The organism is Nocardioides sp. NPDC059952 (assembly GCF_042730435.1).
In the GTDB taxonomy this organism is placed as follows: domain Bacteria; phylum Actinomycetota; class Actinomycetes; order Propionibacteriales; family Nocardioidaceae; genus Nocardioides.
In genome coordinates, this window is the sequence record NZ_JBHWLY010000043.1 from 1 (window position 1) to 50,535 (window position 50,535).

Annotated in this window: 60 protein-coding genes; 35 read left to right on the forward strand and 25 right to left on the reverse strand. The window is 69.8% G+C overall.

Going from position 1 to position 50,535, the window contains the following annotated elements; all coding sequences use genetic code 11:
- Nucleotides 1-166: 166 nt before the first annotated feature.
- On the reverse strand, nucleotides 167-1,162 hold the full coding sequence (locus ACFV9G_RS18945; RefSeq protein WP_378729056.1) for an NAD-dependent epimerase/dehydratase family protein: 996 nt from the start codon (nucleotides 1,160-1,162) through the stop codon (nucleotides 167-169).
- Between the two features lie 70 nt (nucleotides 1,163-1,232).
- Between ACFV9G_RS18945 and ACFV9G_RS18950 the strand changes: the two genes are divergently transcribed.
- The 3 genes from ACFV9G_RS18950 to ACFV9G_RS18960 all read left to right on the forward strand — a co-directional run bounded on the left by ACFV9G_RS18950 (nucleotide 1,233) and on the right by ACFV9G_RS18960 (nucleotide 3,989).
- A complete protein-coding gene (locus tag ACFV9G_RS18950) occupies nucleotides 1,233-2,276 on the forward strand; it encodes an AraC family transcriptional regulator (protein ID WP_378729057.1) in 1,044 nt (347 codons plus the stop codon).
- A 73-nt stretch (nucleotides 2,277-2,349) separates the two neighbouring features.
- Nucleotides 2,350-2,907 carry a 2,4'-dihydroxyacetophenone dioxygenase family protein gene (locus ACFV9G_RS18955; protein ID WP_378729058.1) on the forward strand — a complete coding sequence of 186 codons (558 nt, stop codon included), beginning with the start codon at nucleotides 2,350-2,352 and terminating at the stop codon, nucleotides 2,905-2,907.
- Complete coding sequence (locus ACFV9G_RS18960) at nucleotides 2,904-3,989, forward strand: zinc-binding dehydrogenase (RefSeq protein WP_378729060.1); 1,086 nt, start codon at nucleotides 2,904-2,906, stop codon at nucleotides 3,987-3,989. The genes ACFV9G_RS18955 and ACFV9G_RS18960 overlap by 4 nt, the downstream gene beginning before the upstream one ends.
- 141 nt (nucleotides 3,990-4,130) lie before the next feature.
- Here ACFV9G_RS18960 and ACFV9G_RS18965 read toward each other — a convergent pair whose 3' ends face one another.
- On the reverse strand, nucleotides 4,131-4,481 hold the full coding sequence (locus tag ACFV9G_RS18965; protein ID WP_378729061.1) for a nuclear transport factor 2 family protein: 351 nt from the start codon (nucleotides 4,479-4,481) through the stop codon (nucleotides 4,131-4,133).
- Nucleotides 4,482-4,597: 116 nt separating this feature from the next.
- Between ACFV9G_RS18965 and ACFV9G_RS18970 the strand changes: the two genes are divergently transcribed.
- The gene (locus ACFV9G_RS18970) at nucleotides 4,598-5,386 is read left to right on the forward strand and encodes a helix-turn-helix domain-containing protein (protein WP_378729062.1); all 789 of its coding nucleotides are present in this window, start codon (nucleotides 4,598-4,600) and stop codon (nucleotides 5,384-5,386) included.
- Here ACFV9G_RS18970 and ACFV9G_RS18975 read toward each other — a convergent pair.
- Nucleotides 5,376-5,828, reverse strand: coding sequence for an Lrp/AsnC family transcriptional regulator (locus ACFV9G_RS18975; protein ID WP_378729063.1), 453 nt, complete (start codon nucleotides 5,826-5,828; stop codon nucleotides 5,376-5,378). The two genes, ACFV9G_RS18970 and ACFV9G_RS18975, sit on opposite strands and share 11 nt — an antisense overlap.
- Before the next feature lie 63 nt (nucleotides 5,829-5,891).
- On the opposite strand from ACFV9G_RS18975, the gene ACFV9G_RS18980 reads away from it, so the two are divergent.
- From ACFV9G_RS18980 to ACFV9G_RS18995, 4 genes are read left to right on the forward strand one after another with little or no spacing between them, the layout of a single operon-like run.
- The gene (locus ACFV9G_RS18980) at nucleotides 5,892-6,620 is read left to right on the forward strand and encodes an AzlC family ABC transporter permease (protein ID WP_378729064.1); all 729 of its coding nucleotides are present in this window, start codon (nucleotides 5,892-5,894) and stop codon (nucleotides 6,618-6,620) included.
- Nucleotides 6,613-6,942 carry a branched-chain amino acid transporter permease gene (locus ACFV9G_RS18985; protein ID WP_378729065.1) on the forward strand — a complete coding sequence of 110 codons (330 nt, stop codon included), beginning with the start codon at nucleotides 6,613-6,615 and terminating at the stop codon, nucleotides 6,940-6,942. The genes ACFV9G_RS18980 and ACFV9G_RS18985 overlap by 8 nt, the downstream gene beginning before the upstream one ends.
- 29 nt (nucleotides 6,943-6,971) lie before the next feature.
- The gene (locus tag ACFV9G_RS18990) at nucleotides 6,972-7,370 is read left to right on the forward strand and encodes a low affinity iron permease family protein (protein ID WP_378729066.1); all 399 of its coding nucleotides are present in this window, start codon (nucleotides 6,972-6,974) and stop codon (nucleotides 7,368-7,370) included.
- Nucleotides 7,367-7,939 (forward strand): DUF1349 domain-containing protein, encoded by a 573-nt coding sequence (locus ACFV9G_RS18995; protein WP_378729067.1) that lies wholly within the window; start codon nucleotides 7,367-7,369, stop codon nucleotides 7,937-7,939. The genes ACFV9G_RS18990 and ACFV9G_RS18995 overlap by 4 nt, the downstream gene beginning before the upstream one ends.
- Nucleotides 7,940-7,947: 8 nt before the next feature.
- Here ACFV9G_RS18995 and arr read toward each other — a convergent pair whose 3' ends face one another.
- Nucleotides 7,948-8,358 carry an NAD(+)--rifampin ADP-ribosyltransferase gene (gene arr / locus ACFV9G_RS19000; protein ID WP_378729068.1) on the reverse strand — a complete coding sequence of 137 codons (411 nt, stop codon included), beginning with the start codon at nucleotides 8,356-8,358 and terminating at the stop codon, nucleotides 7,948-7,950.
- A 438-nt stretch (nucleotides 8,359-8,796) separates the two neighbouring features.
- On the opposite strand from arr, the gene ACFV9G_RS19005 reads away from it, so the two are divergent.
- From ACFV9G_RS19005 to ACFV9G_RS19015, 3 genes are all read left to right on the forward strand, one after another.
- Entirely contained in the window at nucleotides 8,797-10,038 is a 1,242-nt protein-coding gene (locus tag ACFV9G_RS19005) for a DUF222 domain-containing protein (RefSeq protein WP_378729070.1), read from the forward strand.
- 168 nt (nucleotides 10,039-10,206) lie between these two features.
- Nucleotides 10,207-10,530, forward strand: a complete 324-nt coding sequence (locus ACFV9G_RS19010; protein ID WP_378729119.1) for a GNAT family N-acetyltransferase — start codon at nucleotides 10,207-10,209, stop codon at nucleotides 10,528-10,530.
- The gene (locus ACFV9G_RS19015; RefSeq protein WP_378729071.1) at nucleotides 10,523-11,104 is read left to right on the forward strand and encodes an AAA family ATPase; all 582 of its coding nucleotides are present in this window, start codon (nucleotides 10,523-10,525) and stop codon (nucleotides 11,102-11,104) included. Before ACFV9G_RS19010 ends, ACFV9G_RS19015 begins: the two co-directional genes overlap by 8 nt.
- Here ACFV9G_RS19015 and ACFV9G_RS19020 read toward each other — a convergent pair.
- Entirely contained in the window at nucleotides 11,060-11,827 is a 768-nt protein-coding gene (locus tag ACFV9G_RS19020) for a DeoR/GlpR family DNA-binding transcription regulator (RefSeq protein ID WP_378729072.1), read from the reverse strand. The two genes, ACFV9G_RS19015 and ACFV9G_RS19020, sit on opposite strands and share 45 nt — an antisense overlap.
- 47 nt (nucleotides 11,828-11,874) lie before the next feature.
- Here ACFV9G_RS19020 and ACFV9G_RS19025 point away from each other — a divergent pair, with 47 nt between their 5' ends.
- Nucleotides 11,875-12,258 (forward strand): DUF4406 domain-containing protein, encoded by a 384-nt coding sequence (locus ACFV9G_RS19025; RefSeq protein WP_378729073.1) that lies wholly within the window; start codon nucleotides 11,875-11,877, stop codon nucleotides 12,256-12,258.
- Nucleotides 12,255-12,941, forward strand: coding sequence for an NUDIX domain-containing protein (locus ACFV9G_RS19030; RefSeq protein WP_378729075.1), 687 nt, complete (start codon nucleotides 12,255-12,257; stop codon nucleotides 12,939-12,941). The genes ACFV9G_RS19025 and ACFV9G_RS19030 overlap by 4 nt, the downstream gene beginning before the upstream one ends.
- Here the strand turns inward: ACFV9G_RS19030 and ACFV9G_RS19035 are convergent.
- Complete coding sequence (locus ACFV9G_RS19035; RefSeq protein ID WP_378729076.1) at nucleotides 12,916-13,554, reverse strand: dihydrofolate reductase family protein; 639 nt, start codon at nucleotides 13,552-13,554, stop codon at nucleotides 12,916-12,918. The genes ACFV9G_RS19030 and ACFV9G_RS19035 overlap by 26 nt on opposite strands.
- On the opposite strand from ACFV9G_RS19035, the gene ACFV9G_RS19040 reads away from it, so the two are divergent.
- Nucleotides 13,553-14,116, forward strand: coding sequence for a YkvA family protein (locus tag ACFV9G_RS19040; RefSeq protein WP_378729077.1), 564 nt, complete (start codon nucleotides 13,553-13,555; stop codon nucleotides 14,114-14,116). The genes ACFV9G_RS19035 and ACFV9G_RS19040 overlap by 2 nt on opposite strands.
- 32 nt (nucleotides 14,117-14,148) lie before the next feature.
- Here ACFV9G_RS19040 and ACFV9G_RS19045 read toward each other — a convergent pair whose 3' ends face one another.
- On the reverse strand, nucleotides 14,149-14,838 hold the full coding sequence (locus ACFV9G_RS19045; RefSeq protein ID WP_378729078.1) for a hypothetical protein: 690 nt from the start codon (nucleotides 14,836-14,838) through the stop codon (nucleotides 14,149-14,151).
- A complete protein-coding gene (locus tag ACFV9G_RS19050; protein ID WP_378729080.1) occupies nucleotides 14,835-15,428 on the reverse strand; it encodes a TetR/AcrR family transcriptional regulator in 594 nt (197 codons plus the stop codon). The genes ACFV9G_RS19045 and ACFV9G_RS19050 overlap by 4 nt, the downstream gene beginning before the upstream one ends.
- A gap of 117 nt (nucleotides 15,429-15,545) precedes the next feature.
- On the opposite strand from ACFV9G_RS19050, the gene ACFV9G_RS19055 reads away from it, so the two are divergent.
- Together ACFV9G_RS19055 and ACFV9G_RS19060 are read left to right on the forward strand one after the other, a co-directional pair.
- A complete protein-coding gene (locus ACFV9G_RS19055) occupies nucleotides 15,546-16,400 on the forward strand; it encodes a carbohydrate kinase family protein (protein ID WP_378729081.1) in 855 nt (284 codons plus the stop codon).
- A gap of 72 nt (nucleotides 16,401-16,472) precedes the next feature.
- Nucleotides 16,473-16,964 (forward strand): hypothetical protein, encoded by a 492-nt coding sequence (locus ACFV9G_RS19060; RefSeq protein WP_378729082.1) that lies wholly within the window; start codon nucleotides 16,473-16,475, stop codon nucleotides 16,962-16,964.
- Between the two features lie 57 nt (nucleotides 16,965-17,021).
- On the opposite strand, the gene ACFV9G_RS19065 is transcribed toward ACFV9G_RS19060, so the two are convergent.
- Nucleotides 17,022-18,005 carry a DUF5829 family protein gene (locus tag ACFV9G_RS19065; protein WP_378729083.1) on the reverse strand — a complete coding sequence of 328 codons (984 nt, stop codon included), beginning with the start codon at nucleotides 18,003-18,005 and terminating at the stop codon, nucleotides 17,022-17,024.
- Nucleotides 18,006-18,050: 45 nt separating this feature from the next.
- Nucleotides 18,051-18,689 carry a LysE family translocator gene (locus ACFV9G_RS19070; RefSeq protein ID WP_378729084.1) on the reverse strand — a complete coding sequence of 213 codons (639 nt, stop codon included), beginning with the start codon at nucleotides 18,687-18,689 and terminating at the stop codon, nucleotides 18,051-18,053.
- Between the two features lie 115 nt (nucleotides 18,690-18,804).
- On the opposite strand from ACFV9G_RS19070, the gene ACFV9G_RS19075 reads away from it, so the two are divergent.
- On the forward strand, nucleotides 18,805-20,406 hold the full coding sequence (locus tag ACFV9G_RS19075; protein WP_378729085.1) for an MFS transporter: 1,602 nt from the start codon (nucleotides 18,805-18,807) through the stop codon (nucleotides 20,404-20,406).
- A 12-nt stretch (nucleotides 20,407-20,418) separates the two neighbouring features.
- Here ACFV9G_RS19075 and ACFV9G_RS19080 read toward each other — a convergent pair whose 3' ends face one another.
- A complete protein-coding gene (locus ACFV9G_RS19080) occupies nucleotides 20,419-20,895 on the reverse strand; it encodes a DinB family protein (protein ID WP_378729086.1) in 477 nt (158 codons plus the stop codon).
- 59 nt (nucleotides 20,896-20,954) lie between these two features.
- Here ACFV9G_RS19080 and ACFV9G_RS19085 point away from each other — a divergent pair, with 59 nt between their 5' ends.
- Nucleotides 20,955-21,149, forward strand: coding sequence for a helix-hairpin-helix domain-containing protein (locus ACFV9G_RS19085; protein WP_378729087.1), 195 nt, complete (start codon nucleotides 20,955-20,957; stop codon nucleotides 21,147-21,149).
- Here ACFV9G_RS19085 and ACFV9G_RS19090 read toward each other — a convergent pair.
- The 3 genes from ACFV9G_RS19090 to ACFV9G_RS19100 all read right to left on the reverse strand — a co-directional run bounded on the left by ACFV9G_RS19090 (nucleotide 21,133) and on the right by ACFV9G_RS19100 (nucleotide 26,153).
- Nucleotides 21,133-21,714 (reverse strand): histone deacetylase, encoded by a 582-nt coding sequence (locus tag ACFV9G_RS19090; protein ID WP_378729088.1) that lies wholly within the window; start codon nucleotides 21,712-21,714, stop codon nucleotides 21,133-21,135. The genes ACFV9G_RS19085 and ACFV9G_RS19090 overlap by 17 nt on opposite strands.
- Before the next feature lie 51 nt (nucleotides 21,715-21,765).
- A complete protein-coding gene (gene recQ, locus ACFV9G_RS19095) occupies nucleotides 21,766-23,589 on the reverse strand; it encodes a DNA helicase RecQ (RefSeq protein WP_378729089.1) in 1,824 nt (607 codons plus the stop codon).
- Nucleotides 23,590-23,675: 86 nt separating this feature from the next.
- Nucleotides 23,676-26,153, reverse strand: coding sequence for an MMPL family transporter (locus tag ACFV9G_RS19100; protein ID WP_378729090.1), 2,478 nt, complete (start codon nucleotides 26,151-26,153; stop codon nucleotides 23,676-23,678).
- A 137-nt stretch (nucleotides 26,154-26,290) separates the two neighbouring features.
- Here ACFV9G_RS19100 and ACFV9G_RS19105 point away from each other — a divergent pair, with 137 nt between their 5' ends.
- From ACFV9G_RS19105 to ACFV9G_RS19120, 4 genes are all read left to right on the forward strand, one after another.
- Nucleotides 26,291-26,869, forward strand: coding sequence for a TetR/AcrR family transcriptional regulator (locus ACFV9G_RS19105; protein ID WP_378729091.1), 579 nt, complete (start codon nucleotides 26,291-26,293; stop codon nucleotides 26,867-26,869).
- Nucleotides 26,870-26,928: 59 nt separating this feature from the next.
- The gene (locus ACFV9G_RS19110) at nucleotides 26,929-27,393 is read left to right on the forward strand and encodes a methyltransferase family protein (protein WP_378729092.1); all 465 of its coding nucleotides are present in this window, start codon (nucleotides 26,929-26,931) and stop codon (nucleotides 27,391-27,393) included.
- Nucleotides 27,386-27,781 carry a VOC family protein gene (locus ACFV9G_RS19115; RefSeq protein ID WP_378729093.1) on the forward strand — a complete coding sequence of 132 codons (396 nt, stop codon included), beginning with the start codon at nucleotides 27,386-27,388 and terminating at the stop codon, nucleotides 27,779-27,781. The genes ACFV9G_RS19110 and ACFV9G_RS19115 overlap by 8 nt, the downstream gene beginning before the upstream one ends.
- A gap of 73 nt (nucleotides 27,782-27,854) precedes the next feature.
- Entirely contained in the window at nucleotides 27,855-28,151 is a 297-nt protein-coding gene (locus tag ACFV9G_RS19120; RefSeq protein ID WP_378729094.1) for a GNAT family N-acetyltransferase, read from the forward strand.
- A 10-nt stretch (nucleotides 28,152-28,161) separates the two neighbouring features.
- On the opposite strand, the gene ACFV9G_RS19125 is transcribed toward ACFV9G_RS19120, so the two are convergent.
- Nucleotides 28,162-29,073, reverse strand: a complete 912-nt coding sequence (locus ACFV9G_RS19125; RefSeq protein ID WP_378729095.1) for a hypothetical protein — start codon at nucleotides 29,071-29,073, stop codon at nucleotides 28,162-28,164.
- Between the two features lie 137 nt (nucleotides 29,074-29,210).
- On the opposite strand from ACFV9G_RS19125, the gene ACFV9G_RS19130 reads away from it, so the two are divergent.
- Entirely contained in the window at nucleotides 29,211-30,884 is a 1,674-nt protein-coding gene (locus tag ACFV9G_RS19130; protein ID WP_378729096.1) for an FAD-binding dehydrogenase, read from the forward strand.
- 16 nt (nucleotides 30,885-30,900) lie between these two features.
- Here the strand turns inward: ACFV9G_RS19130 and ACFV9G_RS19135 are convergent, their stop codons facing one another.
- A complete protein-coding gene (locus ACFV9G_RS19135) occupies nucleotides 30,901-31,224 on the reverse strand; it encodes a DMT family transporter (protein ID WP_378729097.1) in 324 nt (107 codons plus the stop codon).
- A gap of 86 nt (nucleotides 31,225-31,310) precedes the next feature.
- On the opposite strand from ACFV9G_RS19135, the gene ACFV9G_RS19140 reads away from it, so the two are divergent.
- From ACFV9G_RS19140 to ACFV9G_RS19170, 7 genes are all read left to right on the forward strand, one after another.
- A complete protein-coding gene (locus ACFV9G_RS19140; protein WP_378729099.1) occupies nucleotides 31,311-31,862 on the forward strand; it encodes a TetR/AcrR family transcriptional regulator in 552 nt (183 codons plus the stop codon).
- A gap of 25 nt (nucleotides 31,863-31,887) precedes the next feature.
- Entirely contained in the window at nucleotides 31,888-32,595 is a 708-nt protein-coding gene (locus tag ACFV9G_RS19145; protein WP_378729100.1) for a YoaK family protein, read from the forward strand.
- A 25-nt stretch (nucleotides 32,596-32,620) separates the two neighbouring features.
- Complete coding sequence (locus ACFV9G_RS19150) at nucleotides 32,621-33,307, forward strand: NUDIX domain-containing protein (RefSeq protein ID WP_378729101.1); 687 nt, start codon at nucleotides 32,621-32,623, stop codon at nucleotides 33,305-33,307.
- A gap of 284 nt (nucleotides 33,308-33,591) precedes the next feature.
- The gene (locus ACFV9G_RS19155; RefSeq protein WP_378729102.1) at nucleotides 33,592-34,707 is read left to right on the forward strand and encodes an ABC transporter substrate-binding protein; all 1,116 of its coding nucleotides are present in this window, start codon (nucleotides 33,592-33,594) and stop codon (nucleotides 34,705-34,707) included.
- 2 nt (nucleotides 34,708-34,709) lie between these two features.
- The gene (locus ACFV9G_RS19160; protein WP_378729103.1) at nucleotides 34,710-35,543 is read left to right on the forward strand and encodes an ABC transporter ATP-binding protein; all 834 of its coding nucleotides are present in this window, start codon (nucleotides 34,710-34,712) and stop codon (nucleotides 35,541-35,543) included.
- Between the two features lie 5 nt (nucleotides 35,544-35,548).
- Nucleotides 35,549-36,340 carry an ABC transporter permease gene (locus tag ACFV9G_RS19165; protein ID WP_378729104.1) on the forward strand — a complete coding sequence of 264 codons (792 nt, stop codon included), beginning with the start codon at nucleotides 35,549-35,551 and terminating at the stop codon, nucleotides 36,338-36,340.
- Nucleotides 36,337-37,137 (forward strand): ABC transporter permease, encoded by an 801-nt coding sequence (locus tag ACFV9G_RS19170; protein WP_378729105.1) that lies wholly within the window; start codon nucleotides 36,337-36,339, stop codon nucleotides 37,135-37,137. The genes ACFV9G_RS19165 and ACFV9G_RS19170 overlap by 4 nt, the downstream gene beginning before the upstream one ends.
- A 97-nt stretch (nucleotides 37,138-37,234) precedes the next feature.
- Here the strand turns inward: ACFV9G_RS19170 and ACFV9G_RS19175 are convergent, their stop codons facing one another.
- The 8 genes from ACFV9G_RS19175 to ACFV9G_RS19210 form a co-directional block, all read right to left on the reverse strand.
- Nucleotides 37,235-37,714: a nucleoside deaminase gene (locus ACFV9G_RS19175; protein WP_378729106.1), complete on the reverse strand. Its 480-nt coding sequence runs from the start codon at nucleotides 37,712-37,714 to the stop codon at nucleotides 37,235-37,237.
- Between the two features lie 61 nt (nucleotides 37,715-37,775).
- Nucleotides 37,776-38,597 (reverse strand): MurR/RpiR family transcriptional regulator, encoded by an 822-nt coding sequence (locus ACFV9G_RS19180; protein ID WP_378729107.1) that lies wholly within the window; start codon nucleotides 38,595-38,597, stop codon nucleotides 37,776-37,778.
- Nucleotides 38,594-39,463: a factor-independent urate hydroxylase gene (pucL, locus tag ACFV9G_RS19185; RefSeq protein WP_378729108.1), complete on the reverse strand. Its 870-nt coding sequence runs from the start codon at nucleotides 39,461-39,463 to the stop codon at nucleotides 38,594-38,596. The genes ACFV9G_RS19180 and pucL overlap by 4 nt, the downstream gene beginning before the upstream one ends.
- Nucleotides 39,463-39,777, reverse strand: coding sequence for a hydroxyisourate hydrolase (gene uraH, locus ACFV9G_RS19190; protein WP_378729109.1), 315 nt, complete (start codon nucleotides 39,775-39,777; stop codon nucleotides 39,463-39,465). The genes pucL and uraH overlap by 1 nt, the downstream gene beginning before the upstream one ends.
- The gene (uraD, locus tag ACFV9G_RS19195) at nucleotides 39,774-40,268 is read right to left on the reverse strand and encodes a 2-oxo-4-hydroxy-4-carboxy-5-ureidoimidazoline decarboxylase (RefSeq protein ID WP_378729120.1); all 495 of its coding nucleotides are present in this window, start codon (nucleotides 40,266-40,268) and stop codon (nucleotides 39,774-39,776) included. Before uraD ends, uraH begins: the two co-directional genes overlap by 4 nt.
- A gap of 75 nt (nucleotides 40,269-40,343) precedes the next feature.
- Entirely contained in the window at nucleotides 40,344-41,870 is a 1,527-nt protein-coding gene (locus ACFV9G_RS19200) for an AtzH-like domain-containing protein (RefSeq protein WP_378729110.1), read from the reverse strand.
- A complete protein-coding gene (locus ACFV9G_RS19205; RefSeq protein WP_378729111.1) occupies nucleotides 41,867-42,922 on the reverse strand; it encodes an acetamidase/formamidase family protein in 1,056 nt (351 codons plus the stop codon). The genes ACFV9G_RS19200 and ACFV9G_RS19205 overlap by 4 nt, the downstream gene beginning before the upstream one ends.
- A gap of 58 nt (nucleotides 42,923-42,980) precedes the next feature.
- The gene (locus ACFV9G_RS19210; RefSeq protein ID WP_378729112.1) at nucleotides 42,981-43,340 is read right to left on the reverse strand and encodes a YidH family protein; all 360 of its coding nucleotides are present in this window, start codon (nucleotides 43,338-43,340) and stop codon (nucleotides 42,981-42,983) included.
- 45 nt (nucleotides 43,341-43,385) lie between these two features.
- On the opposite strand from ACFV9G_RS19210, the gene ACFV9G_RS19215 reads away from it, so the two are divergent.
- Nucleotides 43,386-44,213, forward strand: coding sequence for a thioesterase family protein (locus ACFV9G_RS19215; protein WP_378729113.1), 828 nt, complete (start codon nucleotides 43,386-43,388; stop codon nucleotides 44,211-44,213).
- Nucleotides 44,214-44,244: 31 nt separating this feature from the next.
- On the opposite strand, the gene ACFV9G_RS19220 is transcribed toward ACFV9G_RS19215, so the two are convergent.
- Entirely contained in the window at nucleotides 44,245-45,903 is a 1,659-nt protein-coding gene (locus ACFV9G_RS19220) for a D-alanyl-D-alanine carboxypeptidase family protein (RefSeq protein ID WP_378729114.1), read from the reverse strand.
- Between the two features lie 112 nt (nucleotides 45,904-46,015).
- On the opposite strand from ACFV9G_RS19220, the gene ACFV9G_RS19225 reads away from it, so the two are divergent.
- From ACFV9G_RS19225 to ACFV9G_RS19240, 4 genes are all read left to right on the forward strand, one after another.
- Nucleotides 46,016-46,726, forward strand: a complete 711-nt coding sequence (locus ACFV9G_RS19225; RefSeq protein ID WP_378729115.1) for a (deoxy)nucleoside triphosphate pyrophosphohydrolase — start codon at nucleotides 46,016-46,018, stop codon at nucleotides 46,724-46,726.
- Nucleotides 46,723-47,634 carry an N-acetyl-1-D-myo-inositol-2-amino-2-deoxy-alpha-D-glucopyranoside deacetylase gene (gene mshB, locus ACFV9G_RS19230; protein WP_378729116.1) on the forward strand — a complete coding sequence of 304 codons (912 nt, stop codon included), beginning with the start codon at nucleotides 46,723-46,725 and terminating at the stop codon, nucleotides 47,632-47,634. Before ACFV9G_RS19225 ends, mshB begins: the two co-directional genes overlap by 4 nt.
- A 29-nt stretch (nucleotides 47,635-47,663) precedes the next feature.
- Complete coding sequence (locus ACFV9G_RS19235; RefSeq protein WP_378729117.1) at nucleotides 47,664-47,987, forward strand: hypothetical protein; 324 nt, start codon at nucleotides 47,664-47,666, stop codon at nucleotides 47,985-47,987.
- Nucleotides 47,988-48,049: 62 nt separating this feature from the next.
- Nucleotides 48,050-50,446 (forward strand): VanW family protein, encoded by a 2,397-nt coding sequence (locus tag ACFV9G_RS19240; protein WP_378729118.1) that lies wholly within the window; start codon nucleotides 48,050-48,052, stop codon nucleotides 50,444-50,446.
- Nucleotides 50,447-50,535: the final 89 nt, after the last annotated feature.

Sequence of the window (50,535 nt, forward strand, 5' to 3'; positions counted from 1 at the left end):
GTGCCTGGAGTCGGCTCCCGCGGCCGCGCCGATGTTGATCTCGATCACCCTGATCTTGGCGCCGGTGAGGGCGAGACCATGGCTCACCGCGGGACCGCAACGCCCGACTCTGGCCGGTGCCTGGTTTGACGTCGGGCAGCGCTCATCTGTCATCCAGCGGGCGCGATCAGTTGCGGACGAGGCCCTCGTCCGCAGCCCACGCGGCGACCCGGTCCATACCCTCGTCGAAGGTCACGACCGGCTGGTAGCCGAGGACCCTCTCCGCCTTCTCGATCGAGAACGTGCCGGTGCGGTTGAGCATGTGCATCGTCCCCGCGGCCAGGTCCGAGTGTGTGCCCGTCCGCCGGATGAGGGCGCCGACCATGTCGGCCAGCCGAGTGGCGATCCTGATCGGAAGGTAGACGACCTTGCCGCCGCTCATCTCGGCGAGGCGCCCGAAGAACTCGCGGCACGGGATGCCGACGCCATCGCTCAGGTTGAAGATCTGGCCCTGTGTGACTTCGGGGTGGGCCAGCACCAGGACCATTCCGTCGACGAAGTTGTCGATGTAGACAGGGCTGAAGACTCCACGTCCGCCGTTCGGCAGGGGGAAGCCCGTCGGCTTGACCATCTCGGCGATGGGCGACCGCACCCACACGGAGCCAGGGCCCCATACGTCGCCGGGCCGGATCACCGTGACATCGACCTCTCCCGTCGCGTGGGCGGCTAGTACGACGGCCTCTCCGTTGATCTTGGTGTCGGTGTAGGGGTCGTATTCGATGCGTACGGGGTAGGTCTCGTCGACGCCGTCGGGGAACGAGAATCCGTAGGCCATGATCGAGGAGAACTGCACGAAGCGCGGCACTCCGGCTTCGAGAGTGGCCCGCAGGACCCGGTGGGTTCCCAGGACGTTGACGTTCCAGGCCTTCTCCAGGCTGTACGCCGCGCCGAGCAGCGCCGCGGTGTGGATCACCACGTCGGCACCCTCGAGCTCGTCGGCCCACCGCTCCGGCTGGGTGATATCGCCCGCGACCACGCCGTTCTCCGGGTCGGCCACGAGGTCGACGCCGGTGACGGTCGCGCCGAGCGCGCGGAATCGTTCGGCCATCGCGCGGCCGATGAAGCCGTTGGCGCCGGTGATGAAGATGCGCTGGTCCAGAGCCGGGGCGGGGCGTTCAGTCATACCCTCAATGATGTGGCGCCGTGCTGTCGCCGGCTTGACATATGTGGACATCTATTTGACTGTTCTGGACATGAGCCTGGTGAGGGCCAGCGGCCTAGCGGAGTTCCGTGAGCTCGTGCGCGAGCTCGGTGCCGACCCCGATCCGCTGTTGCGGCGGGTCGGTGTCCGGGCGGCGGATGCCGGCGACCACGACGTATTCATCACTTATCGCAGCCTCGTCGAGGCGATCGAGAGCGCCGCCAGTCTGACCGCGACGCCCGACTTCGGGCGTCGGCTGGCCAAGCGTCAGGGGGTGGCCATCCTCGGCCCGCTCGCGGTTGCGGCCCGCACTGCCCCGACCGTTGGCGACGCGCTCCGGATCTGCACGGTCTACCTCTCGGCGTACAGCCCGTCGGTCGCCGTCGCGCTGCTCGAGGGGTCGGGTCCGGATCAGACCTTTCTGGAGTTCCGGGTGGTCGCCCCGGACATCCCGGCCTGCCCGCAGGTGATCGAGCTGTCACTGGGTATCGCGGCCGCGATGTTGCGCTACCTGCGCGGCGACGACTACCGACCGCACGCGGTGCACCTGCCGCACGCCCCCGTGACGGCGGAGTCGAGCTACCGCGACTACTACGGGTGCGCGCCGCACTTCGCGAAGCGCCGAGCCGGATTCATGCTGGCCACGGCTGACCTCGCGCGTGGGGTCAGCCACGAGGCGCAGGCGCACGCGGTGATTCTGCGCTACCTCGACGGCATGACGGCCGCCGCGGAGTCCGACCTGAGTGGGCCGGTCCGTCGGCTCGTCCGACAACTGCTGCCGACCGGCGCGGTCACGATGGATCTCGTCGCCCGGCAGTTCTCGATGCATCGCAAGACCCTGCAGCGTCGGCTGGCGGCGGAGGGCACGACCTTCGGCGCGCTGTTGGACGAAACCCGCCGCGAGCTCGCCGACCACTACCTCCGCAACACCGACCTGAGCCTCACCCAGGTGGCACGCGAGCTCGGCTACGCCGAGCAGAGTGTGCTGAGCCGGTCGTGCGTCCGATGGTACGGCGAGGGCCCGGCGGCGCGTCGTGCGCGGCTGCGCGAGGTGTCCGCAACTGTCAAAGCGATGTCCACATCGGTCAAGACCTAACCGGTCCGGGTATCGCACCGTGGAGGTGTCGCGGACGTCACATCGCGACCCGAACCGGAAGGACACACCCGTCATGACCCTCGCTGCTGCCCCCGCCCCGGCTGCCACCTCGACCGGCGCCCCGCTGCCCCTGGTGGCGCTGCCGCAAGGCGAGCTGCTCACCGTCAACGCCGACAATCTGCCGCTGCTCACCGATGCGCTGGGCCCGGGCGTCCACTTCAAGCCGCTCCGCCTCGACCTCGAGAACGGTGAGTGGGTCGTGCTGGCGACGTTCGCGCCCGGTGCCCGGATCCCACTGCACTACCACACGGGTTCGGTCGATGCCTGGACGATGAGCGGCTCCTGGCACTACCTCGAGTACGCCGACCAGCCGCAGACCGCGGGCTCTTACCTCTTCGAGCCGGGAGCCTCGGTCCACACCCTGGCTTGCCCGGAAGACAACACGGAGGACACCGTCGTGCTGTTCCGGGTGTCCGGCGCGAACGTCAACTTCAACGACGACGGCACCTTCCACTCGATCCTCGATGCGGCGCTGATCGCCCACCTCACCGGCGCTCTCGCCGAGGCGCAGGGCCACGAGCCGCTCAACTACATCGGCGGTGGCGCGGCGGGCTTCACGGCGGCCCGATGATGCGCGCCGTCGTGCTCGAGGACGGTGAGCTGACCGTCCAGGAGATCCCCGAGCCGGTTCCCGGCCCAGGGGAAGTGCTCGTCGACGTACTCCGGGCGGGGATCTGTGGCTCCGACAAGAGTTGTGCGATCCACGGCGACGGGTTCAACCGGGCCTCGCAGGCGCTCATGGGCATCGACATGCTCGACCTCGACCACCCGATCGTCTTCGGCCACGAGTTCGTGGCCCGGGTGGTGTCCTACGGCCCAGAGACCCAGCAGACGATCCCTGAGGGGACCCGCGTGGTGTCGATGCCGATGCTCCTGCGCGAGCAGCCCGTGCTCCTCGGGTTTGTCGGACCGGACACCCCCGGTGCGTATGCCGAGCGGATCCTGCTCTCCGAGGCACTGATGATCCCGGTGCCCGACGAGCTTTCGACCGACGTCGCCGCGCTCACGGAGCCGATGGCCGTGGCACTGCGTTCGGTCAACCGGGTCGACGTCGCTGCCGACGACGTGCCGCTCGTTCTGGGTTGTGGTCCCATCGGCCTCGCGGTCATCGCGATCCTCAAGGCCCGCGGGATCGGCCCGATCGTCGCGGCCGACCTGTCCGCCGAGCGTCGCGAGCTCGCCAAGGCGATGGGCGCGGACGCCGTCGTCGACCCCAGGCAGGAGTCGCCGTACGCCGCCTGGATGCAGGCCGCCGCGACCGATGACCCGGCTCGAATGGCGCCGCCGACCGCGATCTTCGGACAGCTGCCGCTGCGACCGACGATCGGCTTCGAGTGCACGGGTGCCCCGGGCCTGCTCCAGCAGATCGTCGCGGGCGCGCCGGCCGGCTCGCGGATCTCGGTCGCCGGGATCAACCTGGACCCCGACACCATCGAGCCGGCGCACGGCATCCTCAAGGAGCTAGATATCCGGTTCAGCCTGTACTACTCCCCGGAGGAGTTCGCCGAGACCGTGGGGCTACTCGCCTCGGGTGAGGTCGAGGCAGCCGCGCTGATCACCGGCCACGTCGGTCTGGACGGTGTCGCCGCGGCATTCTCGCGGCTGGGCACTGCGCCCACCGAGGCCAAGATCCTCATCGACCCGGCCCGCTGAAAGCCTCGGTCGGGGCATCACGGCGTTGACCGTGAGGCCCCGACCTCGGGCGTACGCACGACCGCCCGTTGCAGCGAAGACGGCGGACGACACGGCGAGCACGCACATCGGAGTCCGCTGCGTAACGCTCGGCCTGACCGCTCAGACCGGCACCTTGTCCAGGAAGCCGCGTACGTCGCGGATCCGCTGGTTCGCGTCGACGACGACCACGTCGAAGCCGATGAAGACCGGCTCCTCGCCGGCCGGACCCAGGCCCCACTGGAACCGGGCCTGCTGGTGGTGGATATCGACGTCGCCGACAGGGGTGAACACGAAGCCGGGGAACTGCGCACGCACGGCCTGGATGGTCGCTCCGACCGCGTCACGGCCCTGGACGTCGGCGAGCGGGTCGACGTAGACGCAGTCGTCGGACCAGTGGGTGGCCAACAGCTCGGTGAGTGCCTCGTCGGTGGCGTTCCAGGTGTCGAGGTAGCGCGTCACGATGTCGTTCATGGTGTCTTCCTTCTCTCGATGGGATCGTGGAAGAAGGTTCGCCGCCGGTGGGTGCATCGGTCGATAACCTCCGAGGTCATGGCCCTCGCGATGCGGGTGTGGCTAGCCTCGGAGCTGTGATCTCAACCGCGACATCACCGTCAACGTCGGTCGGCACCGAGCTTCGCCGCTGGCGCGAGCTGCGGTCCCTGAGCCAGCTCGCGCTCGCGACCCAGGCCGAGGTGAGCACCCGGCACGTGAGCTACGTCGAGAACGGACGCTCCCGGCCGACACCGGAGATGATCGTCCGGCTGGCCGAGGTGATGGGAGTGCCCATGGCCGAGCAGAACCGGCTCCTGCTCGCCGGCGGGTTCGCTCCCCGCTATCCGCACCGTGCCGCCGACGACGACGCGCTCGCGCCGGTGATGGCCGGTCTCCGCAGCCTGTTGGACGCCCATGCGCCATACCCGGCCCTCCTCCTCGATGACCACTGGGACATCGTCGATGCGAACGCCTCCGTCGACGGGCTGCTCGCCGGTTGCGACCCCTGCCTGCTCGAGCCGCCCCTGAACGTGATCCGGCTGTGCCTGCATCCGGGTGGCGTCGCCCCGCGCATCCGCAACCTTGCCGTCTGGCGGGCCCACCTGCTTCATCAGCTCGGGCGGCGCATCACCCACACCGGCGGTGACCCGGCGCTGCTTGCGCTCCGGGACGAGGTCATGGCCTACCCGTTGGACGGTGAGCCGTCCGCCCGGCCGCTGGCCGATCCCGTCGTCCCGCTGGAGATCGAGATGGGCGGCGAGCCCCTCCGCTTCTTCAGCGTTGCCAGCCAGATCGAGAGCGCCTCGGACGTCACGCTCAACGGCCTCCACCTGGAGACCTTCGTCCCCGCCGACGACCGCACGCGACGGGCGCTCAGCCCTTGACCAGCCGCATCGTCTGGTGCGACAGCAGCCTGCTCACCGCAGGCAGCCGGGAGATGGTCCCGAGGATGAGCGTCTCGTAGGCCTCCGGGTCGGCGACCTGGACGCGCAGGTAGTAGTCGGGCTGGCCGAGCATGCGGCGCATCTCGGTGACCTCGGGGACAGCGACCGCGGCGGCCTCGAAGTCCTCGATGGTCTTGCCGTCGTTGACGGCGATGTCGATCGCGACGATGACCTCGAACCCGCGTCCGCCGCTCTTCGGGTCGACCCTGGCGTGGTAGCCCTTGATCACCCCGTCGCTCTCCAGGCGTTGTACGCGGCGCAGGCAGGGCGCCGGGGTGAGGCCGACCCGTCGGGCGAGCTCGGCGTTGCTCAGTCGGGCGTCATCCTCGAGCTCGGCAATGATTGCGCGATCCAGGTCATCAATTGCATGATCGTTGCGCATAGCGGCACTTTAGCATCGGCGATGAGCAACCCAAGGACGTCCGAACTTTCCTAGGCTTGCGACATGCAGGTGATGGAGACCGAGACGACGTGCCAGGGGTCGCCGGCGACCCGCGAGGAGCTTTCCGCGGGCTGGCGGACCGTGCTCCCCGCCTGCGTCGCCGTGGTCCCGCTGGGGCTCGCGCTCGGCGTGCTGGTGGTCCAGTCCGGGCTCGCCTGGTGGTGGGCTCCGGTGCTGGGCGCGGTCGTGTTCGCCGGCTCCATGGAGTTTCTGCTCGTCGGACTCCTGGCCGCCGCTGCTCCGTTGGCGCAGATCGCGGTCAGCACGCTGCTGGTGAACTTCCGGCACGTCTTCTACGCCATCTCCTTCCCGATGCACCGGGTGCACGGCCGCGGGTGGAGGGCGTACAGCACCTTCGCCCTGACCGACGAGGCGTACGCGCTCACCGCGACGCCGGAGGCGGCCGGATGGTCGCGGACGAGGATCGTCGGCATCCAGGCGTTCTTCCATCTGGCGTGGGTCCTCTGCGTGGCCGTCGGCGCCGGGCTGGGCTCGCTGATCCCGCCGCAGGTCGTGGGCCTCGACTTCGCCGTCACCGCACTGTTTGTGGTGCTGGGGCTCGAGGCGTACAAGGTCCGTCGGTCGGTGCCGGTCTCGGCTCTCGCCCTGGGCTGCGCGAGCGTTGCGGCGCTGATCTCGAGGGACAACATGCTGCTGATCGCGATGGGCATGTTCTGTGCCGCGCTCGTCTGCTCGTACGTCCTCGCCGTCCGAAGGAGCAGCCGTGGCTGATCACTGGTACGTCCTGTCCGCCGTCCTCGTCTCCGCGGCCGTCACCTGGACCCTGCGCGCGGCTCCGTTCGCGATGCTCGCCCCGCTGCGGCACAGTGCGCTGCTGGCCTACATCGGCGACCGGATGCCCGTCGGGGTGATGGTCATCCTCGCCGCCTACACCCTCCGCGAGACCGACCCGGTCGCGTTGACGTCAGCCGGTCCGGCCGTCCTCGCTCTCGCGATCACCATCGGCCTGCACCTGTGGCGCGGCAGCATGACGTTGAGCATCTTCGCCGGCACGGCGGCGTACGTCCTGGTGGTGTCGGTGATCGCGGCCTGAGCGGCGGCGCTGAGGACTACCGTGTCCGCATGACCGTAGAGAACAAGGCCAGGAAGTCTCGTCAGCGCGGCGGCGGACGGGACGGGTTCGAACACTTCGTGGAGATGGTCACCTCGGTGGTCAGCCGTGCTCCCTTCTTCTACGTGATCGTGGTCGTCCTGCTGCTGTGGGCGGTGAGCTTCCCGCTCTGGTCCTCGAGCACCAAGTGGGAGCTGGCCATCCACACCGGCTCCTCGGTCCTCTCGCTGCTGTTGCTGGTGCTGCTCCAGAACGCCGGGCGACGCTCGGAGGAGGCTTCCCACGAGAAGCTCAACGTCATCGCCTCGGCCCTCTCCGACCTCATGGAGTCCAGGGCCCGTGACGACGAGGAACTGGCCCACTCGGTGCGCATCCTGCGCGAGGCCGTGGGGCTCGAGGAGCGGCATTGATCCGCTGGGGGAGCGGGCGCTGGACACATCCGCCCGTCACCGCTGTCGAGCGCGGCTCCGACCTCCTCGTCACCGCTGCCGAGGGGAGCGACGCGTGGCGTACGACCTCCTACGGGTTCGTCCACGACAGCGAGCACGCTCTGCTGGCTCCCTTCGAGCAGGACACCGCGGTCGAGGTCGAGTTCACGGCCGCCTTCTCGCAGCAGTTCGACCAGGCCGGGATCTTCGTACGCGTCAGCGAGACACACTGGGTCAAGGCCGGTGTCGAGTACGCCGACGGTCGTCCGCAGCTCGGTGCCGTCGTCACCGACGGCAGGTCGGACTGGTCGCTGGCGCCGGTGCCCGACTGGCGCGACCGCAGGGTCCTCTTGCGGGTCAGCCGATCCGGCGATGCGCTCACCATCCGGGCCGCGGTCGACGGCGGGTCTCTTCGACTCGTCCGACTGGTTCCCTTCGCTCCGGACCTCGTCGCGGAGGCCGGGCCGTTCACCTGCGCTCCCACGCGGGCCGGGCTCACGATCGCCTTCCACGCCTGGCGTAAGACCGCGGTCGACGCCGCCCTGCACTGACCGGGAGACTAGTTGATGATCTCGGAGCGGTCGCCGGTCCGGATCGCAGCCAGTCGGTCCTGCCACATCTGCAAGGCTTCGGGGGTCAGCCGGGTCCAGTCGTGGACCTCGGAGACGATCCGAAGCGGTGCCCTGCTGCGGTAGGAGCGGGTCGGGTTGCCGGGGAACTTCTTGTCCGTGACGTTGGGGTCGTTCTCGAACTCGCCGGTCGGCTCGATGAGATAGACCCGTGGCTCTCCGTCGCCGGGGGCGATCTCGGCGGCTAGGCCTGCGCCGTCGGGAAGGGCGGTGAAATAGATGTGGTTCATCACGACATCGGGTTTGTAGTTGGAGCGGAACCCGGCGGTGAGCAGGTCTCCTTCGCGAAGATCGGCCTTTGTGCCGTGGTAGAACGGCCCGTCGTCCAGCGGCTTACTCATGGCTGCAGGTTATTCGACGGGAACTTGTGTTTGGGTTCCAGCGTGGGTGGGGCCAATACGTGGTCTGGGTTGGGAGATTTCAAGACAGGGTGCCTGGGTGGGTGCCATTTACCTGTCTTGCGGGCTTCCAGCAGCGGTCTGGCTTCGGCTTGGGGATACCTGTCCCTGATTGGGTTTCGAGTCTTTTGCACAGCTTTGGCTTGCATCGTGTGGTAGGCTCGGCGCAGGCGTAAATGTGATGGCCGACCACCTCTCAAAGAGGCGTGCCGCCACTCTCGGGAGACATCGAGTGTGGGGTAATCCAGGGGAACCAGGGGCGTCGACGCTGAGCTGCGAGGGTAAGTAATAGCCCGTACTGCCGGGCCTCCGAGACCAGCGAACCAGAACACACCCGTGTGCGGGTGTGAAGAGTTCGTACGTCGGGAGGTGACCGGTTCGATGACCATGCTGCAACAGCCCCAGCATCCTGTGTTGGGGGCCGTGGTCGCGATCACCGCGTCTCTTGAGCGGGTTGCCGGGGCGAACCCAGTGTTCATGGCCACCGACCAGAAGGCCGCCACACTGCTCGAGATCGCCCGCGCCAAGGCACAACTGGCCGAGCTCGAACTGCGGGTGCTCGCTGTGGCTGATGATGTGGCCGCCGAGAGCGCTGCTCGGGATGTCGCAGCGTGGTTGCATCACCACACCCACCAGCGCCCCGAGACCCTGCGTGCCGACCTCCGTCTCGCCGAGGCACTGGACCGTTCCTACACGCTGGTCGCCGAAGCGATGCGCCGTGGCGACTGCAACCCGGCCCAGGCACAGGTGATCGTCGCCGCTCTCGACGACCTCCCCAGAGACCTCGACCCCGAGATCAAGAGGAAGGCCGAGGAGGCGCTGGTCGGCTATGCCACCGAGTTCGACCCCACCCGGCTACGCCGCCTGGGGCGCCGGATCCTGGACCTGATCGCCCCCGAGATCGCCGAGGCCGAAGAAGCCCGACGCCTCGCCGCCGAGGAAGCCCACGCCCGGAAGAAGACCCGGCTGACCATGCGGCGGCTCGGGGACGGCACCACTCGGATCTCCGCCGTGGTTCCGGATGCGGCCGCGGACCGGCTGGGCACCAACCTGGAAGCCTTCGCCTCACCCCGACGCGATGACGGCACCCGCACCGAGACCGGCGAGTACCTGCCCTACGACCGCCGCCTGGGTCGCGCGTTCTGCCAAATGCTCGAGGCGATCGACCCACAGCGCCTGCCCATCCACGGCGGCGACGCCACCACGGTGATCGTCACCATCGATATCGACCAGCTCCGCACCGAGGCCGGGGTCGCCCAAGTCGTCGGTGGCAGCCCGATCACCGCAGCCGAAGCCCGGCGCCTGGCCTGCACCGCCTCGATCATCCCAGCCGTTCTCGACGGTGAGTCCGAAGTCCTCGACCTCGGCCGCAAGGAACGGTTCTTCACCGCCGCCCAACGCCGCGCGCTCCTGCTCCGGTCGGCGACCTGTGAGGCCGAGGGGTGCGACATTCCGGGCACCTGGGCTGAGGCCCACCACTGGATCGCCTGGGCCCAAGACGGCGCCACCGACCTCGACAACGCCGCCCTCCTCTGCTCCCATCACCACCACCGCGCCCACGACACCGCCTACCTCCACGAACGCCTCCCCAACGGCGATGTGCGCTTCATCAGGCGCACATAGACCTCCGCGGACCCAAGACGAGCCAAGGGTGCGAGTGCCCTCCAAGACGTACGGTTTCCCGATGCGCCCCATCCTGATCGAGCCGACTCCAGTGAGCATCAGGTCAGCGACACCGGCGGATGCCCCGCGGCTGATGCAGATCGCGCGAGCGGCGTACGCGAGGAGGCGATCCAGTCCGCTGAGGTCTGGGTGGCGATGGTCGATGACGAGGTCGCCGGATATGCGGTCACGAGGAACCCCGGGGACGACGGCCTGCTGTTGGAGAATCTCGCGGTGGTGCCTGGCCATCAGAGGCGGGGGATCGGTCGGGCGCTCATCGCCCATGTGGAGGCTCGTGCGATGGCCCGTGGAGCGGTGTTCGTCGAACTCTTCACGCTTGAGGCGATGACCGAGAATCGGCGACTCTACATGCGGTTGGGGTATGAGGAGATTGGTTACCTGGTCGAGCGCGGATACCGTCGTGTGCTCATGGAGAAGACGATGAATGGTTGAGGGGCCCATCCCGGTCCAGCGGGTGTCGGTGGTCGGGTCCTCAGGGTCGGGAAAGTCGACGGTTGCCAGGAGACTGGCGGACATCCTGGGCGTCCCGTACATCGAGCTCGACGCGATCCACTGGCGGCCGGGGTGGGTCGAGGAAGAACCGGACGTGTTCGTGGACAGGGTCCGCGAGGCGACCCGCGGTGATGCCTGGGTCATCGACGGGAACTATCAGAGCAAGGTCGGCACCCTGGTGTGGGAGCCGGCGGAGCTCGTCGTGTGGGTGAACCCACCGCGGTGGCGTGTGATGGTGCAGGTCACTCTGCGTACGTTGCGGAGAGCGATGAGGCGCGAGGAGCTCTGGAACGGAAACCGCGAGGGATGGGGTGGTCTTCGGCTCTGGAGCCCGAGCGACTCGGTGATCCGTTGGGCATGGGACTCCTATGGTCCGCAGGTGAAGCGGTATGAGGCAGCGATGGTCGATCCGCGCCACTCGCACCTCCGGTTCCTCCGACTTCGATCGAGGCGGGATGTCGGACGGTTCCTAGAATGCGCCGCCGGCGTGGAGGATCTCGACCTCGAGTGCTGAGAGCTGCTTGATCATGTCATCGGTCGGGTCTGCGTCGGTGATGATCCCGGTGACCTGACCCCAGGGGAGCACCCGGTAGGGCGAGGCGGCGCCGATCTTCTCCGAGGAGGCGAGCACGTACGTCTCGGCTGCCCGAGAGGCGAGGGCGCGCTTCATGGCGGCGTCCTCGACGTCTCCGGTGGTCAGGCCGGCCTCGGGGTGGACACCGGTGACACCGATGAGGCAGAGGTCGGCGGAGACGTTCTGGGCGGCCTCCACGGCCGCGGCCCCACTGGCGACGGCGGAGTGCTTGAAGACCCGGCCGCCGAGGAGGAACAGGTCGGCGCTCGGGTGCTGCAGGAGGGCCGAGGCGACGGTCGGGCTGTTGGTGATGACGGTGCACTCCAGATCCCTGGGAAGCGCCTCCGCGACGGCGAGGGCGGTGGTGCCTCCGTCCAGGAGGAGCGTGCTTCCGGGGCGTACGAGGCCGGCGGCCGTGGCCGCCACCGCACGCTTTCCGCCGGGCTCGACGCTGTGACGGGTGGTGTAGTCGACCACCGCCGGGGAGACGGGGAGTGCACCGCCGTAGACGCGCTGACACAGGCCTTCGGCGGCAAGGTCGCGCAGATCGCGACGGATGCTGTCCTCGGAGATGCCGAGGTCGGCGGCGGCGTCCTTTGCCACGATCTTGCCTGTTTCTTCCAGAAGACTCAGGAGATGAGCGCGGCGCTGTCCAACGAGCATGCACGTTCCTTTCTGTTTCTGCACATTATTGCATGTACGCTGCTGGCATGACGACAACGAAGCCCATGCTCATCCTCATTGCCGGCCCCTACCGCTCCGGCACCGACGGTGATCCCCAGGCGATGGCGGCCAATCTCGCCCGGCTCGAGTCAGCCGCCTGGCCGATCTTCGCCGCAGGGCACATTCCGATGATCGGGGAGTGGGTCGCGCTGCCCGTGTTGAGCTCCGCCGGTGCCGGGCCCAGCGACCCTCTCGCCGAGCAGGTGCTCTACCCGACCGCGGCCCGGCTCCTCGAGCGTTGCGACGCGGTCTTGCGTCTCCCGGGGAACTCGGCCGGCGCCGACCAGGACGTCGCGATCGCCGAGCGCCGTGGGCTTCCGGTCTACCACGACATCGGGGAGATCCCCGCGGTCGAGGGGCAGCGCGGATGAGCCGGCGCCCTGGTGTCGACGTCCCCGACCATCGCGGCCGTACCGGTCTCGACCGCGCCGGGCGGGACCTGACCCGCAACCCCGACGTCGTGGTCCGAGACGTCGAGCTGACCTCGCAGGGGTGGCACGTGCTCAGGCGGACCACGCTCGACTATCGCCGTCGGGACGGGCGCTGGGAGAGGCAGCAGCGGGAGACGTACGACCGTGGCAACGGCGCCGTGCTCCTTCCCTACGACCCCGAGCGCGGCACGGTCCTGCTGACCCGGCAGTTCAGGTATCCGGTCTACGTCAACGACCATCCCGACGGGCTCCTCATCGAGGCGGCCGCGGGGCTGCTGGATGCCGATGACCCGGTGACCGCGATCCGCCGGGAGAGTGCCGAGGAGCTCGGCCTCAGCCTCACCGACGTCGACCACGTCTTCGATGCGTACATGAGTCCCGGTTCGGTGACCGAACGGCTGCACTTCTTCGCGGCGGCCTATTCGCCGGCGAGCCGCACCGGAGACGGCGGAGGGGTCGTGGAGGAGGGCGAGGACATCGAGGTGCTCGAGCTCGACTTCGCCGAGGCGCTCGCGATGACCCGGGACGGCCGGATCATCGACGGCAAGACCGTCATGCTCCTGCAATGGGCCGCCCTCGACGGACCGTTCGCCCGCGTCAGGAGTCGGCCGGCTTGCGGATGAAGGTCAGGTGGGTGACACCGCTGGGTGTCGAGACGGCCTCGATGTCGTAGTCGTTCTCGGCGCCCTCGAGGCCGTCCCAGATGCGTACGCCACGGCCGAGGACGATCGGGACCTGGACCAGGTGCATCAGGTCGACGAGCCCGGCGGCGACGAAGTCCCGCACCACGGTGGCGCCGCCGCCGATGCGTACGTCCTGGCCGTCGGCCGCCTCGAGCGCGACCTCCAGCGCCTCGGCCGGAGGTGCGTCCAGGAAGTGGAAGGTGGTGCCGCCCTCCATCTCCAGCGGTGGGCGCGGCCGATGGGTGAGGACGAAGGTCGGCGAGTGGAACGGTGGGTTGGGGCCCCACCAGCCCTTCCATTCGGGGTCGTCCTGCCATCCCGGCGGCCCGAACTTATTCGCGCCCATGATCTCGGCGCCGATGCCCTGGCTGTGTCGCTGAGCGAAGGCGTCGTCCGCGCCCGCGGCCCCGGAGGCGTCCCAATAGCGGGTGGCGAACATCCACTCGTGCAGGCGCTCGCCGGCATGCCCGAACGGCGCCTCGGCCGACTGCGGCTCCCCGGTCGCGAAGCCGTCGAGCGAGATCGAGAGATTGTGGACTCTGGTGAGTGGCATGGGTGCCTCCCTGGGCTCCGACGTCGACGTCGGTTCGTCGAGCCTACTGCTCGAACAGGGAGACGGCGGCGGCTTCCGCAGCCCCGCCGTGCTGGAATTGTGGGGCGGCGCGACCGGGTGCGGCAGGGAAGTGGTGGAGATGACGGGCTCGTTCTGGTGGGACCTCGCGATCGGGATCGCCGCGGCGCTGCTGCTCACCTGGCTCTGCCTCGTCGTCGCGCTGATCGTCGTCCGCCCGCGCGGCGACCTGCTGCGTGAGGCGCTGCGGATCCTGCCCGACGTGGTGCGGCTGCTGCGCAGGCTCGCGGCCGACCGGTCGATGCCTCGCGGCGTACGGATCAGGCTCGGGCTGCTGATGGTCTATCTCGCGCTGCCGATCGACCTGGTGCCTGACTTCATCCCGGTGCTGGGCTACGCCGACGACGCGATCATCGTCGCCGCCGTCCTGCGCGGCGTCGTCCGGCGAGCCGGGATCGACGCGGTTCGGGCGCAGTGGCCGGGCACCGAGGACGGGTTCGCCGCGTTGGTGCTGATCGCCGGGCTCGACCGCTCCTCGACCTGAGCATCCGGGCGTGTTCTCCGGAGCAACGGCGATCAGAACGGCCGGAATGCACCCGTGACGGGAAGCGTCAGGCCATTGAGGAGCAGGAACAGCGACGTGGCGGCCAGGAGACCGGTCATGACGTACGACGCCGGCCTGGCGGTCCTGCGGGCGAGCGAGACCGCGCGCTGGACCGGGCGGGAGTCCTTGCCGGCGGCGAGGGCGAGCACGACCAGGCACAGCGGGGCCTGGCTGATCAGGAACCATCCGGTGAAGACGGCGGCGACGGCCAGGATGCTCGGCATGCTCGCGCCGATCGTCGCGACTCCGTAGAAGCTGGGGTCGGTCAGGGCGCTCACGCCCCAGAAGATGCCCATCAGGCTCATCCCGGTCGGGCCGGCCAGCATGGACCTCTTCGTCCTCTCCGGCTTCGTGTCGTTGCGGTGCGTCCAGCGACGGACAGCCCACAGGCCGAGGCCGGTGGCGGTGGCCAACTGCACCGCCAGGCGCACCGGGTCGGGGACGCTGAGCAGGTTGCGCAGCCAGGCGACGACATGCTGGACCGACTCGCCGAGCATGATCCCGGTCAGCACCGTGGTGAGCCAGGCGGTGCCGAAGAACAGCAGGATGACGCGGCGCCGGGCGCCGCCGGCCAGGGCGGGTACGACGACGAGCGCGCCGAACGGGTCCAGCCCGGCCACGCCGAACCCGACGATGCCGCCGATCGCGGCCAGCGGGTTCACGAGCGCCTCCTGGGTGCGGTCGACATGAGCGGTGCGAAGAGCGCGACCAGGTGATCCACGGCGGCCGCCTGCTCGACGGCGCCTGCCTGGATCGCGAGGACGAGGTTGTCGGCCGCTCCCTGGAACATGGCCAGCACCGCGGTCTCGTCGCCGGCGGGTAGTCCGAGGTTGTCCCGGCAGAACCGGGCGAACGACTCGGGCACCTCGAAGAAGTGCTCCTCGACCTCCTCGGTCGCGGCACGGGCGGAGGAGACGGTGTCGTAGACGGCACCCGCGCCGAGGCTGTGGCTCACATACGTCAGTGCCAGCACCTCCAGGAGCTCGGCCCGCGACGCCCCTGACCTCAGGGCGTCGTCGAGCGCAGCATCCACGACCGTCTCGTAGCCGGCCACGACCTGCCGCTCCATCTGGGTCAGCAGGTCGGCGAGCGAGTCGAAGAGCCGGTAGGCGATCGGCTTGGAGACCCCGCAGGCCTCGGCTACCCGGGCCAGCGTCACGGCTCGCCCACCCTCGGCGCGGGCGATCTCCACGCCTGCGGTCACCAGCATCTCCCGCCGCTGCGTCGCGGGTACGCGCGTCGCGCGATCCACAGTGCTCCTCCTGGACGAATAAGTTACTGTCCGTAACGTTACCATCAGTAACAAGTCGGCTGCCAACTCGTCGTCAACCGCCTGCGCGACCTCGGGCCGATGGTGCTGAATAGGCGCATGCCTTCTACTCCTCGGGTCGTGGTGTGCGGCCCTGCGTCCTGGAACCACCTGATCGAGCTCGACCATCTCCCCGAGCCGGTGCCGCACATGCAGTTCGCGCGCCGGTCGTGGCACACGGTCGGTGGCACCTCCGCGGGCAAGGCGCTGCACCTTGCCGGACTAGGTGTCGACGTACGCCTGTGGGCCCCGGTCGGTGAGGACGAGGACGGTGTGCGGCTGCGGGACCGGCTGGCCGGGGCGGGTGTCGTCGTCGAGGCGATCGCCAGCGAGCGGACCGAGCGGCACGTCAACCTCATGGCGGACGGGGGAGGCCGGGTCTCGTTGTACGTCTCGACGCCCTCGACCCCGTCGGTCGAGGCGATCGAGGCGGCGGTGCGCGCGGTCGCCGCGGCGGACCTCGCGGTCGTCGACCTGAGTGAGCTCGGCGGGCTGGTGCTCGAGGCCCTGCCGGAGCGCGGGACGCCGCTGTGGATGGACCTGCACGACTACGACGGCGCCACGGCGTTCCACGAGCCGTTCCTACGCGCCGCCGAGGGCGTGTTCATGAACGACGACGGCACCGACGACCCCTGGAAGCTGATGGCCTCGTGCCTCGAGCGTGGTCCCCGCCTCGCGGTCTGCACGCTCGGTGCGAAGGGAGCCATCGCGCTCGAGGCCGACGGCACGAGACACGAGGTCGCCGCGGTGCCGGCCACCGTCGTCGACACGAACGGTGCCGGCGACGCCTTCATGGCCGGCTTCCTGGCCGCGCGGCTGCGTACGGAACCGGTCGATGTCGCTCTCCGCGCCGCCGCGGAGCAGGCCCGGGTCGCCATCGAGACCGAACACCTCCACCCGGCGCTCGGCGGATAGTCTGGCTGCCCAGGGGAGAGCCAGGACCACGTCGGTGTAACCCCGATCCGACGATCCAGAGAGCAAGGAATCATGTCGATCCTCTCCGGCTTCAGCTCCGACGAGATCACCCAGCTCATGGATACGCCAGGTGCTGTGATCACCGCCGTGACCGTCGCCGACGGGAGGCCGGGCATCCTCACGATGCACAGAACGAGCGCCCGGATCGCCACGGTTTTCAGGGCAGCTCGCCAGGACGAGAACGAGTTGATCAGGGCCGTCGCGCTCGCGATGCAGGATCGACCGGAAGAGCCCGAAGAGCACGAGTCTGTTACCGACCTTCTCTACCCGGACCCGGAGCGGGAAGCCGCCCGAGCGGTCGAGGCGGTGGTGACCTCGATCGCCCTGCTCCGGAATCGAGCCGCGAGGGCCGACGTCGATGAGTACGCCGCCTGGCTGGTGGGACTCGCGAGCCAGATCGCGGAGGTCACCACAAAGCGCGGCGGCCTCTTCGGCAGGAGAGCGCGGACCTCGCCGCCCGAACACGCCTTCATCGGTCGACTTCGTGCGGCGGTATCGGACTAGGGTCTGCCGTCGCGGCGGGCAACCTACCCCCGCCGCGACGTTCCGGTGACCGGGGGCTCAGCCGCCGAAGGCGGGGTGGAGCGGCTTGCCGGGACCCTTGGAACGGGCCGTCGCATCGGCCTCGATCGGGTCGAAGGTCCACAGCGCGTACGCCCCCGGGCCGACGTGCAGCGTCGAGTTGCCGATCGTCTCGGTGTGCGGCTCCTCGGCCGCCTCGTTGAGGGCGAGGATGACGTGGCGTACGCCAGCCTTCTCGGCCGGGACCGGGAGCAGGCGGATCTTGGTCATGCCGTCGAAGGCGAGGACGCCGCCGTCCTTCAGGGTGCGGATCGTGATCCCGGCGGCACGCCACAGCGGCACCATCTTGTCGATGTCCGCCGCGGTCGTGGCGATCTGGATGCCGATGACATCGCGCATCTGGTGGTCGCGGTAGCGGTCGCGGTTGTAGCGGTCGCGGCTGACGTCGCCCTCGTAGGCGGGCGGCGGGAAGGTGAGCCGCGGGTCGCCGAGGAACTCGTCGCGATACTCCATCGCCCAGGAGAAGAAGGTGTCGTAGGTGGCCGTCGTGTAGGTGACGTCGAACCAGGGGATCGGGTTGCCGTCGCCGAGGTCGGTCACCTGGGTGAACTCGACCGGGTCGACGCCGAGCTTGTGCAGGTTGTCGGTGGCGATGGCCAGGTCGCCGTCGTTGTCGGCAGAGACCGCGAGCCCGGTGTCCCCGGCGACCGCGTCGGGCGCATCGCCCGGCCCGAAGAACTCCAGGTAGGTCTCCTTGCCGAGCAGGTAGCGACCGGTCCAGGTCGAGCTCCCGTCGTTGCCGGTGTTGATCCGGCGGTCTGCGAACTCGCCCAGATACTCGGAGTGCTCGATCGCGTCAGCCGTCTCCCGGTCGACCATCGCCCAGGCGTGGTTGAACGCCAGGAGCGGGTCCGGACGCGCCTCCTCCTCGGCCTGGGCAGGGGCCACCGAGGTGCCCGAGGCGATGATGAGCGAGGCGATCGCAGCCGCGATGAAGCCCGAGATTCTCCATGGAGTCCGCATGGGTCCCAGTCTCTGCGACGGCGGCGCTCCTGTCCTCGGAATTCCTCAGGCGCCGTGGGAGACGGTGGCCATGGTCGCGCCGAGGCCGATCATGATGACGCCACCGCCCGCGCCGAGGCCGTCGAGGCGCTTGGGCTTGTGGGCGAACCAGGCCTTGGCACGGCTGGCGGCCAGGACCCAGCCCGAGTCGCAGACGAAGGCCATCGCCGAGAAGATCGCACCGAGCAGGAGGATCTGGGGCACCGCCGGGGCGGAGGTGTCGATGAACTGGGGTAGGAATGCCAGGTGGAAGACGATCGTCTTCGGGTTGGTCGCGCCGACGATCATCCCGGTGCGGATCGCGCCCCACGCGGTCGTCCGCGCGACGTCCTCGCCGTCGAGGGCGGCGCGCGCGTCGGCACGGTGGCGGATCGCCTGGATGCCCAGATAGACGACGTACGCAGCGCCGATCAGCTTCACGACCGTGAAGGCGGTCGCCGAGGCCGCCACCAGCGCGCCGAGCCCGACGGCCACCGCCAGGACCTGGCCGAACTGGCCCAGCGCGTTGCCGCCGACGGCGAGGACCGCCTCGCGGCGGCCCGCGGTCAGGGCCCGGCCGAGGGCGAAGAGCACGCTCGGTCCGGGGATCAGGATGAAGATGACGGACGCGAGCGCGAAGGCGGCGAACTGGCTCAGGGACGGCACGAGTCAGATTCTCCGGCACGGGTGGCCAGACGTACGAACCATTTCTGGCAGACGAGACGAGGTTCATGCGCCATGGATGATCCGGACGGCGCTCGGGTCGTCTCGAATGGCTGTCATGAGCGAGGTGACGCGGACTGCGGTGGGCGCCGGATCGGGAGCCGTCTTGTTCACCCTCGCCTCGGCGCAGTTCCTGATGACCCTGGACAGCTCGGTCATGAACGTCTCCATCGCGACGGTGGCCGAGGATCTCGACACGACAGTCACCGGGATCCAGACGGCCATCACCCTGTACACGCTGGTGATGGCCAGCCTCATGATCACAGGCGGAAAAGTAGGCCAGCTGTTGAGCACGAAGCGGGCCTTCGCGATCGGCTGCGTCATCTACGGTGTCGGCTCGTCGACGACTGCGCTGGCCCCCAATCTGACCGTGCTCATCATCGGATGGTCGTTCCTCGAGGGTGTCGGGGCCGCACTGATCATGCCGGCGATCGTCTCGCTGGTGGCCACGAACTTCGCTCGGGCCGAACGACCGCGCGCCTATGGGCTGGTGGCGGCGGCCGGCGCGATCGCGGTGGCGGCAGGACCGCTGATCGGCGGACTGCTCACCACGTACGCCTCCTGGCGGTTGGTGTTCGCCGGAGAAGTCCTGATCGTGCTGGCCATCCTGCTCCTGACCAGGAGGATGACGGACTCGCCGGCGGACCCGAGCGCACGCCTCGATCTGGTGGGCACCGTGATGTCGGCGCTCGGGCTCGGCCTGGTCGTGTTCGGGATCCTGCGCGCGGGGACCTGGGGCTTCTTGATCCCGAAGGAGGGGGCGCCGTCGTGGCTCGGCGTCTCACCTGTCGTCTGGCTCGTGATCGCCGGTGGACTCGTGCTCCGGTTGTTCCTGGGGTGGGAGCGACGGCGTCAACAGGAGGGGATGCCGGCGTTGATCGACCCGGCGATCCTCGACAACAGAGTGCTGCGTGGTGGCCTGACGTCCTTCTTCTTCCAGTACCTCCTGCAGGCCGGGCTGTTCTTCTCGGTGCCGCTGTTCCTGTCGGTGGCCCTCGGGCTGTCGGCGGTCGAGACCGGGGTGCGCATCCTTCCGCTGTCCCTCACCCTGCTGCTCGCCGCTGTCGGTATCCCGAAGCTCTTTCCGGATGCCTCGCCCCGCAGGGTGGTCAGGGTCGGGTTCGCCGCCCTCTTCGCCGGCAACGTCTCCCTGCTGGTCTCGCTCGAGGCGGGCGTGGGGCCCGAAGTCGTCACGTGGCCGATGCTGCTGGCCGGACTCGGCGTGGGCGCGCTGGCCTCGCAGCTGGGCAGCGTCACCGTCTCAGCGGTCCCGGACGAGCAGAGCTCGGAGGTCGGCGGGTTGCAGAACACGGTCACCAACCTGGGCGCCTCGATCGGCACGGCCCTGGCGGGCGCCGTGCTGATCTCTGCCCTGACCTCGTCGTTCCTCACCGGGATCCAGGACAACCCTGACGTACCCGACAGTCTCTCCACGGCGGCTGCGGTCGAGCTCGCCGGGGGGATCCCGTTCGTTCCTGACGACGCCCTGGCGGACGCCTTGGCCGACGCCGGCGTGCCCGAGAGTGCCTCGGCGGCGATCATCGAGGAGAACACCGCCTCCCGCCTCGACGGACTGCGGGCTGCCCTGTCGGTGCTCGCGCTGATCTCTCTCCTCGCTCTGTTCTTCGCCCGCGGGGTGCCCACCAGGCAACCCGGTTGAGTCCGACGCGCCCTAGCTGACGCGGGAAGCCTTGATCTGCTCGACGAGGATGTCGCCGTGCCCGGCGTGGCGGGCGAGCTCCTGGATCATGTGCGCGTAGACGAACCGCAGGGTCACCGGATTCCCGTGCCAGTCGAACTGCTCGTCGAGCTCATGTCCGGCGGCCACCTCGCGGGAACGCTCGCAGGCCGCACGGTGGGCCGCGCGGACCGACTCGACCGTGTCCTCAGGGTCCGGCAGGAAGCTCTCCTCGACGGTGTCGGGCAGCCCGATCTCCTTGCGCGGCACACCGGCGACACGGGCGTGGAACCACACCTTCTCCACGAACGTCGCGTGCTTGACCAGCGCCAGGGGTGTGGTCAGCGACGGGACCAGCCTCCGTCGGGCCTCCTCGTCGTCGAGGTCCTCGAGGAGGCCGGTGATCTCGTCCCGCTGGATGTCGACCATTCCTTCGAGAAGCGCGCGCTCGTCCGCCTGTCCGATCTTCATGCGGGCAGGCTAGTCGGATGTCCGCAGGCGCACGGTGCCCGGGCCGTAGCCTGTCCGTCATGTCGACGACGAACGACGCGGGGCCGGTCTTCGATGGCGTGAAGATCGGACGGCCCGCGACCGGGGCACTGCTCGCTGCGGGCTATCGCACGCTGTCGGACCTGCCGGACGACCTGGATGCTCTGCTGAGGCTCCACGGCGTCGGGCCCAAGGCCGTGAGCCTGCTGCACGAAGCGCTCAGCAGCGCTCCCTGACGTACGCATCGGCCTGCCGGCGATCCCAGCCGCGCGCCTCGTGGAGCCCGCGAACGAGCATCGAGACGTACGCGGCCGACGGCCGGGTGTGCGGGACCGCGTCGAAGCCGTGCGGCGCGGTGAAGGTGAGCATCGGGAGGCCGTCGCGGCGACCGACCTCGATCAGGGTCTCGTAGTGCCCCGGTCCCGCCTCGTGACGGCCCTCCTCGAGCCCGTCGATGACGACCTTCTCGATCGGGTCGCCCGGGGTGGGCAGCCGGTCCATCTCCTGGGCGGCGACATCGGCGAACTGCTCGGCGGTCATCCGGAAGGCCCGGGCAGCAGTCCACGACCCGGCCGCGTCGTGGTCGTAGAACGCCACGCCACCGGTCCATGTCGCCGACTCACCCGCGAAGTAGAGCCTCCCGGGGAGGTCGACGGCGACGTCCTCGACCGGCATGGCCGGCGTGCGGGCCCCGACGTACGACCGTCGCGCGCCGACGGGCCGGCCACCGAGGAGATAGGCGCCGAGACGGTCGCGGCACATGTTCGATCCATAGCTGACGTACCAGACCTCGGAGCTCATCGCGGCGCAGCCTACCGGGGGGTGCTGGCCGGGAACCTCGTTGCCTGGGCATCACACCTGGAGGGCGGCGAGCACTCCGTCGGCGTACTTCTCCAGCTTCGCCTCGCCGATCCCGCTGATCGTCCCGAGCTCCTCGCGGGTGGCCGGCAGCCGGGTGGCGATCTCGCGGAGCGTGGCGTCGTGGAAGACGACGTAGGCGGGCACGCCCTGCTCCTTGGCGACCTCACCGCGCCACGCCCGCAGCCGCTCGAAGACCTCGGCCGCCTCCGGCGAGAGATCGGCCGCGGCCACCTTCGGCTTCCGCTCCCCGGAGCCGCTGCGGCGAGCCTGTCGCGGCGGCTCCTTGCGCAGCATCAGCTGCTGCTCCGAGCGCAGCACGGGGCCGGCGGCCTCGGCGACCGAGAAGACGCCGTAGCGGGTGTCGACGGCGAGCATCTCGCGGGCCAGCAGCTGCCGGATGACGGAGTGCCAGTCGCTCTCGGCGATGTCGGTGCCGATCCCGAAGACCGACAGCTCGTGGTGGCGGAACTGGCGGACCTTCTCGGTCTCCTTGCCCCGCAGGATGTCGACGATCTGCCCGGCTCCGAAGCGCTGCCCGTTGCGCTCGCGGTCGAGCCGGATGACGGTGGAGAGCACCTTCTGGGCGGGAACGGTGCCGTCCCAGGACTCCGGTGTGGCCAGGCAGGTGTCGCAGTTGCCGCACGGCTCGGCGGCCTGGCCGAAGTAGCGCAGCAGCTGCACCCGCCGGCAGTCGACGGTCTCGCACAGGGCCAGCATCGCGTTGAGGTGCTGGCCGAGCCGGTGCTTGTGGGCCCGGTCGCCCTCGGAGGTCTCGATCATCTGCCGCTGCTGGACGACATCGGCCAGGCCGTAGGCCAGCCACGCGGTCGACGGCTGACCGTCACGTCCGGCCCGCCCGGTCTCCTGGTAGTAGCCCTCGACCGACTTGGGCAGATCGAGATGGGCCACGAAGCGTACGTCCGGCTTGTCGATCCCCATCCCGAAGGCGATGGTGGCGACCATGACGATGCCGTCCTCGCGCAGGAAGCGGGACTGGTTCTGCGCGCGGGTCCTGGCGTCGAGACCTGCGTGGTAGGGGAGCGCGGGGATCCCGGCGCCGACCAGGGTCGCGGCAGTGCGCTCGACCGAGTTGCGCGAGAGGCAGTAGACGATGCCGGCCTCGCCGGGGTGCTCGGTGCGGATCAGGTCGAGGAGCTGCTTGGCCGGCTTGTCCTTCGGGGCGATCCGGTACTGGATGTTGGGTCTGTCGAAGGAGGCCACGAAGTGGCGGGCGTCCTCGAGGTCGAGCCGGGAGGCGATCTCGCGCCGGGTCTCGGCGGTGGCGGTCGCGGTCAGCGCGATCCGCGGCACCTCCGGCCAGCGCTCGTGCAGGTGGGAGAGCTGCAGATAGTCGGGCCGGAAGTCGTGACCCCACTGGGACACGCAGTGGGCCTCGTCGATCGCGAAGAGCGAGATCTTGGCCTGGTCGAGCAGCCGGCCGGTCTCGGGAACCCGCAGCCGCTCCGGGGCGAGGTAGAGCATGTCGAGCTCACCGGCGAGCAGCGCCTTCTCCACCTGCTGCCGCTCGTGGGGCATCTGGGTGGAGTTGAGGAAGCCGGCGCGCACGCCGAGCGCGGAGAGCGCGTCGACCTGGTCCTGCATCAGCGCGATCAGCGGTGAGACGACCACCCCGGTCCCGGCTCTCACCAGGGACGGGATCTGGTAGCACAGCGACTTGCCGCCACCGGTCGGCATCAGCACCAGCGCATCGCCACCTCCGGCGACGTGCCCGATGATCTCCGCCTGCTCGCCACGGAACTCGTCGTAGCCGAAGACGCGGCGCAAGACATCCAGCTCCGGGGTCACCTCATTCACGCGAGTGACCCTACCGGCCGTCACCGACGGTCCGGAGTTGTGAAGCTGAGAGTGGTCTATAGGTCACTCTCAGCTTCACAACCTCCTCAGACCGAGATCTTCTCGCGCTTGACCGTGGCTCCGTCGGCGGCGGGGCCGTGGGCGCGCTCGAGCCCGGCGCCCTCGACGTCCACGTTCGGCAGGATGCGGTCGAGCCACTTCGGCAGCCACCACGCGGAGCGGCCGAGCAGGTGCATCAGCGCCGGCATCAGCAGCATCCGGACGATGAACGCGTCCAGCAGCACCCCGAGCGCGAGCCCGAAGCCCATCGAGCGGATCATCACCGACTCGGCGAAGACGAACCCGCCGAAGACGGAGACCATGATCAGGCCGGCCGCGATGACCACCGAACGCCCGGCACGGAAGCCCTGGGCGACGGCGAGACGCGCGGGAGCCCCGTGGACGTACGCCTCCCGCATGCCGGAGGCCAGGAACAGCTGGTAGTCCATCGCCAGGCCGAAGAGGATCCCGACCAGCAGGATCGGCAGGAAGCTCAGGATCGGCCCGGTGCTGTCGATGCCGATCCACTCGGCGCCGATGCCCTTCTGGAAGACCGCGACCACGACGCCGTACGTCGCCAGCAGCGAGAGCACGAAGCCACCGGTCGCGATGAGCGGGACCAGGAGCGAGCGGAAGACCAGGATCAGGATCAGCAGCGAGAGGCCGACCACGACGGCGAGGTAGGGGAGGAGTACGTCGTTGAGCCCCTGCGAGACGTCGATCGCGACCGCGGTGGCGCCGGCGACGCCGAGCGTGATGTCGCCGTTGACCGCCGGCATGTCCCGGATCGCGTTGACCAGCTCGTTGGTCGAGACGCTGTTCGGGCCCTCCTCGGGCACGACCTGGAAGGCGGCCGTGCGACCGTCCTCGGAGACGGCGGCCGGAGCCACTGCGCGTACGTCATCGAGGTCCGCCAGTGCTTTGGCGACCGTCAGCTGGGCCCGCTGGATGCCGGCCTCGTTGAGGCCCTCGGGCAGCTCGGCGGCGACCAGCAGCGGGCCGTTGGCGCCGGCACCGAAGCTGTCCTCGGTGATCGTGTAGGCGGTCTTGGCCAGCGAGCCCTCGGGCTCGGAGCCGCCGTCGGGGAGGCCGAGGCGCATGTCGAGGGCGGGGACCGCCAGGGCGAGCAGGGCGACCACGGAGGCGACGACGGTGACCAGCGCGCGCCAGGTCGGCATCGGCTTGGCGTCGGCCTCGGCGGCGTCCTGCTTGGCGACCTTCTTCCGGGCGCGCTTGGAGACGATGCGGCCACCGACGAGGCCGAGGATCGCCGGGGTCAGGGTGATCGCGACCAGGACCGCGATCGCGACGCAGGCCGCTCCGACCGAGCCCATCAGGCCGAGGAACGGGATCCCGGTCATGTTGAGGGCCACCAGCGCGACGATCACGGTCGAGCCGGCGAAGACGACCGCCGTGCCGGCGGTGCCGTTGGCGAGCGCGATCGACTCTTTGACGTCCGAGCCGTGGAGCAGCTGCTTGCGGTGCCGGTTGAGGATGAAGAGCGAGTAGTCGATGCCGACGGCCAGGCCGAGCATCAGGCCCAGGATCGGGGTCATCGAGGCCATCTGCACGACCCCGGAGAGGGAGAGCGCGCCGAGCGCACCGATGCCGACTCCGGTCAGCGCGGTGATCAGCGGGACGCCGGCGCCGATGATCGTGCCGAGCATGACCAGGAGGACGATCGCGGCGACGCCGACGCCGACGATCTCACCTGGGCCCACGGGGTTGGGGGTCTCCTGGGAGATGTCGGAGGAGACGCCGATCTCGACCCCGTCGATCGGGCTGTCTGTGAAGTGGTCGACGGTGGCCTTCTTGGTCTCCTCGGACATCTCCAGACGGCCGACCGAGTAGGCGACGTTGACCAGGGCGGCCGAGCCGTCCGCCGAGACCATCCGGATCCCGTCTGCGAGCTCGAGCAGCTCGGCGCCGTTCTCGGCCTTGGCGGTGTTGGCCTCGAGGTCGGCGGCGCTGTCGTCGAGCTTGGCCTGCTGCTTGTCGAGGGCGGCCTGCTGGGCGTCGATCTGGGTGGTCGGCATCCCGGCGCTCTGCAGCTGGGTGCGGGCCTTGTCGATGTCGGCCTGCGCCTTGTCGAGCTTGGCCTGGGCGCTGTCGAGCTGGGTCCGGCCGGCCTCGAGCCGGGCCTGGCCCTCGGTGACCTTCTCGGCCTGCGCCGTGCGCTGGGCCTCGGTCTGGAACGGGTCGGTGACCGCGGCGACGTCGGGGAGGTCCTCGGCGCTGGTGATCAGCGCCCGGATCTCCCGCTTCTGGGTTGCGCTGAGCGGGGTGCCGTCCTCGGTCTGGAAGGCGATCGTGCCGGAGCCGCCGGCCAGGTCGGGCAGCCCCTCCTGGAGCTCGTCGACCACCTCGGACGAGGGCAGCCCCGGGATGTCGAAGCTGGTGGTGAGCTCGCCTGACCAGGCGACGTACGCCCCGGCGGCGCCGGACAGCGCCAGCACCCAGGCGAGGATCACAAGCCAGGCGCGGCGCGCGGCCGACTTGCCCAATCGGTACAACAGCTCCGCCATGGCGGCATCCCTCCGGTAATTCGCAACGGTGCGTCCAGTTAATCACCTGTGCGCGAACGGACAAGGGTTGCTGAGCGAGTGATGTGTCACACCTGTGCCGTGGCCAGGAGATGCCACGGGCTCTTAGGATGCCGTTCATGTCAGCGTCCGCAGGAGTGCGCCGTAGGGGTGCCGTACGCAGTGAAGAGGCTCGCATGGCGATCCTCGACGCGACCGGGCGGCTCTTCGCCACCCAGGGCTACGACCACCTCACCATCGAGGGCATCGCGGCCGAAGCGGGCGTCTCCAAGCAGACGATCTACCGCTGGTGGTCCTCGAAGAGCGCGGTCGTCGCCGACGCTCTGATCGAGGACCTGCTGCTGCCGGACCACCCGGTCGTACCCGACACCGGGGACATCCGTGCCGACCTGATCGCCTGGATGCAGAGCCTCATCGACCTCGTCGCCCAGCCCGGCAACGACGGCCTCGTCCGCTCGCTCGTCGCGGCCGCCTGCGAGAACCCCGACATCGGCACCCGCCTCAACGACGCGCTCGGGATCACCGCCACCGTGTCCACCCGTATCGAGGCAGCCGTCGACGCCGGCCAGCTGCCCGCCGACCTGCCGGTCACGGAGTTCGTACGCGCCCTGGTCGGTGGATTCGTGCTCCACTCCCTCGAGCGCACCGAGCCCGCTCCGGACGTCGCCGAGCGTCTGGTGCGCGCGCTGCTGCACTGATCGGCCCTTACCCAAGAAAGAGGGGGCCGGTTCCGCGGCGCGAGGCTACGGTGGAGGGCATGCCGAAGGTGCCGCCGCCCGTCTACGTCGCCGCTGGACTGGCCGCCCAGCATCTGCTCGCTCCGAGCCGCCGGCCGACCGTCGTCCGGTCCGTCGCGGCCGGTCTCCTCGCGGCCGGCTCGGTCTATGTCGCCGGCGGTGCTGCCCGGGCGTTCAAGCACAAGGACACCACGTTCAACCCGCTCGAGCCCGAGGGTGCGACCGCGGTCGTCACCGACGGGCCGTTCCGCTACACCCGGAACCCGATGTACGTCGGTATGGCAGGCCTCCTCGCCGCCCATGCGGTCCTCCGCGGTGGCTGGCTTCCGCTCGTCCCCGTCGCCGCCTTCGTCGCCGTCATCGACCGCACCCAGATCCCCGCGGAGGAGCACGCCCTGTCGTGGAGCTTCGGGGAGGCGTACGACTCCTATCGGGCTGCTACTCCGCGCTGGCTCGGCTCACCCTGGGGTGCTCCGCGTGGCTGAGCTCCTCCACACCGTCCTCGACACCACCGACGTACGCGGCCTCGCCGAGTTCTACCGCCAGTTCCTCGGCCTCGTCTACCGTCCGGGCGACGAGGAGCCGGGTGACGACGACTGGCTCGTGCTCACCTGGCCCGACGGGCGTCGGGCGCTCGCGTTCAACCTGGTCGACTCGTCCGAGATGGACCCCTCTGGCTGGCCTGCGCCTGGGGCGGTCAAGCACATGCATCTCGACACCGTCGTCGGGTCTGTGGCCGAGCTCGACGCCGAGCATGCTCGTGTGCTCGGGTTGGGGGCTTCGCTCCGGTTCGATCGTTCTGACGATCCTGAGGAGCCTCTGCGGGCTTATGCGGATCCTGCGGGGCACATCTTCTGCATCTTCGTTGCCTGATGCTTCTGGTGCTCGAGCTTGTCGAGATCTCCCTGGCCGGCGACCGCAGCCTCGGGTGGGTGAGAATGGGCGCGTGAGCGAGATCGAGTACGTAGAGAACCCGGCCAGGCATCGCTACGAGATCCGCGACGGGGAGACCGTTGCGGGGCTGGCGACCTACCGGCTGCCCGACGACGAGCATGTGGACTTCCTCCACACCGAGGTCAAGGAGGCTTACAACGGGCAGGGGCTCGCCTCGAAGCTGGTGGCGTTCGCGCTGGCCGATGTGAAGGCGAAGGGGAAGCGGATCATCCCGCATTGCCCGTACGTCGCGGGGTGGCTGAAGCGGCACGGCGAGGAGTACGCCGACATCACCGACTGGCCCGCCTGATCACCAGAGATCAGAGGGATTCTGCCGACTTCCGCGGCTCCAGGCCTAGCTTGTCCAGGGGAGTGCGGGTCATGTGCGCCGAGGGCCAGGTCTGGCCTCGGGTGGAGCCGCGGGAGTAGGGCCTGGCGCCCGACTGGTAGGTCACGAAGAACTCATCGCCGACCTCGGCGACGCCCTCGGCCAGGTTGGGGAGCGACTGCACAGCACGCGGCCGGATCGTGACCCGGTCCTGCACGACCAGCTGACTACGCCGGGTCGGTCCGCGGTTGACGCTGAAGACGTACTCCTCCTCGCGGACCACGACGCCCTGGGTGCCGACGGGGGTGCGTACGCCGATCGGGGTCTTGATCTGCCAGGTGTCGTCCTTGCGGATGTACTTGTAGAGGCGGTTGTTGGCGTGCGACCCCACGTAGAGCAGGTCCTTCGCGGCGGCGAGGTAGGAGCCGGCGGCGAGTGCGACCAGCGGGGAGACGGTCGAGACCGTCGAGATCGGTTCGGCGTGGACGATCTGGGTCAGTGAGTAACGGTAGAGCCGGGGCGGGTTGCCCTCGCGGCACACGTAGACCTCGTCGCCGATGACCGCGACGCCGCCGGCGTTGACCGGGCCGCTGACGCTGCCTTTCGGCCCGCCCAGGTAGACGGCGTTGATGAGCTCACCCGACGGTCTGTCGACCAGGGCGAGCGCGGAGCCGAGCTTGTCGCCGTAGTAACCCTGCAGGAGCAGCTCGGTCTCGGGGGAGTACGCCAGACCCTGCGGGATCCAGCCGTGGTCCTCGTCCCCGGTGAGCACCCCGGCCGTGGCGATGTGCGGGATCAGCGGACCGAGTCTGCTGCCACTGCGGCCCAGCCAGGTCTCGGTGCGGTCGATGCCGCGCTGGACCCACTTCTGCTGCCTCTTGGCCATCACTTTGGGGTCGATCACGATCAAAAAATCTATCCGCTCGGACACCGATCGGCGGTCGCTTCGGGGCGCGAGTCCGACAACTGTCCACCTGGCGGAACGGTCGGGCGACAGGTTCCATGTACTCGCGGGTAGTGATGGTGGCAGGATCTGCCGACATGACTGCGGAGATTCAACGGCACGCCGACGTGATCGTGGTGGGAGCCGGCCTTGCCGGCCTGGCAGCAGCGGCCGAGGTCGCGGACGCGGGTAAGAGCGTTCTCCTGGTCGACCAGGAACCCGAGCAGTCGCTGGGCGGCCAGGCCTTCTGGAGCCTCGGCGGGCTCTTCCTCGTCGACAGTCCCGAGCAGCGCCGGATGGGGATCAAGGACTCACCCGAGCTGGCGCTCCAGGACTGGATGGGATCCGCCCAGTTCGACCGCGACGAGGACCTGTGGCCGCGGCGGTGGGCCGAGGCGTACCTGGACTTCGCGGCGGGCGAGAAGCGGTCCTGGCTGCGCCAGATGGGCCACCGGATCTTCCCGGTCGTCGGCTGGGCCGAGCGTGGCGACGGCCGCGCCGACGGCCACGGCAACTCGGTGCCGCGCTTCCACATCACCTGGGGGACCGGGCCGGGCGTGGTCGAGCCGTTCGAGAAGCGCGTACGCGCCCACGCCGACACCGGCCGGATCACCTTCGCCTTCCGGCGCCGCGTGGACCAGATCCTGATCGAGGACGGGGCGGCCGTCGGGGTGAGCGGCAAGCTGCTCGAGCCCAGCGACATCGAGCGGGGCCAGGCCTCCTCGCGCACCGAGGTGGAGGACTTCGAGCTCCGCGGCCAGGCTGTGATCGTCACCTCCGGCGGCATCGGCGGCGACCACGACCTGGTCCGCAAGCACTGGCCGGAGCGGCTCGGCACCCCGCCGAGGTCGATGGTCTCCGGCGTGCCCGCACACGTGGACGGCCGGATGCTCGAGATCACCGCGAGCACCGGCGCCAAGATCATCAACGACGACCGGATGTGGCACTACGTCGAGGGCATCCGCAACTGGGACTCGATCTGGGCCAACCACGGCATCCGGATCCTCCCCGGCCCCTCGAGCCTGTGGCTGGACGCGACCGGCAAGCGTCTCCCGGCGCCGTTCTTCCCCGGCTTCGACACCCTCGGCACGCTCAAGCACCTGCGGCAGACCGGCTACGACTACTCCTGGTTCGTGCTGACCGAGAAGATCATCAAGAAGGAGTTCGCGCTCTCCGGTTCGGAGCAGAACCCCGACCTGACCGGCAAGGACATCAAGCTGCTCGCTGAGCGGGCACGCAAGGGTCCCGGCCCGGTGAAGAGCTTCATGGAGCACGGCGAGGACTTCGTGGTCGCCGAGAACCTCACCGCGCTGGTCCACGGCATGAACGGCCTCGCCGATAAGGACCCGACCGGTCCGCAGATCTCGGAACCGGAGCTGCGAAGGATCATCGAGGCCCGCGACCGCGAGATTGCCAACAACTTCACCAAGGACGCCCAGGTCACCGCGCTGTACGCCGCCCGCCACTACCGCGGCGACAAGCTGCAGCGCACCGCCAAGCCCCACCGGATCCTCGACCCCGAGGCCGGCCCGCTGATCGCCGTTAAGCTGCACATCCTCTCCCGCAAGACCCTCGGTGGGCTCGAGACCGACCTGTCCGGACGCTGCCTGACCGCGGCCGGCACCCCGCTGCCCGGGCTCTACGCGGCGGGCGAGGTCTCCGGCTTCGGCGGTGGCGGGATGATGGGCTACAACGCGCTCGAGGGCACCTTCCTCGGTGGGTGCCTGTTCTCGGGACGTACGGCGGGACGGGCCGCGGCCGCGGCGATCTGACGCCGCGTCGGCGTGGTCAGTGGGCGCCGGAGAGGTTCAGCCCGACCACGCCGACGACGATCATCGCCAGGAAGCCGGCCTTGGCGGCGCTGAGGTGCTCGCCGAGGAACATCACGCCGATGCCCGCGACCAGTGCGGTGCCCAGGCCCGACCAGATGGCGTACGCCACCGAGACCGGCATCCGCTCCACGACCACGGACAGCAGCCAGATCGAGACGCCGTAGCCTGCCACGACCGCGACCGACCAGCCCAGGTTGCGGAAGCCCTCGGTGCGGGGGAGCAGCGCGGTGCTGACGACCTCGATCGCGATCGCGGCGACGAGCAGAATGGCGGCGTACATCTTCCGGGTCCTCCTGGGGAGCGTGTAGCGACTGCTACATCACCGCTAAATGTAGCAGTCGCTACATGTTGGGCATAATGCTTTTCATGGACCGCAAGGAGGAGCTTCTCGGGCAGGTGGTCGACCATGTGCTCGAGCACGGGTTGATCGGGCTGACCCTGCGTCCGCTGGCGGCCGCGATCGGCACCAGCGACCGGATGCTGATCTACCACTTCGGCGGTCGCGACGAGCTCGTCGCCGCGGTGGTGGCGCGCACCAACGAGCTCTCCGTCGCGGCGGTCGCGGCGCTCGAGCCGGCCGAGGACGTACGCGCCGGGGTGGAGGCACTGTGGCGGGCCTACCGCACCGAGCCGCTGCACGGCTGCCTGCAGGTCTACCTGCAAGCGGCCGCGACCGGGTTGATCGGGATGGAGCCCTATCGCTCGGTCGTCCGGGAGACCAACGAGCTGTGGTACGCCGCGCTGCGCGACTACGTCACCGCCTGTGGCGCCCCGCCCGAGCGTTCCGGTCGGATCGTCACGCTCGTCGACTCCTCGCTGTTCGGCTTCCATTTGGACCTGGCCACCGACCGGCCCGACGAGCTCGCCGCCGGCGTGGCCGATCTCGCCGTGGCCGCGGGAGCGATCGCGGAGGGGTGATCGGGGGTCCGGCACAATGCGCCGGGTGAACTCGCTGCTGAAGACCATCCCCGCCGACCGCATGCACCTGTGGCTCATGCTGGTGCTCACCTTCACCACCGGCATCAACGACGCCGTCGGCTACCTCGGTCTGGACAAGGTGTTCACCGGCAACATGACCGGCAACGTGGTCATCCTCGGCATGGCGCTGGTCGGCGACACCGACCTGCCGGTCCTCGGGCCGGCCCTGGCGCTGGTCGGGTTCATGGCCGGCGCCGCGCTCGGCGGGCGGGTGCTGAAGGCCGACAAGCAGGCCTGGAGCGGGCGAACGACCGTGCTGTTCTCCCTGGTCGCAGTGGTCATGCTGGCGCTGTCCGCGCTGCTCTTCATCACCGGGGACGAGCCCTCGAGCGCGGTGATGATCACGACCACCACCCTGGCCGCGGTCGCGATGGGCACCCAGGCGGCGGCCGCTCGCCACATCGCGGTCAAGGATGTGACCACCGTCGTCGTCACCAGCACGATCACGGGCCTCGCGGCCGACTCGCCGATCGGCTCCGGCAAGGCGTCCTTCCGTGGCGGCGGCACCGCGCGCCGTGCGATCGCCGTCCTGCTGATCCTGCTCGGTGCCTTCGCCGGTGCCGGGATGCTGCTGTGGCACACCGGCGGCGGCCTGCTGCTCGCCGGCGTCCTCATCGGGCTCGCCACCGCCGTGGGTGCCTGGCACGCCCGGGTGCACCACGCCATCATCTAGCGGCGGATCCTCTAGGGTCTGCCACGTGGAGTGCCCCAAGTTCGCGGTCAGCGTCGACCTCGTCGTGCTCACCGTTCGTGACGACGCGCTCTGCGCCCTGGTAGTACGCCGCGGCATCGAGCCCTATCGAGGCGCCTGGGCGCTTCCGGGCGGGTTCGTCCTCGACGACGAGGGCCTCGAGGAGGCGGCGGCCCGCGAGCTCGCCGAGGAGACCGGCATCCGGCCGGGCAGCGTGCATGTCGAGCAGCTGGCGACGTACGGCTCTCCGGGGCGGGACCCGCGGACGCGGGTCGTGACCGTCGCCTATCTCGCGCTCGCGCCCGACCTGCCGGTGCCCGCGGCGGGATCGGACGCTGCGGACGCGCAGTGGTGGCCGGTCGACGCGCTCCTGGCCGGCGGCGGCCTCGCCTTCGACCACGCCGCGATCCTGCGTGACGGCGTCGAGCGCGCCCGCTCCAAGCTGGAGTACTCGCCGCTGGGCGCGGCGTTCTGTGCCGAGGAGTTCACCGTCGCCGAACTGCGCCGGGTCTACGAGATCGTCTGGGGCGAGCGCCTGGACCCCCGCAACTTCCATCGCAAGGTCACCAAGACCGAGGCCTTCCTCGAGCCCACGGGCACGACGACGACACGGGACGGCGGCCGGCCGGCTCAGCTCTTCCGCCGAGGCTCCGCCGAGCACCTGCACCCGCCGCTGCTGCGCCGCACCACCTGACCCGGTCGGTCACCGAACGGTCTCGGTGCGGTCACGAATCGATAACGGCGGATCCGGTGTGTCGCACGGCACATGAGACGCGGGGATGCGCGCGGAGTAACTAGACAACAGCCACGGCATTCTTGTCCAGCGGACGCCGTGTCTCGGGGCGAGCGCCCTGTTTCGAGAGTTTCGTCTTGAAAGGGTCGTTACAACGCCGAAACGCCGGTGCCAGCCCCTGAAACCTCCGCTCGCTACGGTCCCCGAAACCTATGCGTGACACTCCTCGAAGGGAACTCGTTTCGATGTCTACCCCCGCCTCTCGGACCTCGCGACGTACGTCAGTTCAACGCCGGGCCGCCGCGGCCCTGCTGTCCGTGGTCGCCGCCACCACCCTGGCCGCCTGCGGCTCCGACTCCGAAGAAGGCAGCAGCGAGGAGGGCTTCGGCACCATCTCGATGCAGTACTCCTGGATCAAGAACGAAGAGTTCGCCGGCGAGTTCTACGCCGAGGACAAGGGCTACTACGAGGAAGCCGGCTTCGACGCTGTCAACGGCATCTCCGGCCCCGACACCGGCGTCGCCAAGCTGCTCTCCGGCAAGGTCCAGGTCGCGATCAACGACGCCGCCTCGGTCGGCTCCGCGATCGCCGAGCAGGAGGCGCCGCTGAAGATCATCGGCGCCACCTTCCAGAAGAACCCGTTCACGATCCTCTCGCTCAAGGACGGCGGCAACATCGCGACGCCGGCCGACCTCAAGGGCAAGAAGATCGGCGTCCAGGACTCCAACGTCAACGTCTTCAAAGCGATCCTCGCGGCCAACGGCCTGGAGGAGAAGAAGGACGACATCACCGTCGTCCCGGTCGAGTTCGACCCGACGCCGCTGATGGAGGGCCAGGTCGACGGCTTCATGGCCTACCTGACCAACGAGTCGATCACCGTCGAGCTCGCCGGCCACGAGGTCACCAACCTTCCCTACGCCGAGAACGGCGTGCCGTACGTCGCCGAGACCTACACCGTCACCGACCAGTACCTCGCCGAGAACCGCGACCTCCTCAAGGCGCTGCTGACCGCCGAGATCAAGGGCTGGACCGAGACCTTCAAGAATCCCACCGACGAGGTCGTCAAGGTCGTCACGACCCACTACAACCAGGCGGCCAGCGACTCCGACGGTCTCGAAGCCAGCTTCGGTGAGCTCGACCCGGTCAAGACCAAGCGTGGTCTCGAGGAGTCGCAGAAGCTGATCTCGACGCCGGAGACCGAGAAGAACGGCCTCTTCACCATCTCCGAGGAGCTCCAGCAGCAGACCGTCGACTCGCTCGCCGCCGCCGGCTGGGAGGTCTCGGCCGAGGACCTGTTCGACACCTCGATCATCGACGAGATCTACGAGGAGAACCCCGAGCTGAAGGACTACCTGAAGTAGTCATGGCCGAGAACAAGCTCATGGATGCCGGTGCTCCCGCGGTGGAGACCGACGGCGGCACCGGCATCCACATCTCCGGAATCGGCAAGGTCTTCGGCTCCGGGTCGAAGGCCGTCACCGCGCTCAAGGACACCGAGCTCCACACCGACCAGGGCTCGTTCCTGGCCCTGCTGGGGCCCTCCGGCTGCGGCAAGTCGACGATCCTGCGGATCCTCGCTGGCCTGGAGACGCCGACGAGCGGAGAGGCGTACGTCGACGGCAAGGCTCCCGCCGACCTGCGGCGTGACTCCGAGCTGGGGATCGCGTTCCAGGACCACGCGCTGCTGCCGTGGCGCTCGGTGGTCGGCAACATCAAGCTCGTCTTCGAGGTCGCCGGGAGGCGCCCGGACATGGACTACATCCACGAGCTGATCAAGCTCGTGGGGCTGGAGGGCTTCGAGAAGGCGCGCCCCGCGCAGCTCTCCGGCGGGATGCGGCAGCGGGTCTCGATCGCCCGGGCCCTGGCGCTGAAGCCGTCGGTGCTCCTGCTCGACGAGCCGTTCGGCGCGCTGGACGACATGACCCGGCAGAACCTCAACCTCGAGCTGCTGCGGATCTGGACCGAGAAGCCGGCGACCACCCTGCTGGTCACCCATGGTGTGAACGAGGCGATCTTCCTCTCCGACCGGGTCGCGGTGATGTCGCCGCGGCCCGGCCGGATCAAGGAGATCATCGAGGTCGACCTTCCCCGTCCGCGTACGCCCGAGATGATGCGCACCCCGGAGTTCCACGCGCTCGCCGACCGGGCCTCCGAGCTGCTCTTCGGTGACGACGGGCGTGCCGAGGCGGAGTCTTGATACGGATGCCGGGCTGGCTCGCCGGTCTGATCGGTGTGGTCATCCTGTTCGTGCTGTGGGCGGTCGTGGCGGTGCTCGGGTTCCCGCCGGATGCCGGGACCGGGTTCACGCCGGTGCCGCCGCCGTGGACCGTCCTCTCGGAGATGGCCGCCGCGGGTCCCTCGGCGTTCTGGGACGGCGTGCTCCGCGAGACTCTGATGGAGGCCTCGATCGGCTTCCTGTGGGGCAACCTGATCGCCCTGCTGCTGGCCTCGCTGGTGCTGCTGGTGCCCTGGCTGGAGCCGGTGATCATGCAGATCGCGGTGACGACGTACTGCCTGCCCGTGGTCGCCGTGGGCGGCATCTCGATCGTGGTCCTCGGCGGCGCCGAGCAGCCTGGGGACCCGTCGAAGACCTCGGTCTTCCTGGCCGCGCTGATGGTATTCTTCACGACCGTCGTCGGGGCCGTGCTCGGGTTCAAGTCAGCCGATCGCGCCTCGCTCGACGTGGTGCGGGTCTACGGCGGATCGGTGTGGACGCAGCTGGTGAAGGTACGCCTGATCGCGGCCGTTCCGGCGATCCTCAACGCGCTCCAGATCGCGGTGCCGACCGCGATCCTCGGCGCCGTCCTCGGGGAGTATCTGGGCTCCACCGACCGCGGCGTCGGGCGCACGCTGATCGTGCTGCAGGGCAAGCCCGATCCGGAGCGGCTCTGGGCCGTCTTCCTGGTCTGTGCCCTGGTCGCCCTGGCTGGCTATCTGCTCCTGGGGCTGGTCTCGCGTCTGGTGACGCCGTGGGTCGCCGGGAGGGCCGGATGAGGGCCGGGTCTTTGTCACGGGCGTTCCTGGGACCGGTGCTGCACACCGTCGCCGCGCTCGCGATCGTGGTCGTGCTCTGGCAGGGGTTCGTGTCGTTCTCGAGCGTCTCGGACTTCGTCGCCAAGGGCCCGTTGGACGTGCTCGACCACCTCTTCACGGGACCGGACGCCGCCGCCCACAGGGCCGAGCTGTTCCCGCTGACGTGGGTAACCCTGAGGGACGCCGCGCTCGGCTTCCTCGCCGGGATGGCTATCGCGATCGTGGCGGCCGTGCTGTTCAACCTGTCGCGTACGGTCGAGGCCGGCGTCATGCCGCTGGCGCTGCTGCTTCGCTCGATCCCGCTGGTCGCGATCGCGCCGGTGGTCATGCTGATCACCGGCCGCGCCTCGACCGCCTCGGTCGTGGTGCTCGGGATCATCGTGGTGCTCTTCCCCGCGCTGGCCGCGATCCTTTTCGGGCTCTCCCAGGCCTCGCCGCAGTCGCTCGACCTGGTCGCCGTCTACGGCGGATCGCGGCTCACCGCGATCCGGAAGGTGTCACTGCCCGGCGCGCTCCCGTCGATCTTCGCCGCCGCCCGGGTCTCGGTGCCCGGCGCCGTGACCGGTGCGCTGCTGGCCGAGTGGCTCTCGACCGGCAAGGGCATCGGCGGAAACATCCAGAAGTTCCCTGCAGCCGCCCGCTTCGACGACCTGTGGGCCGCCGTCGCCATCATCACCGTGGTCACGCTGGTGCTCTACAACCTCGTCCAGCTCCTGGAGTCGGTCGCGCTCGAGCGGATGGGGATGTCGTCCCGCTAGCGCCGAAGCGTCACTCCCGTCGACCCCGTGGGGCCGCATGTGGCCCCAACGCCCACCTAACTGAACCCCCCGCCAGCGGGGGGGTCGCCCCGGCAGGTCAGTAGTCGGTGCGGTCGCGTTTCGAGAGCCAGGCGTCGAACGGGTCGTACGCCTGCGGGATCCGGAGCTCGTCGACCTTGGTCGGCCAGTCGTGGTGCTCGTTGGCGCGGCCGGTCCCGAACAGGTTGTAGAAGGCGAGGTCGTCGAACCCGCCCTTGGCCGCGTCGTCACGGTCGGCGGCGTAGACGACGCGGTCCAGCCGCGCCCACAGCGCGGTCGCCAGGCACATCGGGCAGGGCTCGCACGAGGTGTAGAGGGTGCACCCGGCCAGCGAGAAGCTGTCGGCCTCCTTGCACGCGGAACGGATCGCGACGATCTCGGCGTGGGCGCTGGGGTCCAGGTCGCGGGTGACCCGGTTCTGGCCGGTGCCGAGCAGGATGCCGTCGCGGAGGATGATGGCCCCGAACGGGCCACCGCCGTTGTTGACGTTGCGCACGGCGAGTGCGACCGCCTGCTCCAACCACATGGCGTCAGTCATGCCGATTCCCCCTTGCACAGGCCCGAGGATCGATGTTTCCACTGTCATTCTGCCTCCGACATCACTCGACCTCGTGAAGGCGATCGTAGGTGGCGCTGATGGCCGAGACGCGGTCGCGGCCGGCGCGTCCGCGCTCGTGGAGTACGCCGTCGGCGAGCACGCTCGCCAGCGACATCGGCGCCGCCAGGGAGTCGAAGGCGAGGGCACCCTGGACCGGGCACTCCAGTGCGACGTCGGCACGGCCGAGGTGGACGGTTCCGGTCGGGTCGGCGATCACGATCACCGTGCTCCCGGAGGCCGCGGCGGCGTCGACGAACTCGCCGAAGCCCGGGGGCCGGCGCCGCAGCCCGACCGCGACCACCACCGATCCCTCGCCGAGCTCGGCCAGCTCCTCGCCGATGACCTGGCCGGGAGCGGGAGCGAGCGTGACCCGCTCGCGGGTCTGGGTGAGCTGCTGGCGCAGATGGAGCGCGACCGGGTAGGAGTTGCGCCAGCCTGCGACCATCACGTCGCTCGCTCCGGCGATGGCCTCGATCGCCTCGGCGATGCCGGCCTGCTCCACGACCCGCGCGATCGCCGCTGCCTCTCCCCCGGCGTGGGCGCTCAGGTCCGGGGCGCCCTCGACGCGCCGCGGCTCGCCGGCCGTACGCAGCCCCCGCAGGTGGTCGCGTACGTCGTCGAAGCCGTCGAATCCCAGTGACCGGAAGAGCCGGCTCATCGTCGCCTTGGACACCTCCGCGAGCGAGGCCAGCTCGGCCGCGCGGTAGGTCGCCAGGTCGTCGAGATGCTCCAGCAGCGTGTCGGCCGCCTTGCGCTCCTGGGGCGAGAGCGTCTGATAGGTCGCGGCGATCCGTCGGTCGATCCGCTGGTCCACCGGGCTCATGTGGGCACTGACGCCCAGGCGTCCGGCTCGGTCGACCCGTCGCGCTGCAGGGTCGCCTCGATGAGTCCGTAGGGACGGTCGGCGGCGAAGAAGACCTCGTTCGGGTTCTCCAGGTCGAAGGGGGAGAGGTCGACGAGGAAGTGGTGCTTGTTGGGGCAGGAGATCCTGAACTCCGCGATCCCCTCGAACGCCTCCATCACCGCCCGGCCCATCTCGTAGATGGTCTGCTGCAGCGCGAGCGAGTGCACCTCCGCGAAGGTGTCGAGCATGATCGCGCGGATCCGGTCGTAGGCCTCGTTCCAGTCCTCCGGGTGGTTCTCCCACCGCCACCACGCGGTGACCTCGGTCGCCAGGATGCGGTCGGTTGTCTCGGCGAGGGTGGTGTAGCGGTCGCGCGGGAAGCCGTGGAACTCCGAGCCGGTCGACTTGAGCACCACCAGGTCGCTGAGCCCGGACAGGACGAAGGTTCGTTCCTCGAAGCGGTTGACGGCCGCCGTACGCGTCTCCTGCCCGCGCCGGGCAAAGGAGAACTCGTTCGCCGGGATGCGGTCCCAGGAGTAGGACTCCGCCTTCATCACCGACCCGGTGACCCACGGCTGCCCTGCCCAGTGGGCGGTGAGGTCGAGCAGGAACGCCTCCGGCGAGGTGATGCCGAGCTCCTTGGCCTTCGCGTAGACCACGTTCTTCTGGGTGTCGGTGGCGTGCACGTGCACGTTGTCACCCTCGGTGAAGGCCGTCGCGAAGTCGCCCCTGAGCTGGGTGGACACGTTCAGGTCGTGGATCGTGTGCCGCGCGCCCTCCCGGTCGACCTTGACCAGGCGTACCTCCGCCTTGCCGTGCTGGTTGGGGCCAAGAGTGATCGACATCAGCTTCCTCGATAGGTCGTGTAGGAGAACGGGCTGAGCAGGAGGGCGACATGGTGGTGCTCGCCGGCGGTGACGGTGAATCCGACGCTCACCTCGGGAAAGAACGTCTCGCGATCCTGCTCGGCGAACCACGGACCGGTCGCGAAGGTCAGCGTGTGCGACCCGGGGAGCACTTCGCCCTCGAACCGCACCCGCCCGTCGGCGTCGGTGGTCGCGGTGCGCGCGCTGTCGTCGGGACTGACGAGGATCAGCTCGAGCCCGGCTGCGGGCCGGCCGAGGGCGGCATCGAGGACGTGCGTGGAGACGGTGGTCATGCCAGCAAGCCTCGCAGCCGGAGCAACGCGATCTCGGCGAGCTGGCCCTTGGTCACCGTGATTTCGGTAGCCGGGTCGTTCTTCAGCCGCTCCTCGAGGAGCGCGAGCATCTCCTCGGCGCTGCGTCCGGCCGCCCGCACCAGGTAGATCCGCCCGAACCGCTCCTCGTAGGCCGCGTTCCCCGCCCTCAGCCGCGTCTGCACCTCGGCGTCGGCCGGGTCGACCCCGGCCTGCTCACGGGCGGAGAGCGCGGCGCTCTCCCCGTCCCCAAAGTGGCGTTCCCCGATCCGGGGGTGGTCGGCCAGGGCTCCCTCGACCTCCGTGTCGGTCCAGGCCGCCGCCAGCCGCTCCGCGGCGGCCAGCAGGTCACCGACGTCCGCATAGGGCCGCCCGGCGACCAGCCCGGCCGCCCACGAGGGGATCGCGACACAGGGTGCGACGACCCTCTCCGCCTCGTCGGCGGGCAGGGCATCGAACTCGGCGAGCGTCATGGTCACCAGGGCAGCCTATGAAACGATCGTTTCGGCGTCCGCAACGCAGGTTGCCGTTGTGTAACGCCCGGGCGGCTACCTCGCGAAGCTCTGGGCCAGGGCGAGGAGGTCGCGGTCGCGGCCGGGTGCGGCGACCAGGCAGAGCCCGGCGGGCAGGTTGCCCGCGGTGCGGACCGGGATCGAGACGGCGGGGAGGCCGGCGATCCCGGCGATGCAGGTCAGGCGCATGGTGTCGTCGCGCACCCCGGCCGCCTCGGCAGCGGTCGGCGCCACCGAGGAGGCGCTGGGGTAGGCGAGGACGCGGTCGCCGACGACATCGAGGATCTCCGTACGCGCCTGCGCAAGCACCGCACGCGCCTCGGCGGCCTGCTCCCGGGTCACCGACCGGGCCATCTCGAACCGACCGCGCACGGCCTCCCCGAGGGTGTCGAGCCGGGTCTCCAGCCAGTCCCCGTGGGCCTGCCACGCCTGGTAGGCCTGCCCGATGACGAAGGCCTGACGCCACTCGTCCAGCCTGGCCACGTCCCAGGCCAGCGGCTTGGACCCGGGCAGCGCCTCGCTCACCGCGGTGGCGACGTCCTCCGTGGCGAGCCCGACCAGCGCCGGCACCAGGTGGATCTCGTCCAGCGCTGTGCCCGAGTCGGGAGATCCGGGAGCCTCCGGCAGCAGTACGTCACCCACCGCCTGCAGCAGGAACGCCGAACGTGTCATCCACCCGACGGTGTCGAAGGCCTTGGCGAGCGGGAGCAGCCCCTCGCGCGAGACGGCCCCGTGCGACGTACGGATCCCGTAGAGGCCCTGGTAGGCGGACGGGACCCGGATCGAGCCGCCGGTGTCGGTGCCGAGCCCGATCGAGGCGTGGCCGAGGGCGACCGCGGTCGCCGACCCCGATGACGAGCCACCGGGGATCCGTCCCGGAGCCTTCGGGTTCGGCGGTGCCCCGTAGTGGGCGTTGAGCCCCGAGAGGGAGTAGGCGAACTCCTCGGTGCGCGCGATCCCACGCACCGACGCCCCGGCGTCGAGCAGGGCGGCGACGGCGGCGGCGTGCGACGGTGCCACCGGCGCCTGCTCCAGCCATGCCGGGCTCCCGGCGCCGACCGCGAAGCCGGTGACCGCGAAGAGGTCCTTGACCGCGACGGTCTCTCCCGAGAGGGCGCCGTCGGCGGTGTGCGAGGAGACCAGCGGGTCACCGACGACCCGCCAGATCCGGGTGTCGAAGGCCGGTGCGGGCGCCGAGACGTGGGCCGCGGTGACCTGCCAGCCGCCGTACTCGATCCGCACCGGGTCCCGCGCCCACAGCTGCGTCTGCAGCCCGCGCCCACCGCGGTCGAGCTCCGTGACGGCCACGATCAGCGCGTGGTCCTCGTCGATCACCTGCACGTGGGTCTGCACGATGCGCCGCTTCGGTGCGCCGCCGCGCGATCCACGGAAGGCGGAGATCTGCTCGTGCCCGACGAGCAGCCCGGCGGCATCGCCACGCAACGTCGTCGGGGAGTCGGCGAAGAGGGCGTCCAGAGCGGCGACGTCGTCGGACATCAGCGCGCTCTCGTACGCCCGGAAGGCCTGCAGCAGCCCGTGCGGGACAGGCTTGAGCTCAGTCATAGGGCGAAGTCTGCCTTGCGGATCGTGGCGTGTACGCCTTTGACGACGTCGACGACCTGGGAGATCCGGAAGTCGGTGGCCGCCGAGAGATAGGCGTAGGCGTCCTCCGGAGACATTCCGAACCGCGCGCTGAGCAGGGCGATCGCGGCCCGAACGCAGTTCTGCGTGGCGACGTCGAGGGACTCGTCGAGCCCGGTGGGGATGAGAAATTCCGACGTCTCCGCCAGCGGCCCGGCGAGTTCGCCGAACCGCGCGGCGGCCTCCTCGCGAGCGACCAGGTCGAAGCGGAGCGTTGCCCGGAGCGAGGCCTCCAACGCGGTCAGCGAGACCTCGCCGTCACCCTGCGCGAAGTGCGGGTCGCCGACGTAGGCCAGCGCTCCGGCGACCTGGACGGGCAGATAGAGGGTCGCCCCGGACGTGAGCAGCCGGATGTCGATGTTGCCGCCGTGCGAGCCGGGTGGGACCGAGTGCGGCCGCTCGGACCCCGGCACGGCGACCCCCATGATCCCGAGGAACGGGTCGAGGGCGAACGACGCCGGCCCGATCACCCCGCGCCCGTCGACGACAGGCGTGAAGACGCTGTGCACCGGCTCGTCGCCGCGCGGGTACTCGCCCGGCAGCGCGCCTCGCCCGTGCCGGTTGGACACCACTCCGTAAGGCACCCGCGGGAGCGTCTCCAGCACCGTGATCGCCAGCAGGTCACCGACCTCGGCGCCCTCGACCTCGATCGGCCGCGAGACCACGTGCGGGCCGTCGACGCCGAAGGTCCGCTCATAGCCGGAGGCAGCCAGCGCGACCGCGTCGGAGAGGACCTCCTCGACCCCGTGCGCGGCGAAGAACCTCTCCGGGTTGCGCCCCTGGTCCTCGAGGATGCCCTCATGGGAGATCGTGTCCACGGTCACCGAGGTCCCCGGCGCGATGCTCAGCACGGGGGAGTCCGTCGCGCAGGGCAGCCGCCCCCACAGCACGTTGTCGACCTCGGCCGGAAGGTAGGTCGTGGAGCTGATCGGTCCGGTTCCCGGCTGCAGTGCCGTCACGGTGGGGGCAGTCATGGCCCGAACCGTATGGAACGGATGTTTCAGGCTCGTGACGAGCGGATCAGCCGGTGGCTCAGAAGACGAGCGCGACGCCGAGCAGCACCGCGATGAGCAGCAGCGCCCCGGCGAGGATGAACCCGGTGGCGAAGGCCGGCAGCGGGCGCCGCTCCCGCATCGCGCGCTCGACCCGTGCCCAACGGACCGTCGCGAGGACCGTGCACAGGATCGCGGTGAGCACCAGCAGGGCGATCACCCCGACGCGTACGCCCTCCGCCGTGGGCACCTGGAACGAGTGCAGCGCGACCGCACCGGCGAGCAGGCCGAGCACGGTGCGCGCCCAGGCCAGGAACGTACGCTCGTTGGCCAGCGTGAACCGGGGATCCGGCTCGGAGCCGTGGTCGTAGACCCAGTGCGGGTGTCGGGGGTCGGTCATGCCCCCATCGTCCACCACATCGGGTCCCGATCTAGATTATTACCCATGGGTAATAGCGAACAGGCTGAGTTCGATCGCGACATCGCGGTCCGCAGGATCGACGGCAACACCTATGCGGCCGACCTGGCCCCCGGCTGGGTGGTCGGCGGCGGGGTCAACGGCGGCTACCTGCTCGCTGTCATCGCCAACGCGCTGCGGGCGCACCTGCCGAACCACCCGGACCCGATCGTGCTGAGCGCGTTCTACGCCGGCGCGAGCACCCCGGGACCGGCGGAGGTCCGCATCGAGACCAAGCGCGACAAGGGCTCGCTGGCCATCGCGACCGCCGAGCTGTGGCAGGGCGAGGAGCTGCGGATCACCACCACGGCGACGTACGCCGACCTCGACGGTCTCCACGCCAAGAGCAGTGGCTTCGAGCGGGTCACCGCGACCGAGCCGGAGCTGCCGCCGCTCGAGGAGTGCCTCTCCTCGACCACGGCGCCCGAGGAGGTCAAGGAGTTCGTGCCGATGCTGGACCGCTACGAGCTCTGTGTGCCGAAGGACCAGTTCGTCTGGGGCGGTGCGGCGCCGAGCGGCGAGGCCGTCTTCACCGGCTGGTTCCGGCACCACGACCGCGAGCCCGACCCGCTCTCGCTGCTGCAGGTGCTCGACGCGCTCCCGCCGGTGACCTTCGGGCTCGAGCTGCCGGGCTGGGCGCCGACCCTCGAGCTCACCTGCCACATCCGCCACAAACCGGCGCCGGGCTGGCTCAAGGTCACCCACTTCTCCCGCAACCTCTCGGGCGGCATGTTCGAGGAGGACTGCGAGGTCTGGGACTCCGAGGGCAAGCTGGTCGCGCAGGCGCGTCAGCTGGCTCGGCTGCCGCGCGCCTGACGGGTCAGGTCGGACGGTCGGAGCGGGACGGTCACATCGGGGCGCAACGGTCCTTCCCGCCGTACGCGTCCCAGTGCCACGCCTCGGGCGCGTACTGCTTCAGCCCGACGCTCAGCGCGGTCTTGTTCAGGAACTGCCACACCGCGCTGGCCGGCTCCGAGGCCCGTGTCGCGCAGGTCTTGCCGCCGGTCGCGCTCGGCTGCTCGAAGTCGATGGCGATGCCGAGCTGGTGGGAGGAGTGGCCTGGCTGCGCGGTGAGCGTGTAATCGCCGGCCGGGCAGCCGCCGGTGACGTCGGTCTGGCACAGCGCCTTCTGCTTCTTCATCGTCCGGAACGAGCTGCCCGCGACCAGGTCGACCCCCTGCTTCGAAGCCTTCTTGACCAGCGCCGCCGCGGCCCCGGAGATGCGCGCGTTGACGACGGTCAGGCCGTCGGAGCCGTCGATGTAGTAGGGGTCGCCCTTGGTGCTCTCGGTGCCCGTGTTGGGTAGCCCTTCGACTGCGCAGAGCCGCACCGGGATCAGCTTGCCCTCGTCGTACCCCTCGCCCTCGCCGAGGTCCTTCGTCCCCGGCGAGCACACGAGCGCGGTCGAGTCGGCGCGGACGTCGCCGACCGGCTTCGTAGGCGCTGCCACCTGGAGAAGCTTGCCCTCGGTGGCGCCGGCGGCGCGTTGCTCGGAGGCCTCCACGGCCAGCTCGGCGAGGTGGCCGGTGACCCCGCCCACCTCCGTGTCGGCGTCGGCCTGGCCGGCGTCCGGTGCCGTCTTCGGGACGTCGTCGGGGCAGGTCGTGATCGACTCGCTCAACGGCTTCTGGGTGCCGGTCGCGACAGTGATGTTCGCGCACACGACCGTGGTGTGGTCGCGCTTGGCGTAGGTGTCCTGCCAGGTCCGGTAGCCGGCGACCGAGAAGCTGCTCCCCGCCTCGTCGGCCTGCAGCGTACGCAGCCGCAGGCCGTCGCCGTAGGCGCCCGGCTGCTCCAGCCAGGTCCCGATGTCCGCGGCGGTGACCTCCCAGCCGACGCTGCGCAGCGACGCGACCGCCACCGACAGGTCGCTGCCGACGCCGTTCAGGTCGTCGGTCGTGGTCTGCTCCCACTTGTGCGTCTGGTCGTAGAAGTCGTACGCCCCATAGCCGCCGACCCCGACCAACGCGAGCACCAGCAGCCCCGCGAGCACCTTCGGCCACCGCCGCTTCTTCGGCGGCTCGGGTCCGAACCTGCCGGGACCGAGACCCTGCGGGTACGCCGGGGGCGCCTGCCCTGCGTAGGGCTGCTCGGCGTAGGGCTGCTCGGCGTAGGGCTGCTCGGGATAGGGCTGCTCGGGATAGGGCTGTTCCGGGTAGGGCTGTTCCGGGTACGGCTGGTCGAGGTAGGGCTGACCCCGGTAGGGCCGCTGGTCCGGGTAGGGCCGCTGGCCGTAAGGCGGCTGCTCAGGCGGATAGGGCTGCTGCTGGGGCGGGTACGGCCGCTGCTCGGGGTAGCGCTGGCCGCCCGGGTGGGGCTGATGCTGTCCCGGATGGGGCCGTTGCTGGCCGGGGTGGGGCTGCTGCTGGCCCGGGTGCGGCTGTTGCGGCCGCCCCGGCTGCGGCTGCGGCCGCCCAGGCTGCCGTGGCCCGGGGAAGGGCTGCTGTCCCTGGTAGGGCGGACGAGGCTCGCCGGGGCGCCGCGGAGGCCACTGCTGATCGCTCATGATCGGGCCCCGGACGGGGGCAGGCAGGCGATGAGCAGAAGACGGCGGGGCACGGCGTTGGAGCGTACCCAAGAGACACCACTTTTCGGGTGTCTAGGGAACAATCTCACACGTGAACAGCCCCAAGACCGTAGTGGCCGCGGCGATCCTCAGCGCCGACGGCAAGCAGGTGCTGGCCGCGAGGCGCACCTCCCCGCCCGAGGCCGCCGGACGCTGGGAGCTCCCCGGAGGCAAGGTCGAGGAGGGGGAGACGCCCGAGGCGGCCCTCGTCCGGGAGATCGGCGAGGAGCTCGGCTGCCTGATCGAGGTGCTCGACTGGATGCAGGGCGAGGCGCCGATCGGCGAGAGCCACCGGCTGGTCGCCGCGACCGCCCGGGTGGTCGCGGGGGAGCCGAGGCCGCGCGAGCACGACCAGGTCCTCTGGCTGGCCGCCGAGGACCTCGACTCGGTCGACTGGCTGGAGCCCGACCGTCCGTTCCTCGACGGGCTCCGTCACGTACTCGGAGTTCCCGAAGGGTCGACCCTGCGCGGCATCTTCTTCGAGGAGGAGTACGCCCGCTCGGCGGCGGAGACCCTCGAGCGCGAGGGCTGGACGGCCCGGGTCAGCCGGGAGCGCTACCAGGGCGAGGACGACGACGAGGACCACCCGTGGTCGGTGGAGACCGACGCCCCGGAGATGGTCCTGGAGCTGCTGGTGGACGAGTACGACGGCTGGCTCGACATCCCCGAGGACGCACCGGACGACTCGATCGCCCCCGAACCCGTCGACCTCCCCGACAACCCGAAGCGGATAAAGCGCCCCGACCTAGGATCGAGCTCGTGACTTCTCAGAAGAGCTTGCTGCTCGTGCACGCCCACCCCGACGACGAGACGATCGCGACGGGAGCGACGATGGCGAGATACCTCGCCGAGGGCGCCCGCGTCACCCTGGTGACCTGCACGGCAGGGGAGATGGGCGAGATCCTGGTCCCCGGCCTGGCCCACCTCGCCGCCGATCAGGACGACGCCCTGGGCGAGCACCGCCGCGGCGAGATCGAGGACGCGATGGCGGCTCTGAAGGCGCCCGACGGTAGCCAGGTCGACCACCGCTGGCTGGGCGGATTCGGCAACTACCGCGACTCCGGGATGACCTGGAGCGAGGACCGGACCCACGCGCAGCCCGACCCTGACGCCCGCGAGAACGCCTTCTGGTACGCCGACCTCAACGAGGCCGCCGACCACCTCGTCACGATCATCCGCGAGGTGCGCCCGCAGGTGCTGGTCACCTACGACGAGTTCGGCAACTACGGCCACCCCGACCACATCCAGGCCCACCGGGTCGCGACGTACGCCGCCCATCTCGCCGCCGTGCCGACCTACAAGAAGGAGCTCGGCGAGGCCCACGAGATCGACCGGATCTTCTGGACCGCGATCGCGGAGAGCTGGATCCGCGACGGGCTCCGGGCGGCCCGGGAGGCCGGCGACGAGGACGCGCTCGGCGGGATGGACCCCGAGGGCCCGCTGCCGATGGCCACCCCCGACGTCGACATCGCCGCCGCGATCGACGGCACCGCCTACGCCGACCAGAAGGTCGCCGCGATGCGCGCCTACCCCACCCAGATGGACATGGAGCAGGGCATGTTCGCGATGACCAACAGCCTCGGCACGACCGCGTGGTCCCACGAGCACTTCCGGATCGCCAAGGGAGACGTCGACGCGACCGACCTGACCGATCTCTTCGCCGGGTTGTGAGGCTGCTCGGCGTCGGCCTGGCTCGTGGTGTGGCCGGTCTTCTCCTCGGCCTCCTCGTCGGGGTCGCGGCGGTCGCCGTCCACCCCTGGTGGTGGGGTCTGCTGCTCGCCGTGGCCGCGTCCTCGGCGATGCTGATCGTGCTGCCGCGGGGAGCCTCGAGGATCGCGTACGCCGCGGCCTGGGCGATCGTGGTCGCGCTGGCCGCGACGCCGAGGCCGACGGGCGGGTACGCCGTCGCCGGCGACCTGGCGGGATATCTGATGATCTTCTGGGCAGTGCTGATGATCGTGGTGGCCACCGCTACCGTGTCGAGGGTCGTTTCCCGGGCTGATCAGGACCTCCCCGGGAAGTGACGAACGTCCCAAGATGGGCTACGGGTTCGGCCTAGGGGGGTATAGGTCCTAGGCTCTCCCGCATGTCCACTGAGCCCGAGGCCTCCAAGGCCCCCGAGCCCGCGAAGCAAACTCACGCGGCCGGGTCCAACGCCAGCCAAGCTGGCGCGGACGATGCTGCCATCGAGACGATCATGATCCCTCAGATCGAGATCGACGCCCGTGTTGCCGAGTCCACGGGTGCCAAGCCGGTTCCGAACGATGAGCCCGACGGCGCGACCCGGGTGGTCCCTGCCGGCGACTTCGACGAGGATCTGGCCGAGGAGACCCTGCTGCGCAGCACGATGCTGCGCTCGGAGCTGCCGAAGCGCGCGGAGCTGCCCGACGAGGACAACTTCCTGTTCGTCTCGAAGAACCGGAAGTTCGCCCCGGAGCCGGACGCGGTCGACGCCGCCCCCGACCTGGCCAGCGAAGCGGCCACCGAGGTCGCGCTCGACAACCAGGTCCAGGACCCCCACGACCTCGATGACGAGCCGCTCGAGGAGACAGTCATGGGCGTCGGGCCGTTCGTCGTGAACGAGCCGGTCCCTGCCGACCACGCCTCCGACAACCACCCGGCCTACGAGCACCCCGCTTACGAGCACCCCGCCTACGAGCAGCCCGCCTACGATCAATCGGCCTACGACCACTCCGCCTTCGAGCAGCCCGACTACGCCCAGCCGGTCGCGGCTGAGCGCAAGCCGCTCGGCACCGGCACCAAGGTCGCCGCTGCGGTCGCGGGCAGCGTCGCCATCCTGGCCTTCGCCGGCTGGGCTGCTGCGTACGCCGTCGCCGGGGAGAAGATCGCCGAGGGCACCACGGTCGCGGGCGTGGACATCGGCGGCATGACGGCCGCCGAGGCGACGCCGTTGCTGGACCAGAAGTTCGCTCCGGCCCACAGCCAGCCGATCAACGTGACCGCCGGAGACAGCACGACCGAGGTCAACCCGGCCGACGCGGGCCTGAGCTTCGACGCCGAGGCGACGATCGAGAAGGCCGACGCCGTACGCAGCTGGAGCCCGGTCAAGCTGTGGAAGCACTTCACCGGCGGTGGCGAGATCGAGCCCGTCGTCAAGTCCGACGACAAGCTGATCGCCAAGGTCGCCGCCAAGGTCAACAAGCGCGCCGGCACCCCCTTCAAGGACGGCGACGTCGTCATCAAGAAGGGCAAGGTCAAGACCACCCAGCCGGTCGCGGGCGAGGGCGTCAGCGACGACGCGCTCCTGACGGCGCTCGCCGGTCAGCTGCTCGTCGAGGGCGACCGCAAGGCAGACGTACCGCTCGCGGAGCTCACCCCCGACGTCGACGAGGCCGACGTGCAGGAGGCGGTCGACAAGGTCGCCACTCCGGCCGTCTCCGGGCCGATCACGCTGAAGTTCGAGAAGACCCCGGTGGAGCTGTCTCCGAAGGAGTTCGGCGACGCGATCCGGTTCGATCCCAAGGACGGCGAGCTGCAGGCCTCGGTCGCGCCCAGCAAGCTCAAGAAGGTGCTCAAGAAGGCCCTCGCCGACGACGCCGCCAAGCCGGTCGACGCGACCATCAAGATGGTCAACGGCGCCCCGAAGGTCATCCCCGCCAAGCCGGGTGTCACCTTCAACCAGAAGGACCTGGAGGCGGTCTTCCTCGACGTCGTCACCGCGCCCCAGGGCGAGCGCACCGTCGAGGTGAAGTCGAAGGTCGCCAAGCCCAAGGTCACCACCGAGGAGGCCAAGGCCTGGGGTGTGAAGGAGAAGGTCTCCACCTTCACCACCAACTTCCCCTACGCCGAATACCGCAACGTCAACATCGGCCGCGCCGCCGAGCTGGTCAACGGCACCGTGCTCGCGCCGGGGGACACCTTCTCGATGAACGGCATCGTCGGGGAGCGTACGGCCGCCAACGGGTTCACCAAGGGCTGGATGATCCAGAACGGCGTCTTCCGGGAGGACTACGGCGGCGGTGTCTCGCAGATGGCGACGACGACGTTCAACGCGATGTTCTTCGCGGGTCTCCAGGACGTCGAGCACAAGGCGCACTCGCTCTACATCGACCGCTATCCGATCGGTCGGGAGGCGACGGTCGCCTGGCCCTCGCTGGACCTGAAGTTCAAGAACAACACCAAGTACGGCGTCCTCATCCGCTCCTGGGTCAACCCCGCCAGCGGCAGCAGCCAGGGTTCGGTGACCGTCGAGATGTGGTCCACCAAGATCTGGGACATCAAGACCCGCACCGGTGAGCGCTACGACTTCAAGTCGCCGGGCAAGCAGAAGATCACCGACGGCAACTGCGAGAACACCGTCGGCGCCCAGGGCTTCTCGATCAACGTCTGGCGCGACTTCTACAACGCCGGATCGGGCTCGAAGGCCAACACCGAGACCTTCAAGACCACCTATATCCCGCAGGACGAGGTCGAGTGCACCGACGAGTCGGAGAAGCCGCCGCCGCCCGCCGACCCCAACTGAGCCGAGTCGGCCGGTTCTGACACCATCCCTCGCCGAGGCGGGGCGTCAGGCCGCGCCGACGCGGCGAGGGCGGCCGTGACGCGGCGCAC

Excerpts from the sequence above, each read along its gene's own strand:
- ACFV9G_RS19085 (WP_378729087.1), top strand. The coding sequence starts at position 20,955 with ATGTCGACGACGAACGACGCGGGGCCGGTCTTCGATGGCGTGAAGATC.
- ACFV9G_RS18975 (WP_378729063.1), bottom strand. The coding sequence starts at position 5,828 with ATGCGCAACGATCATGCAATTGATGACCTGGATCGCGCAATCATTGCC.
- ACFV9G_RS19075 (WP_378729085.1), top strand. The coding sequence starts at position 18,805 with ATGAGCGAGGTGACGCGGACTGCGGTGGGCGCCGGATCGGGAGCCGTC.
- ACFV9G_RS19175 (WP_378729106.1), bottom strand. The coding sequence starts at position 37,714 with ATGACTGACGCCATGTGGTTGGAGCAGGCGGTCGCACTCGCCGTGCGC.
- uraH (WP_378729109.1), bottom strand. The coding sequence starts at position 39,777 with ATGACCACCGTCTCCACGCACGTCCTCGATGCCGCCCTCGGCCGGCCC.
- ACFV9G_RS19165 (WP_378729104.1), top strand. The coding sequence starts at position 35,549 with ATGCCGGGCTGGCTCGCCGGTCTGATCGGTGTGGTCATCCTGTTCGTG.
- ACFV9G_RS18955 (WP_378729058.1), top strand. The coding sequence starts at position 2,350 with ATGACCCTCGCTGCTGCCCCCGCCCCGGCTGCCACCTCGACCGGCGCC.
- ACFV9G_RS19205 (WP_378729111.1), bottom strand. The coding sequence starts at position 42,922 with ATGACTGCCCCCACCGTGACGGCACTGCAGCCGGGAACCGGACCGATC.
- ACFV9G_RS19200 (WP_378729110.1), bottom strand. The coding sequence starts at position 41,870 with ATGACTGAGCTCAAGCCTGTCCCGCACGGGCTGCTGCAGGCCTTCCGG.
- ACFV9G_RS19080 (WP_378729086.1), bottom strand. The coding sequence starts at position 20,895 with ATGAAGATCGGACAGGCGGACGAGCGCGCGCTTCTCGAAGGAATGGTC.
- ACFV9G_RS19220 (WP_378729114.1), bottom strand. The coding sequence starts at position 45,903 with ATGAGCGATCAGCAGTGGCCTCCGCGGCGCCCCGGCGAGCCTCGTCCG.
- ACFV9G_RS19160 (WP_378729103.1), top strand. The coding sequence starts at position 34,710 with ATGGCCGAGAACAAGCTCATGGATGCCGGTGCTCCCGCGGTGGAGACC.
- ACFV9G_RS18965 (WP_378729061.1), bottom strand. The coding sequence starts at position 4,481 with ATGAACGACATCGTGACGCGCTACCTCGACACCTGGAACGCCACCGAC.
- ACFV9G_RS19110 (WP_378729092.1), top strand. The coding sequence starts at position 26,929 with ATGCCGAAGGTGCCGCCGCCCGTCTACGTCGCCGCTGGACTGGCCGCC.
- ACFV9G_RS18945 (WP_378729056.1), bottom strand. The coding sequence starts at position 1,162 with ATGACTGAACGCCCCGCCCCGGCTCTGGACCAGCGCATCTTCATCACC.
- uraD (WP_378729120.1), bottom strand. The coding sequence starts at position 40,268 with ATGACGCTCGCCGAGTTCGATGCCCTGCCCGCCGACGAGGCGGAGAGG.
- ACFV9G_RS18990 (WP_378729066.1), top strand. The coding sequence starts at position 6,972 with ATGACCGTAGAGAACAAGGCCAGGAAGTCTCGTCAGCGCGGCGGCGGA.
- ACFV9G_RS18950 (WP_378729057.1), top strand. The coding sequence starts at position 1,233 with ATGAGCCTGGTGAGGGCCAGCGGCCTAGCGGAGTTCCGTGAGCTCGTG.
- ACFV9G_RS19135 (WP_378729097.1), bottom strand. The coding sequence starts at position 31,224 with ATGTACGCCGCCATTCTGCTCGTCGCCGCGATCGCGATCGAGGTCGTC.
- ACFV9G_RS18980 (WP_378729064.1), top strand. The coding sequence starts at position 5,892 with ATGCAGGTGATGGAGACCGAGACGACGTGCCAGGGGTCGCCGGCGACC.
- ACFV9G_RS19155 (WP_378729102.1), top strand. The coding sequence starts at position 33,592 with ATGTCTACCCCCGCCTCTCGGACCTCGCGACGTACGTCAGTTCAACGC.
- arr (WP_378729068.1), bottom strand. The coding sequence starts at position 8,358 with ATGAGTAAGCCGCTGGACGACGGGCCGTTCTACCACGGCACAAAGGCC.
- ACFV9G_RS19210 (WP_378729112.1), bottom strand. The coding sequence starts at position 43,340 with ATGACCGACCCCCGACACCCGCACTGGGTCTACGACCACGGCTCCGAG.
- ACFV9G_RS19240 (WP_378729118.1), top strand. The coding sequence starts at position 48,050 with ATGTCCACTGAGCCCGAGGCCTCCAAGGCCCCCGAGCCCGCGAAGCAA.
- ACFV9G_RS19090 (WP_378729088.1), bottom strand. The coding sequence starts at position 21,714 with ATGAGCTCCGAGGTCTGGTACGTCAGCTATGGATCGAACATGTGCCGC.
- ACFV9G_RS19140 (WP_378729099.1), top strand. The coding sequence starts at position 31,311 with ATGGACCGCAAGGAGGAGCTTCTCGGGCAGGTGGTCGACCATGTGCTC.
- ACFV9G_RS19020 (WP_378729072.1), bottom strand. The coding sequence starts at position 11,827 with ATGCTCGTTGGACAGCGCCGCGCTCATCTCCTGAGTCTTCTGGAAGAA.
- ACFV9G_RS19065 (WP_378729083.1), bottom strand. The coding sequence starts at position 18,005 with ATGCGGACTCCATGGAGAATCTCGGGCTTCATCGCGGCTGCGATCGCC.
- ACFV9G_RS19005 (WP_378729070.1), top strand. The coding sequence starts at position 8,797 with ATGACCATGCTGCAACAGCCCCAGCATCCTGTGTTGGGGGCCGTGGTC.
- ACFV9G_RS19055 (WP_378729081.1), top strand. The coding sequence starts at position 15,546 with ATGCCTTCTACTCCTCGGGTCGTGGTGTGCGGCCCTGCGTCCTGGAAC.
- ACFV9G_RS19040 (WP_378729077.1), top strand. The coding sequence starts at position 13,553 with ATGGGTGCCTCCCTGGGCTCCGACGTCGACGTCGGTTCGTCGAGCCTA.
- ACFV9G_RS19170 (WP_378729105.1), top strand. The coding sequence starts at position 36,337 with ATGAGGGCCGGGTCTTTGTCACGGGCGTTCCTGGGACCGGTGCTGCAC.
- ACFV9G_RS19105 (WP_378729091.1), top strand. The coding sequence starts at position 26,291 with ATGTCAGCGTCCGCAGGAGTGCGCCGTAGGGGTGCCGTACGCAGTGAA.
- ACFV9G_RS19025 (WP_378729073.1), top strand. The coding sequence starts at position 11,875 with ATGACGACAACGAAGCCCATGCTCATCCTCATTGCCGGCCCCTACCGC.
- ACFV9G_RS19130 (WP_378729096.1), top strand. The coding sequence starts at position 29,211 with ATGACTGCGGAGATTCAACGGCACGCCGACGTGATCGTGGTGGGAGCC.
- ACFV9G_RS18960 (WP_378729060.1), top strand. The coding sequence starts at position 2,904 with ATGATGCGCGCCGTCGTGCTCGAGGACGGTGAGCTGACCGTCCAGGAG.
- ACFV9G_RS19215 (WP_378729113.1), top strand. The coding sequence starts at position 43,386 with ATGGGTAATAGCGAACAGGCTGAGTTCGATCGCGACATCGCGGTCCGC.
- ACFV9G_RS19060 (WP_378729082.1), top strand. The coding sequence starts at position 16,473 with ATGTCGATCCTCTCCGGCTTCAGCTCCGACGAGATCACCCAGCTCATG.
- ACFV9G_RS19100 (WP_378729090.1), bottom strand. The coding sequence starts at position 26,153 with ATGGCGGAGCTGTTGTACCGATTGGGCAAGTCGGCCGCGCGCCGCGCC.
- ACFV9G_RS19180 (WP_378729107.1), bottom strand. The coding sequence starts at position 38,597 with ATGAGCCCGGTGGACCAGCGGATCGACCGACGGATCGCCGCGACCTAT.
- pucL (WP_378729108.1), bottom strand. The coding sequence starts at position 39,463 with ATGTCGATCACTCTTGGCCCCAACCAGCACGGCAAGGCGGAGGTACGC.
- ACFV9G_RS19035 (WP_378729076.1), bottom strand. The coding sequence starts at position 13,554 with ATGCCACTCACCAGAGTCCACAATCTCTCGATCTCGCTCGACGGCTTC.
- ACFV9G_RS19015 (WP_378729071.1), top strand. The coding sequence starts at position 10,523 with ATGGTTGAGGGGCCCATCCCGGTCCAGCGGGTGTCGGTGGTCGGGTCC.
- ACFV9G_RS19030 (WP_378729075.1), top strand. The coding sequence starts at position 12,255 with ATGAGCCGGCGCCCTGGTGTCGACGTCCCCGACCATCGCGGCCGTACC.